Annotated in this window: 56 protein-coding genes and 1 tRNA gene; 31 read left to right on the plus strand and 26 right to left on the minus strand. The window is 43.7% G+C overall.

The window, feature by feature from the left end; genetic code table 11:
• Positions 1–13: 13 nt before the first annotated feature.
• From ABWT76_RS02970 to ABWT76_RS02980, 3 genes are all read right to left on the minus strand, one after another.
• Positions 14–775, minus strand: coding sequence for an NUDIX domain-containing protein (locus ABWT76_RS02970; RefSeq protein ID WP_082348960.1), 762 nt, complete (start codon positions 773–775; stop codon positions 14–16).
• Positions 693–1,376: a nicotinate-nucleotide adenylyltransferase gene (locus ABWT76_RS02975; protein ID WP_072160857.1), complete on the minus strand. Its 684-nt coding sequence runs from the start codon at positions 1,374–1,376 to the stop codon at positions 693–695. The genes ABWT76_RS02970 and ABWT76_RS02975 overlap by 83 nt, the downstream gene beginning before the upstream one ends.
• A 101-nt stretch (positions 1,377–1,477) precedes the next feature.
• Positions 1,478–2,887 carry a nicotinate phosphoribosyltransferase gene (locus ABWT76_RS02980; protein ID WP_082348961.1) on the minus strand — a complete coding sequence of 470 codons (1,410 nt, stop codon included), beginning with the start codon at positions 2,885–2,887 and terminating at the stop codon, positions 1,478–1,480.
• A gap of 585 nt (positions 2,888–3,472) precedes the next feature.
• Here ABWT76_RS02980 and ABWT76_RS02985 point away from each other — a divergent pair.
• The 12 genes from ABWT76_RS02985 to ABWT76_RS03040 all read left to right on the plus strand — a co-directional run bounded on the left by ABWT76_RS02985 (position 3,473) and on the right by ABWT76_RS03040 (position 16,724).
• On the plus strand, positions 3,473–3,622 hold the full coding sequence (locus ABWT76_RS02985; RefSeq protein WP_072160858.1) for an isochorismate synthase: 150 nt from the start codon (positions 3,473–3,475) through the stop codon (positions 3,620–3,622).
• A gap of 285 nt (positions 3,623–3,907) precedes the next feature.
• The gene (hetL, locus tag ABWT76_RS02990) at positions 3,908–4,621 is read left to right on the plus strand and encodes a heterocyst differentiation pentapeptide repeat protein HetL (protein ID WP_054468400.1); all 714 of its coding nucleotides are present in this window, start codon (positions 3,908–3,910) and stop codon (positions 4,619–4,621) included.
• A gap of 522 nt (positions 4,622–5,143) precedes the next feature.
• Positions 5,144–5,638: a hypothetical protein gene (locus ABWT76_RS02995; RefSeq protein WP_354635611.1), complete on the plus strand. Its 495-nt coding sequence runs from the start codon at positions 5,144–5,146 to the stop codon at positions 5,636–5,638.
• 354 nt (positions 5,639–5,992) lie between these two features.
• The gene (locus ABWT76_RS03000; RefSeq protein ID WP_354635612.1) at positions 5,993–9,979 is read left to right on the plus strand and encodes a CHAT domain-containing protein; all 3,987 of its coding nucleotides are present in this window, start codon (positions 5,993–5,995) and stop codon (positions 9,977–9,979) included.
• Between the two features lie 236 nt (positions 9,980–10,215).
• Positions 10,216–10,443, plus strand: a complete 228-nt coding sequence (locus ABWT76_RS03005) for a hypothetical protein (protein ID WP_354635613.1) — start codon at positions 10,216–10,218, stop codon at positions 10,441–10,443.
• Entirely contained in the window at positions 10,433–10,846 is a 414-nt protein-coding gene (locus ABWT76_RS03010; RefSeq protein WP_354635614.1) for a putative toxin-antitoxin system toxin component, PIN family, read from the plus strand. The genes ABWT76_RS03005 and ABWT76_RS03010 overlap by 11 nt, the downstream gene beginning before the upstream one ends.
• A 140-nt stretch (positions 10,847–10,986) precedes the next feature.
• Positions 10,987–11,703, plus strand: a complete 717-nt coding sequence (locus ABWT76_RS03015) for a hypothetical protein (protein WP_354635615.1) — start codon at positions 10,987–10,989, stop codon at positions 11,701–11,703.
• A gap of 61 nt (positions 11,704–11,764) precedes the next feature.
• The gene (locus ABWT76_RS03020) at positions 11,765–12,580 is read left to right on the plus strand and encodes a DUF1822 family protein (protein ID WP_054468921.1); all 816 of its coding nucleotides are present in this window, start codon (positions 11,765–11,767) and stop codon (positions 12,578–12,580) included.
• 354 nt (positions 12,581–12,934) lie between these two features.
• Positions 12,935–13,372 (plus strand): hypothetical protein, encoded by a 438-nt coding sequence (locus ABWT76_RS03025; protein WP_354635616.1) that lies wholly within the window; start codon positions 12,935–12,937, stop codon positions 13,370–13,372.
• A gap of 331 nt (positions 13,373–13,703) precedes the next feature.
• Complete coding sequence (locus tag ABWT76_RS03030) at positions 13,704–14,888, plus strand: hypothetical protein (RefSeq protein WP_054468919.1); 1,185 nt, start codon at positions 13,704–13,706, stop codon at positions 14,886–14,888.
• A 369-nt stretch (positions 14,889–15,257) separates the two neighbouring features.
• Positions 15,258–15,950 carry a hypothetical protein gene (locus ABWT76_RS03035; RefSeq protein WP_054468918.1) on the plus strand — a complete coding sequence of 231 codons (693 nt, stop codon included), beginning with the start codon at positions 15,258–15,260 and terminating at the stop codon, positions 15,948–15,950.
• Between the two features lie 174 nt (positions 15,951–16,124).
• Positions 16,125–16,724 (plus strand): pentapeptide repeat-containing protein, encoded by a 600-nt coding sequence (locus tag ABWT76_RS03040; RefSeq protein ID WP_054468917.1) that lies wholly within the window; start codon positions 16,125–16,127, stop codon positions 16,722–16,724.
• Between the two features lie 169 nt (positions 16,725–16,893).
• Here the strand turns inward: ABWT76_RS03040 and ABWT76_RS03045 are convergent, their stop codons facing one another.
• Both ABWT76_RS03045 and ABWT76_RS03050 read right to left on the minus strand, forming a co-directional pair.
• Positions 16,894–17,991 carry an ArsA family ATPase gene (locus ABWT76_RS03045; RefSeq protein WP_054468916.1) on the minus strand — a complete coding sequence of 366 codons (1,098 nt, stop codon included), beginning with the start codon at positions 17,989–17,991 and terminating at the stop codon, positions 16,894–16,896.
• Positions 17,992–18,203: 212 nt separating this feature from the next.
• A complete protein-coding gene (locus ABWT76_RS03050) occupies positions 18,204–18,503 on the minus strand; it encodes a DUF2862 domain-containing protein (protein ID WP_354635617.1) in 300 nt (99 codons plus the stop codon).
• A gap of 110 nt (positions 18,504–18,613) precedes the next feature.
• Between ABWT76_RS03050 and hisF the strand changes: the two genes are divergently transcribed.
• The 3 genes from hisF (at position 18,614) to ABWT76_RS03065 (ending at position 20,141) form a co-directional block, all read left to right on the plus strand.
• Positions 18,614–19,381: an imidazole glycerol phosphate synthase subunit HisF gene (gene hisF, locus ABWT76_RS03055; RefSeq protein ID WP_190878616.1), complete on the plus strand. Its 768-nt coding sequence runs from the start codon at positions 18,614–18,616 to the stop codon at positions 19,379–19,381.
• A 212-nt stretch (positions 19,382–19,593) separates the two neighbouring features.
• The gene (locus ABWT76_RS03060) at positions 19,594–19,905 is read left to right on the plus strand and encodes a hypothetical protein (RefSeq protein WP_072160879.1); all 312 of its coding nucleotides are present in this window, start codon (positions 19,594–19,596) and stop codon (positions 19,903–19,905) included.
• A gap of 163 nt (positions 19,906–20,068) precedes the next feature.
• Positions 20,069–20,141, plus strand: a tRNA-Ala gene (locus ABWT76_RS03065).
• 243 nt (positions 20,142–20,384) lie between these two features.
• Here the strand turns inward: ABWT76_RS03065 and ABWT76_RS03070 are convergent.
• Positions 20,385–20,999, minus strand: a complete 615-nt coding sequence (locus ABWT76_RS03070; RefSeq protein WP_054468914.1) for a CP12 domain-containing protein — start codon at positions 20,997–20,999, stop codon at positions 20,385–20,387.
• A 323-nt stretch (positions 21,000–21,322) separates the two neighbouring features.
• Complete coding sequence (gene ctpA / locus ABWT76_RS03075; RefSeq protein ID WP_054468913.1) at positions 21,323–22,588, minus strand: carboxyl-terminal processing protease CtpA; 1,266 nt, start codon at positions 22,586–22,588, stop codon at positions 21,323–21,325.
• A 342-nt stretch (positions 22,589–22,930) separates the two neighbouring features.
• On the opposite strand from ctpA, the gene petB reads away from it, so the two are divergent.
• The 4 genes from petB (at position 22,931) to ABWT76_RS03095 (ending at position 26,048) form a co-directional block, all read left to right on the plus strand.
• Entirely contained in the window at positions 22,931–23,599 is a 669-nt protein-coding gene (gene petB, locus ABWT76_RS03080; RefSeq protein WP_054468912.1) for a cytochrome b6, read from the plus strand.
• Positions 23,600–23,700: 101 nt separating this feature from the next.
• Positions 23,701–24,183, plus strand: a complete 483-nt coding sequence (gene petD, locus ABWT76_RS03085) for a cytochrome b6-f complex subunit IV (RefSeq protein ID WP_054468910.1) — start codon at positions 23,701–23,703, stop codon at positions 24,181–24,183.
• A gap of 274 nt (positions 24,184–24,457) precedes the next feature.
• Positions 24,458–25,633 (plus strand): glycosyltransferase, encoded by a 1,176-nt coding sequence (locus tag ABWT76_RS03090; RefSeq protein WP_054468908.1) that lies wholly within the window; start codon positions 24,458–24,460, stop codon positions 25,631–25,633.
• Positions 25,634–25,667: 34 nt separating this feature from the next.
• The gene (locus tag ABWT76_RS03095) at positions 25,668–26,048 is read left to right on the plus strand and encodes a hypothetical protein (protein WP_054468906.1); all 381 of its coding nucleotides are present in this window, start codon (positions 25,668–25,670) and stop codon (positions 26,046–26,048) included.
• Between the two features lie 186 nt (positions 26,049–26,234).
• Here the strand turns inward: ABWT76_RS03095 and ABWT76_RS03100 are convergent, their stop codons facing one another.
• The gene (locus ABWT76_RS03100) at positions 26,235–26,690 is read right to left on the minus strand and encodes a hypothetical protein (RefSeq protein WP_156331948.1); all 456 of its coding nucleotides are present in this window, start codon (positions 26,688–26,690) and stop codon (positions 26,235–26,237) included.
• A gap of 79 nt (positions 26,691–26,769) precedes the next feature.
• Complete coding sequence (locus tag ABWT76_RS03105; protein ID WP_156331947.1) at positions 26,770–27,030, minus strand: hypothetical protein; 261 nt, start codon at positions 27,028–27,030, stop codon at positions 26,770–26,772.
• A gap of 177 nt (positions 27,031–27,207) precedes the next feature.
• On the opposite strand from ABWT76_RS03105, the gene ABWT76_RS03110 reads away from it, so the two are divergent.
• Positions 27,208–27,816, plus strand: coding sequence for a peroxiredoxin (locus ABWT76_RS03110; RefSeq protein ID WP_054468900.1), 609 nt, complete (start codon positions 27,208–27,210; stop codon positions 27,814–27,816).
• 100 nt (positions 27,817–27,916) lie between these two features.
• Entirely contained in the window at positions 27,917–28,468 is a 552-nt protein-coding gene (locus ABWT76_RS03115; protein ID WP_054468898.1) for a peroxiredoxin, read from the plus strand.
• Positions 28,469–28,599: 131 nt separating this feature from the next.
• On the opposite strand, the gene ABWT76_RS03120 is transcribed toward ABWT76_RS03115, so the two are convergent.
• Both ABWT76_RS03120 and ABWT76_RS03125 read right to left on the minus strand, forming a co-directional pair.
• A complete protein-coding gene (locus ABWT76_RS03120; RefSeq protein ID WP_054468897.1) occupies positions 28,600–29,610 on the minus strand; it encodes a DnaJ C-terminal domain-containing protein in 1,011 nt (336 codons plus the stop codon).
• 423 nt (positions 29,611–30,033) lie between these two features.
• A complete protein-coding gene (locus tag ABWT76_RS03125) occupies positions 30,034–30,165 on the minus strand; it encodes a hypothetical protein (RefSeq protein WP_255353238.1) in 132 nt (43 codons plus the stop codon).
• Between the two features lie 549 nt (positions 30,166–30,714).
• On the opposite strand from ABWT76_RS03125, the gene ABWT76_RS03130 reads away from it, so the two are divergent.
• Positions 30,715–30,915: a type II toxin-antitoxin system HicB family antitoxin gene (locus tag ABWT76_RS03130; protein WP_054468895.1), complete on the plus strand. Its 201-nt coding sequence runs from the start codon at positions 30,715–30,717 to the stop codon at positions 30,913–30,915.
• Between the two features lie 434 nt (positions 30,916–31,349).
• Positions 31,350–33,197 carry a hypothetical protein gene (locus ABWT76_RS03135; protein WP_354635618.1) on the plus strand — a complete coding sequence of 616 codons (1,848 nt, stop codon included), beginning with the start codon at positions 31,350–31,352 and terminating at the stop codon, positions 33,195–33,197.
• A 10-nt stretch (positions 33,198–33,207) separates the two neighbouring features.
• On the opposite strand, the gene ABWT76_RS03140 is transcribed toward ABWT76_RS03135, so the two are convergent.
• Positions 33,208–34,920 carry an ABC transporter ATP-binding protein/permease gene (locus ABWT76_RS03140; protein WP_054468891.1) on the minus strand — a complete coding sequence of 571 codons (1,713 nt, stop codon included), beginning with the start codon at positions 34,918–34,920 and terminating at the stop codon, positions 33,208–33,210.
• Positions 34,921–35,748: 828 nt separating this feature from the next.
• Between ABWT76_RS03140 and ABWT76_RS03145 the strand changes: the two genes are divergently transcribed.
• Both ABWT76_RS03145 and ABWT76_RS03150 read left to right on the plus strand, forming a co-directional pair.
• Complete coding sequence (locus ABWT76_RS03145) at positions 35,749–36,003, plus strand: type II toxin-antitoxin system HicB family antitoxin (RefSeq protein WP_322096595.1); 255 nt, start codon at positions 35,749–35,751, stop codon at positions 36,001–36,003.
• Positions 36,004–36,018: 15 nt separating this feature from the next.
• Positions 36,019–36,246 (plus strand): type II toxin-antitoxin system HicA family toxin, encoded by a 228-nt coding sequence (locus ABWT76_RS03150; protein ID WP_054468889.1) that lies wholly within the window; start codon positions 36,019–36,021, stop codon positions 36,244–36,246.
• A 588-nt stretch (positions 36,247–36,834) separates the two neighbouring features.
• Here the strand turns inward: ABWT76_RS03150 and ABWT76_RS03155 are convergent.
• The 3 genes from ABWT76_RS03155 to thrS form a co-directional block, all read right to left on the minus strand.
• Complete coding sequence (locus ABWT76_RS03155; RefSeq protein WP_190878614.1) at positions 36,835–37,413, minus strand: hypothetical protein; 579 nt, start codon at positions 37,411–37,413, stop codon at positions 36,835–36,837.
• Complete coding sequence (locus ABWT76_RS03160; RefSeq protein ID WP_354635619.1) at positions 37,410–38,780, minus strand: AAA family ATPase; 1,371 nt, start codon at positions 38,778–38,780, stop codon at positions 37,410–37,412. The genes ABWT76_RS03155 and ABWT76_RS03160 overlap by 4 nt, the downstream gene beginning before the upstream one ends.
• Before the next feature lie 227 nt (positions 38,781–39,007).
• On the minus strand, positions 39,008–40,828 hold the full coding sequence (gene thrS, locus ABWT76_RS03165; RefSeq protein ID WP_354635620.1) for a threonine--tRNA ligase: 1,821 nt from the start codon (positions 40,826–40,828) through the stop codon (positions 39,008–39,010).
• 24 nt (positions 40,829–40,852) lie between these two features.
• Here thrS and ABWT76_RS03170 point away from each other — a divergent pair, with 24 nt between their 5' ends.
• Positions 40,853–41,020 carry a hypothetical protein gene (locus tag ABWT76_RS03170; RefSeq protein WP_156331946.1) on the plus strand — a complete coding sequence of 56 codons (168 nt, stop codon included), beginning with the start codon at positions 40,853–40,855 and terminating at the stop codon, positions 41,018–41,020.
• Between the two features lie 9 nt (positions 41,021–41,029).
• Here the strand turns inward: ABWT76_RS03170 and ABWT76_RS03175 are convergent, their stop codons facing one another.
• The 3 genes from ABWT76_RS03175 to ABWT76_RS03185 all read right to left on the minus strand — a co-directional run bounded on the left by ABWT76_RS03175 (position 41,030) and on the right by ABWT76_RS03185 (position 42,001).
• Positions 41,030–41,371 carry a DUF2887 domain-containing protein gene (locus ABWT76_RS03175; protein WP_156331945.1) on the minus strand — a complete coding sequence of 114 codons (342 nt, stop codon included), beginning with the start codon at positions 41,369–41,371 and terminating at the stop codon, positions 41,030–41,032.
• A 173-nt stretch (positions 41,372–41,544) separates the two neighbouring features.
• Entirely contained in the window at positions 41,545–41,676 is a 132-nt protein-coding gene (locus ABWT76_RS03180; protein WP_072160878.1) for a type II toxin-antitoxin system HicA family toxin, read from the minus strand.
• A 196-nt stretch (positions 41,677–41,872) separates the two neighbouring features.
• Entirely contained in the window at positions 41,873–42,001 is a 129-nt protein-coding gene (locus tag ABWT76_RS03185; RefSeq protein WP_255353237.1) for a type II toxin-antitoxin system HicB family antitoxin, read from the minus strand.
• A 206-nt stretch (positions 42,002–42,207) separates the two neighbouring features.
• Between ABWT76_RS03185 and ABWT76_RS03190 the strand changes: the two genes are divergently transcribed.
• Both ABWT76_RS03190 and ABWT76_RS03195 read left to right on the plus strand, forming a co-directional pair.
• A complete protein-coding gene (locus ABWT76_RS03190) occupies positions 42,208–44,238 on the plus strand; it encodes a class I SAM-dependent DNA methyltransferase (protein WP_054468879.1) in 2,031 nt (676 codons plus the stop codon).
• 761 nt (positions 44,239–44,999) lie between these two features.
• The gene (locus tag ABWT76_RS03195) at positions 45,000–46,295 is read left to right on the plus strand and encodes a restriction endonuclease subunit S (protein ID WP_354635621.1); all 1,296 of its coding nucleotides are present in this window, start codon (positions 45,000–45,002) and stop codon (positions 46,293–46,295) included.
• A gap of 158 nt (positions 46,296–46,453) precedes the next feature.
• Here ABWT76_RS03195 and ABWT76_RS03200 read toward each other — a convergent pair whose 3' ends face one another.
• The 4 genes from ABWT76_RS03200 to ABWT76_RS03215 all read right to left on the minus strand — a co-directional run bounded on the left by ABWT76_RS03200 (position 46,454) and on the right by ABWT76_RS03215 (position 48,583).
• Positions 46,454–47,347, minus strand: coding sequence for a hypothetical protein (locus tag ABWT76_RS03200; RefSeq protein WP_190878602.1), 894 nt, complete (start codon positions 47,345–47,347; stop codon positions 46,454–46,456).
• A 192-nt stretch (positions 47,348–47,539) separates the two neighbouring features.
• Positions 47,540–47,974 (minus strand): hypothetical protein, encoded by a 435-nt coding sequence (locus ABWT76_RS03205; RefSeq protein WP_054468873.1) that lies wholly within the window; start codon positions 47,972–47,974, stop codon positions 47,540–47,542.
• A gap of 1 nt (position 47,975) precedes the next feature.
• Positions 47,976–48,185, minus strand: coding sequence for a hypothetical protein (locus ABWT76_RS03210; protein ID WP_054468871.1), 210 nt, complete (start codon positions 48,183–48,185; stop codon positions 47,976–47,978).
• Between the two features lie 206 nt (positions 48,186–48,391).
• Positions 48,392–48,583 carry a hypothetical protein gene (locus ABWT76_RS03215; RefSeq protein ID WP_072160877.1) on the minus strand — a complete coding sequence of 64 codons (192 nt, stop codon included), beginning with the start codon at positions 48,581–48,583 and terminating at the stop codon, positions 48,392–48,394.
• Between the two features lie 319 nt (positions 48,584–48,902).
• On the opposite strand from ABWT76_RS03215, the gene ABWT76_RS03220 reads away from it, so the two are divergent.
• The 3 genes from ABWT76_RS03220 (at position 48,903) to ABWT76_RS03230 (ending at position 52,509) form a co-directional block, all read left to right on the plus strand.
• Positions 48,903–51,878, plus strand: a complete 2,976-nt coding sequence (locus ABWT76_RS03220; protein ID WP_354635622.1) for a DEAD/DEAH box helicase family protein — start codon at positions 48,903–48,905, stop codon at positions 51,876–51,878.
• Between the two features lie 68 nt (positions 51,879–51,946).
• Complete coding sequence (locus ABWT76_RS03225) at positions 51,947–52,297, plus strand: hypothetical protein (protein ID WP_231636888.1); 351 nt, start codon at positions 51,947–51,949, stop codon at positions 52,295–52,297.
• Positions 52,294–52,509: an HNH endonuclease gene (locus tag ABWT76_RS03230; RefSeq protein ID WP_082348983.1), complete on the plus strand. Its 216-nt coding sequence runs from the start codon at positions 52,294–52,296 to the stop codon at positions 52,507–52,509. The genes ABWT76_RS03225 and ABWT76_RS03230 overlap by 4 nt, the downstream gene beginning before the upstream one ends.
• Positions 52,510–52,744: 235 nt before the next feature.
• Here ABWT76_RS03230 and rsgA read toward each other — a convergent pair whose 3' ends face one another.
• The 4 genes from rsgA to dnaK form a co-directional block, all read right to left on the minus strand.
• Positions 52,745–53,869 carry a small ribosomal subunit biogenesis GTPase RsgA gene (gene rsgA, locus ABWT76_RS03235; protein WP_369817784.1) on the minus strand — a complete coding sequence of 375 codons (1,125 nt, stop codon included), beginning with the start codon at positions 53,867–53,869 and terminating at the stop codon, positions 52,745–52,747.
• On the minus strand, positions 53,866–54,123 hold the full coding sequence (locus tag ABWT76_RS03240) for a sulfurtransferase TusA family protein (protein WP_054468858.1): 258 nt from the start codon (positions 54,121–54,123) through the stop codon (positions 53,866–53,868). Before ABWT76_RS03240 ends, rsgA begins: the two co-directional genes overlap by 4 nt.
• Positions 54,123–55,250, minus strand: a complete 1,128-nt coding sequence (gene dnaJ / locus ABWT76_RS03245; RefSeq protein ID WP_054468856.1) for a molecular chaperone DnaJ — start codon at positions 55,248–55,250, stop codon at positions 54,123–54,125. The genes ABWT76_RS03240 and dnaJ overlap by 1 nt, the downstream gene beginning before the upstream one ends.
• Before the next feature lie 466 nt (positions 55,251–55,716).
• Positions 55,717–57,621 (minus strand): molecular chaperone DnaK, encoded by a 1,905-nt coding sequence (dnaK, locus tag ABWT76_RS03250; RefSeq protein WP_190878600.1) that lies wholly within the window; start codon positions 57,619–57,621, stop codon positions 55,717–55,719.
• Between the last annotated feature and the right edge of the window lie 50 nt (positions 57,622–57,671).

Consider the following 57,671-nt stretch of genomic DNA (forward strand, 5'->3'; position numbering starts at 1 on the left):
TGATTTTTTGAAATTAAATAAACACTAAAGGTTTATCTTTTAAAGGGGCAAATGCTTCTGGAACGAAGCGATACAGCGTAGCCGGACGCCCCGCACCACGAGAAGCTTTTAAGCCAGTTTCTTCTAAAAAGCCTAGTTTGAGTAAGCGACTTCTAAAATTAGAATAATCGGAAAAGTTTTCTCCTAAAACAGTGGTATAAAGTTGATAAACATCACTTAAAGTAAATAATTCTGGTAACACTTCAAAGGCGATCGGGCTATACTCTAACTTATTGCGAAGTCGCCGATGACCATACTGCAAAATCTCCTGATGGTCAAAGGCTAATTCCGGCAATTCATCCAGGGGATACCAAGCAATTCCCCGTCCTCCGGTACTAATTAATTCTGCTTCTTCAAAACGGACTAAAGCAAAATAACTCACGGATAAATACCGCTGACTCGGTGGGGTTAACTCACGGGGGTCACGTCCTGGGCCACCGAAAGTATATAATTGCTCTAAATAGAGGTTGTTTACCCGAATTTTGGCCGCCAAAATTCGGTAAGCTGCTTCTTCTAAAGATTCGGGTTCCCGGACTAGAGTTCGGGGTAAGTTCCACTTACCTAAAAACGGTTCTCGTTCCCGCATGACCAACAAAACTAATAAACGATTTTGGGTCATATCTACCGAGAAAATTACATTATCCACCCCCACTTTAAAGTTCGCTTTTGGGGTTGTGGGTAATGTGGGTTGACGTTGATAAATCGATCGCAGAGGGTTTTCTATAGGTGCTGCCATTATTTGCCTTAATATCCGTAATATTTTTTTGATATCTGTACAAGTTTTCCTGTTGAATATAAGCTTCAATTACTGCCGGAATTACCGGGTTTGAATTGCCCCTTTGCCGATATTCCGTAGAAGAAACTGCCGGTACTTGTAAATCATGGGCAATGCTTACAAAAGTGCCTCGTTGAGAAATCTTTTTCACTTGTTCATCATCTACTGGGTATCCAGGACGAGGCACAACTAAAATATCTACTTGTGGCAATAATTCCTCAGCCCGATACCAACGGGGCAATTGGGCAATTAAATCTGAACCCACCACCAAGGTAAAGGAATCATTCGGCCAAATTCTTCGCGATCGCTGCACCGTCTCAATAGTTCGGGGATGACTAATTTCTGGATAAAAACCCAGATTACTTCTAGAACTCGCTAATTCAGCGGTGAGTAACCGCATCATGGCTAATCGATGTTCTAAGGAGGTTTGCCCGGGTTTTAGGGGATTATCCGCAGCCCAAACTGCTACACGATCGAAGCGATCCGCTAACCAAATCAAAATTTTTTCATGCCCTCTAGTCGGCGGATCGGCGCTAGTGCCAAATAAGGCAATTTTTCCCATATTTAATTACCATCTTTTGGTTATCGGTAGTTTTATGTCATTAGTTAAAGGAACGAGACTTGCAGATAGCAAATTATAACCAACCACTATATAACCAATCACTATTGATTATTTTGTTTAGTTTTCTCTGTCAAAGCTTGCAACTGCTCAGAAATTTCGACGGTCGGAGAAATGGGGTTTTCTAGCTGACGGGCAGTATCCGGCAAAGCGGCTACCGAATTACTCGTCCGGCTACTAATTTCTTCCAAGGTTTCTGGTAACGAGACTCGATATCCCCCTTGAAACACTTGTTGTAATAACGGTACTTCATCCGGCAGGGGATCTTCAGTCATCAAACCCAGGCGATCGCATTCAACAGTCCCATTTTTGTAGCGGCGGAATATTTGCTTGCGTCCGGGATAACTGGGTTTGCCACTAGACTGCTTCATCACCGGGATACCATTAATCTCGACTAACTTATAGACCCCATTCACCGGATCTCCCGTCACCAAGCGAGTCCCAAACCCATAGCCATCAATGCAAGCGCCCGCCGATTTTAATCGGGCAACTTCCCACTCATCCAAATCTCCACTAGCCACAATTGGCACCTCTGGCAACAGCGATCGCACCTTCTGGGACAAATCCACCAAATCCCCAGAATCCAAACGCACCCCCGCTAACTCCACCTCACCTTGCTTCACCCGTTCTGTCAACTGACTCGCCGCATTCAGGGTATCGTAAGTATCAATCAACAACGGCGCACCGGGAAAGTAAGTATGAAACACCCGATAAGCCTGCATCTCGCTGCCTTCCAGGGCGGTCAAAGCCATCACCAAAGCATGAGCCATAGTCCCTGCTGGCTTACGGCCTAATTTCAAAGAAGCCAACACATTAGACGTAGCATCCAAACCTCCCGCCAAAGCCGCCCGCGCTGCCCACATAGAAGCCTGGGGACCAAACGCCCGTCGGGTGCCAAACTCCAACAACATCGCCTTTGGTCCCGCCACATCTCGCAACCGCGCCGCCCGCGTCGCAATCAGAGTTTGATAATTTAGAGTACATAATAGATATGTTTCCACAATTTGCGCCTGCCACAGAGGGGCCTCCACCCGTAACAACGGCTCATTGGCAAACACTGCCGTCCCTTCGGGCACCGCCCACACATCCCCGGTAAACTTGCCCGACTCTAACAAAGACCAAAATTGTACTGGCGCATTGGCGAAAATTCCCGTTGCTTGCAGCGCATCAATTTGATCTTCGTGAAACCGGAATTTTTCCAAATATTCGATCCCCTGTTCCAAACCCATCGCGATCGCATAGCCAAAGCCTTCCGGTAAGCGGCGGGCAAAAAGCTCAAAACTGGCGGGGCGATCGGCCAAACTTTCCCCCGCATAGCAAGCGGCCATCGTTAACTGATATAGATCCGTCAACAGGCTGTAATCTTCTGAAGTAATATTCAGTTGCGGATCATCTCCCATCATCGAAATCGACTTTGGCCGAGGGGTATAATTCCCTTCATTATCAATTGCCATATCCTGTCGCTCCTTGGCTCAATGGTTTAATTATAGTAGATTTTACCAAAACTAACCAGGGTTGATTGGTAATTTTTTTGGCTTAAATTCTTCTCAAACCAGTATAAATCTCGATTTATATGGAAAAATTAATTTTTTTCTAGTATAAAAATGGTAAAAACTACCAAAAATATCTTTAAACTCATTACGTATCTGTAATAGGTTCCACCCCTGCCCCCCTGCCGATGGCGGACTTCCTACACCCTACACCCTACACCCGTTCCCCAAATATCCTAAATTAGGTTGCCAAAAACCAGCATAGAGTGATTTAATCAGAAAGTTGCCGAAAAATTACCCTCAACGCTTCTGGGATCGATTTCCCCTCGGCAGTCCTCATGGGAAAATTTGTAAAGAATTGTAACAATTTTCCTCAATTATCTAAGCAATTTTACAGAGACTTAGGCGGTTTCATCCCCAATACAGCCTCAGAGTGTTGAGATTTTATAACTTCTAATAAAAAACATTGCAAAACTATTTACAAAAGCAGATTTTAGTTTAACCTAAAAGTATGAAAGTTAATTGACCAAAAATAGTCAGGAGATGGCTATGAATATCTCTAAGTCTGTTTCCAACATGATGCAATACCTGTCTGAAGCAGTGGCTCGCATTTTTGCCCCCAGTGACGATATGTATCCCCTAATCGGTGTTCAACCATTTGAAGGAGAACCTTGCAAAAAAACCCAATGGGCGGACTAACATCAAATCAACGTTTTTCTTTTACACAACAGATTTGTTGCCATCCTAAATCGATTCCCCATTCATAAATCTTTGAATGGGGTAATTTTTTGGGAATTTTGGGATTTTTTATCTTTGATTATCAGGGAGCGTGGGGGTCGCCCGTACATTTGGGGTTTGATGACAAAATTTCCCTAATCCCTGCTCCTCTGCTGTGTTCCTTTGGCCAAATCACTGCATACCATCAGTCCTAAGCACATTATCCTAGTAAAATAACTTTGTTCACAGAATTGAACTAGGAATAATATGAACCTTAATGACATTCTTCAACAATATGCTCAAGGGGAGCGGACGTTTCACCGAGTAGACCTGCGGGAAGCGGAAATTTTGAACCAAAACTTACAAAACCTGGATTTCACTCAAGCGGATCTACGGCAAGCGAGACTGGGTAAAACACATTTTAATCATGGCATTTTCCACAAAGCAAACCTGAGTGAAGCGATTCTCTGGGGAACAGATTTTAGTGACGCAGATTTATCTGAGGCGATTTTCCGAGATGTAGACATGAGTGGAGGTTATTTGGTGCGGGCAAATTGTTACGAGGCGAATTTCAGTAAAGCCAGTTTATGTGGGGCGAATTTTCAACGCGCAATCCTCAAGAATGCGTCTTTATTTGAAACGGATTTACGACCGAGCTTAGAACACCGCACAGACTTAAGCCAAGCGATTTTAACCGGGGCGGATTTATGCTATGCCAATTTGCGTGGTGTCTTGTTGGTGGAAGCGAATTTAGATGGGGCAAAACTTTGTCGGGCAAATTTGACCGTGGGCAAAGAACCGGACTATTGGGAAACGGATTTAACAGGGGCAAGTTTGCGCGGCGCCGATTTGAGTTATGCGGATTTAACTGGGGCAATTTTATGTAATGCTGACTTGACTCATGCGGATTTAACTCGGACAATTCTGAAAGATGCGAATTTACAAGGGGCGATTATGCCTGATGGAACCGTTTATGATTGAAAACGGTATTAGCGATAAGCCAATTGGGGGTTAAAAACCATCGAAAATTAAAAACCCCAATTGGCTCATCGCTAAAGTCTGCCCCCGCGAATGCGGGGGGCGGATAAATCCGACTAAAATTATATGATTACATGATTTGAAACTATGGTAGAGAGTCGGTTGTAAATAAATTAGACTAGAATTAAACTAAAAATTCAACTCAACATTAAACTAAACAAAACATTAAACTAAAATTAATTATACTCAATAGACTTCTTGCTTTCATACCGGAGCGATCCCCCATCCTCGCCCTCTTCCCCAAAACCCATCTCCCAATTTTGCATAAAAAAATCAGAGATAACCGTTAAAGCAGTAGAAACTTAAATTTAAGGAATTTCACCACAAAGGCACAAAGGACACAGAGACTTCTCTTCTTTGTGTCCTTTGTGCCTTTGTGGTTCAAACCAGACCCTATCTGAATTTTGCATAAAAAAATCAGAGATAATCGTTAAAGGAATAGCAACCAACAAGGGAATCAACATTATGGCCACAACATTAGCAGAGGTGGGGGAATTCTTACAGCGGCGCGGTTGGCGCTACCACCAGGAACCGGAACGCAACCGCATCATTACCGGAGTGAATTCGGACGAGGTGGATCAATTTATCATCGTGGTTGAGTTACAGGAAAACGGGGAATATCTTAGTTTATTTGCCCCGCAGCTTCTATATATCAAAGACCATATATATAAAGGAGTGGCCTTTCAGACCATGTTAGCTATTGCCTGGGAAGTGAAGCTGTTGCGGTGGGAATATGACCCCAGTGACGGCGAAGTGCGGACCAGTGTGGGAATAGCCTTAGAAGATGCACCATTGACCGAGAGACAATTTAACCGCTTGTTATCGGGGTTAATTCACTTGACCGAACAGGGGATGAAACGGTTAAAAGCCGTCTTAGCTACCGGCAATGACCCAGGGTTAGAGACCAGAGAAGCGTTAATAGCGGCATTACGAGAAATGCTATCCGCTTTGGAAGATTAAATTTTTACACCACAGAGACACAGAGAACACGGGTCTCTCTTCTCTGTGTCCTTTGTGCCTTTGTGGTTCAAACCAGACCCAATGACCCGCCAGGGATTAAAATCCCTGGCTGATAGCGCAAGTCGGTTGAAACCGACTCTCTACCATTCTCACGCAAAGAATACAGTCCTCTTTAGAGGACTTTAGCTATTAGCCTGGGGTTTAAACCCCAGGCGGGTTGTCAGCTAAACAAGTTGATAGAGATGCTACCCAGTGAGGCATTGGCGGGACTTCAGGCGGAACTGGAACGGCTGCACGGGTCTCTCTTATCTGTGCTCCTCTGTGCCTCTGTGTTTCATATTTTAGGAGAACATAATGGACTCGCAACAACTATTTACCCAAATTTGCGGCTTTCTCGACCAGCAAGACTGGACATATCAGCCAGACCCAGAACAGCAGCGGTTATTGCTATCAGTAAATGACATAGCTGTATTGATTGCCGTAGAAGAAAATGGGGAATTTATCAAGATTATTCTGCCGCAATTGCTGACCGTACCCGCAGACCATCCCCACTATGAGGCAGCATTAGAAACATTGGCATATTTTGGTTTGCAGCATAAACTGGTGCGGTGGCAACGAGACCCAGAAGATGGGGAAGTGCGAGTGCAGGCAGATTTACCCATCGAAGATAGCGAACTGACCGCCAAACAGTTTTGGCGCACGTTGCGAGGGGCAGTACAAATTGCCCAACAGGGACAAGAACGGTTACAGCAAGTATTAGCCACGGGACAAGATACTGGCAATTCTCAAAATCCAGGAACCAATCAAAAAACCTTAGCTTTTTTCGGGGCTTTGCTTCAAGCTGAGAATGAAGGTGGCGAAACAGCAGTTTATCAGGTACTAGACCAACGCGGGGGACAACTTGACCCCCAATTACCCCAAGCCGCCCAGACTTTTCTGGAAATGGTCGGCACTGCTAAACCAGAAATGCGAGATGGTGTAGTAGGACTGATTGGCGACTTGGCAAATAGTCTGCAACAGTATCCTAGAGGACATCGGGAAATAAATGTCACGGTTGCTATTGGTCTTTATCATTTAGTTCTGGAAGCCCGTCCCCGCGAGACTGTCCCCGATAAATATGCCCGAAATTTAACTAATCTGGGGGTTGCCTACCAGACCCAAGCCCAGTTGGGAGAACAGCCATCGGCGAATCTCCAGAAAGCGATCGCTGTCTACGATGAAGCGGCTAAAATTCGCCGTAAGTTGGGACTGGAGAAAGACCTTTCCCGCACATTGAATAATCTGGGGAATGCCTACCGGAACCAAGCCGAATTGGGAGAACAGCCATCGGCGAATCTCCAGAAAGCGATCGCTGCCTACGATGAAGCGGCTAATATTTTCCGTAAGTTGGGACTGGAAAAAGACCTTTCTACCACATTGACTAATCTGGGGGTTGCCTACCTAACCCAAGCCCAATTGGGAGAACAGCCTTCGGAGAACCTCCAGAAAGCGATCGCTGCCTACGATGAAGCGGCTAAAATTCGACGTAAGTTGGGACTGGAAGAAGACCTTTCTAGCACATTGACTAATCTGGGGGTTGCCTACCTGACCCAAGCCGAATTGGGAGAACAGCCATCGGCGAATCTCCAGAAAGCCATCGCTGCCTACGATGAAGCGGCTAAAATTCGCCGTGAGTTGAAACTGGAGAAAGACCTTTCCAGCACATTGACTAATCTGGGGAGTGCCTACCTGACCCAAGCCCAATTGGGAGAACAGCCATCGGCGAATCTCCAGAAAGCGATCGCAGCCTACGATGAAGCGGCTAAAATTAGCCGTAAGTTGGGACTGGAGAAAGACCTTTCCAGCACATTGACTGGTCTGGGGGTTGCCTACCAGACCCAAGCCGAATTGGGAGAACAGCCTTCGGCGAATCTCCAGAAAGCGATCGCTTTCTACGATGAAGCGGCTAAAATTCGACGTGAGTTGAAACTGGAGAAAGACCTTTCCAGCACATTGACTAATCTGGGGAGTGCCTACCTGACCCAAGCCCAATTGGGAGAACAGCCATCGGCGAATCTCCAGAAAGCGATCGCTGCCTGTGATGAAGCGGCTAAAATTTTCCGTAAGTTGGGACTGGAGAAAGACCTTTCCAGCACATTGACTGGTCTGGGGGTTGCCTACTGTATCCAAGCCGAATTGGGAGAACAGCCTTCGGCGAATCTCCAGAAAGCGATCGCTGCCTACGATGAAGCGGCTAAAATTCTCCGTAAGTTGAAACTGGAGAAAGACCTTTCTGGCACATTGAATAATCTGGGGAATGCCTACCTAACCCAAGCCGAATTGGGAGAACAGCCATCGGAGAACCGCCAGAAAGCGGTCAACTGCTACCGAGAAGCCCTGGAATTCCTCCGCCCCCAACTTCTACCAGTGGAATGCTTAAAGACTGCCCGGGCTTTAGGCAACCTGGGTTTCCAGCAAGGTGACTGGCAAATGGCATTGGAAGGCTACCAGACAGCAATGGCAGCCGTTGACTATAGTCGCACACAGCGAGTTAGCAATGCGGAACGGGAAGAAGTGGTAAAGAAGTCTATCTATATCTATGAAAACGCCATCCAAGCCGCCATCAACCTCAACGATATTCCCACTGCCTTGGAAATTGTGGAACGAGTCCGGGCTAAACGCCTAGTTGACCTGCTGGCAACCGCTGACCTGTATCAAAATGGCGATATCCCCGAACCAGTACGCCAATATCTGCAAAAATTAAACGACCTGGACGACCAAATTGCCCAAAAACGGGGCGAATTGAGCGATGATTCACGGGAAACCAAGCCCGACGGCAGTAAAACTCGTCAACTTCGCGCTGCTACCGCCGTTTCTGAGGACATTGCCCAACTAGAACAGCAAAAAGCAGTCATTCTCGACCAACTCAGCAACCTGGATGAAGTGGTAGCTAAACTGCGCCAAGTCCAACCGCCCAAACTAGCGGACTTTATCCCCTTGTTGCAAGATAGCCCTGGTGCAGCTATCCTCAGTTTCTATACCACTGATGACGATACCCATATTTTCATCCTGCGTCACGGGGAAACGGTTCCCACTTGCTTCACCTGCCAAGGACAGGGCTATAAAACTCTGCAACTTTGGCTAGGAGAAACTTGGGTTATTCCCTATATCAGCAATAAAACCCAATGGGTAGCCCAAATGTCCGCTACTTTGGCGGAACTGTCCCGACGTTTGGAGATTGACCGTTTAATTGCGGAACAACTGCAAGGCTTAGATGAGCTTATTCTCATCCCCCATTTGTTCCTGCATCAAATTCCCTTCGCCGCTTTGCCGGTTTCTCACCCCTCCGCCTCCGGCACCTCCCCTTACCAAGGGGAGGCTGGGTGGGGTGATGATTCCTCCCACACTCCCCCTACCTCCCACACTGGGCGCAAGCATTGCGCCCCTACCTCCCACACTGGGCGCAAGCATTGCGCCCCTACCTCCCACACTCCCCCACCCTCCCCCACACCCCACACTCCCCCACCCTCCCCACCCTACTTCGGCGATAAATTCATCCTCCGCTACGCTCCCAGCGTGCAAGTTCTGGGTTTTTGCCACAACCGCAGCGCCGTCACTGCCCAAGAATACGGTATTGTGGAAAACGCCACCAATGACCTGCCCTGTAGTGGCTTTGAAGGGGCGAAAGTGGCGGAATTCTTTGGGGTGGGGCAGGAAAAACGGCTCATTGGTACTGACGCCACCCGCCAAAAGTACCGCCAATTACTAGAAAATACCACCCACCTGGTCAGCACTCACCACGCCCAAAGCCGCTATGATAATCCCCAGGAGTCGGGACTGCTGCTGAGTGATGGCCGCATTACCGTGAGTCAACTGCTGTCTCCCGGTTGGCGGTTTAAAGATTTAGATGAGATTTTCCTCTCCTGCTGCGAAACCGGGTTATTTTTGCCCAATAGTGCCTTAGATGAACCCGTAGCGGTGAGTACCGGCTTTCTCTGTGCGGGAGCAAGGGGCGTCATTGCTAGTCACTGGTCAATTTATGACTTATCGGCGGCGTTGCTGTCTATTCTTTACCACAACCAGCGCAAAGCGGGGAAAAATCGCCCAGTTGCCCTGCAAGCAGCCCAACAGGAGATGCGGGAAATGACTGGGGCAGAGTTTAAGAGTAAGTATCAGAAGGCATTAGAGGCGCATTTCAAAGCAGAAAAAGCCCGACTTCAGGCTATTCCTGGTTATGACCCCAACCTTTTAACTCGCGTTGTGGATAGCGAGAAAAATATTAAACGTTATGCGGCTGATAAAGGTTGTCCGTTTCAGGAACCAGTCCATTGGGGTTCTTTGGGTTGTTATGGGCTGAGGTAGAGTTTCACCACAAAGACACAAAGACCACAAAGGAATTTCTTCTTCGTGTCCTTTGTGCCTTTGTGGTTCAAAAAATTTCTCAAATCAGCGATAATCTTCTCAAAGTTAGCATTGAGGAGGTGCAACGTATCAAACCAGCGTCCCATCCAATACAAGCTGTGTTATAATCAGAGGGCGAAATGAATGATTAACCATGAAAAACTTCCCTTAAACATTAGAGCATTAGAGAGAAAATTATGGCCAATATCATTATTCCAGTTGATGAAGAGATTAAGGTGGCTTTTGAACAGGCTAATCCAGAAGTAAAAAGACAGTTGAGTGATATGATTCAATTGTTTTTGCGAGATAAATTATCCGGCCAAACTTTGACTGAGGTAATGGCAGAAATTTCAGACAAAGCACAACAGCGAGGCTTGACGCCAGAAATTTTACAAGAGATTTTGGCAGATGATAATGACGAATAGATTTGTCATCGATACGAATGTTTTAATCAGTGCTTTGCTTTTTAAATCATCAGTTCCGTTTCGGGCGATGGAATTGGCAGAAAGGCAAGGAATAATTTTATATTCTGAAGCTACTTTAAAGGAACTAGAGCGAGTTCTGAATCGTCCCAAGTTTGATAAGTATCTTGAGCGAGCAGAAAAAGAAATATTTCTGCAAAAATTTATCGCTGTATCTCTGTTAGTAAATGTCACCGAAACAATCGCTGTTTGCCGAGATGAAAAAGATAATAAATTTTTAGAATTGGCTGTTAGTGGCCATGCCAATATCATAATTACGGGCGATTTGGATTTATTGGAGTTAAATCCTTTTCAATCCATAGAAATTTTGACTCCAGATAGGTTTGTTGATAGGTTAGCTAGGTAAATTTGCTAGGTAGGGCTTCACCACAAAGACACAAAGACCACAAAGGAATTTCTTTTTCGTGTCCTTTGTGCCGAAAGTGGTTCACAATATGGCTCAAATCAGCGATAATCTTCTCAAAGTCAGCATTGAGGAGGTGCGAAGTGACCGAACACTGTCCCCATGAGGAACTAAAGGAGATTTTCCGGCAAGCGTTGCGGGCAAAATCGAAAAAAGAGCGTTTGCGACTGCAACGGAAGGGCATGGATATGATGGCAAAAGCGTCAGAAAAGTGTTTTTGGCCGGGAATGCCGCCAAAATACCGCCACGATCCTTTATATATAGAAGCGGCGCAAACTGCTTGGGAGTACATTACTCGTAAAATCTATGGCAAATTGGAGCGTGGAGATATTTACGATCCAGATAAAGGTAATGCCAGCCCCATTTCCCTTTGGAGTCAACGCTGCGAAGGGGCATATTTAGATTTATTAAGAAATCAGCAAAAAGAGCAAAAGTTAATTAATCCTAATCCGATTGATTCTCGCACAGGTGAACCTCTGAATATGGATGATGTTGCCGATGATGTTGCAGCGTCAGAAGATGATAAAACATCCTGGTTATATCAAGTCCGGGAAATTATTCAACAAGATGCTGAGGGAATATATCGTAATAGTTTTGTCCGCAAAAAGCCACCACCGCCAATTACTGCCCAAGCTGCTTTATTAGAAATATGCGATCGCACTTCCCGTGGTGAAGAATGGACACTTAAAATCCTGGCAGAACATTTCAATGTTCCTCCTGGAGTGATGAATAGCGCCTGGTCGAAAACTCTCAAACCTTTATTGAGAAAAATAGGCGATCGCTTGAAAGATGAGATTTAAAAACCCTCGGAGAATATAACAGAATATAACAAATGTTTAATTAGGAGAAAAAAGGATAATTATGAATATTCAACAATTTGGTCAATTAGTTCCCATTCCTTCAGTTCCGCGTCAGCTTTGTGAAGGGTTTGCCCGACAAATGCAGCCAGAACGCGCTGAAGCCGTCAAGCAAAGAGCGATCGCGGTTTGGGTGGTGTCCCGCTATCTTGATCGCTATAATTACCAATCCGATTATACCCAAAGTAGCGCCTGGAATTTAGCTTTACAAGCCCTAACCGAGTTAGCGGATTTAGAAATAAAAGAAGGCGAAATATCTTTAGGAATAGTTGAATGTATTCCGATAGCTGAGTCGGCGGAAACTTTGGAAATTCCCGAACAAGCAGTGATGAGCGATCGCATAGCTTATATTGCGGTAGAAATAAATCCCGAAAATACCTGGGGGGCGATCGTTGGGTTTACCCCAGCCTTAGAAATAGAATTTCCCGAATTAAGTATCGATCGCGATAACTTATTGCCAGCGGATCAACTCTTGGATTTATTAGATCATGCTAAAAATATAGCAGAAAAAGCAGAAAAAGATATCTGGGAACCGTTAAAAAATTATGATTGGCTAAAAAATCTTGGGGAAGAATGGTTTACGGAAAACCGCCAAGCAATTATCGCCCAATTAGAACGCGCTCTATTATTAGAAAATGAGGCAGTCTGGCAAATTGAATCTGCTGCCCAAGAAATTGAAGCATTGATAGGTCAATTTGCGGCAGTAGAATCAAGCAAAGAATTAGTGATGAGTCGAGAAGATGCAACAGATAGCAAGCGGCAGGAGTTGCGCCAGATTATTGGGGGATTATTCCGGTCTTTGCGAGATAACCAGAAGTAATATAAGTAGGTGAACATAATTAATTGCACTTTTCGTTCCCCGCCGATAGGCTGTGGATTCCCGCCTGCGCGGGAATGACAGTTTTTCTCCCGATCTGGTCTGTAGTGCATTTATTTCTGCCCACCTACTTAGTTGTTCTGAGTGCAGTTGAGACAACTATATTTGCGTAATTTGCATAAATTTTCCCCAATTGACCGTTAACGCTTTAGGAGAAACCTAGAGCGTTTTTTTATGCCTGACAACAGACGGTTGGCAAGTTTGCATAAAAATTGCTCCAAAGTAAGTTGATTATATAGCAGCAAAAATCAAATATCTATACCTATATAACCTATATAAGGGCAAGAGGACAAAAAAATGGACCATATTGCTAATATTTTTCCCAATGTTATTCCCGCCATGACCGCCCCAAACGGCTCGTCTCCGTTACTTCCGGTGGTACTCCAGGCGATCGCCTCTTCTCAAGTACCTGCTAATACCTTACCCTACGCCGTCCACTGGCATATTCCCACTTGTAAATATGCCCAAGCAAAACCCTTTATCAAGAAATTAACTCTACCGGCTGGGGGGAACAATACGACTTTTTCTCATGGCAGTTGGTGGAATCCAGTGACTCAAACTTGGGTTACGGAACCAGTTCTGCTGGTTAAATCTTTTATGACTGGTGATGTGTTGCACCGACATCTTGACGCGATGCTGCGAGAGTCCTATCGCATGGGTCAAGCCCTGGGAGAACAGGCGATCGCGATGGATCTCTCGATCAACGATGCCATGTTAATCATTCCCACCGGCTAATTGATTTAAATCTCCTCTCAGGTGGGCAGGGGCGCGGCGGCTTGCGCCTCTTGTCTTTTTCAGCAAAATTGTAGGTTGGTTTGACCCCAGGAAACTCAACAAAATCACGAGGCAGAGCCTCTAGAATGGCATTCCCAGGCTCTGCCTGGGAACGAGAAATAACGAGAAATACGGGAACGAGAAATAATTTGCATAAAAAACTTCCCCACAATCGTTAATCCTTTAAGACCCAAGACATAAGCCTCATTTAAGCCTCCCTTTTGCAGGGTGGTTGGGGGTATCAACACCACGCAGTCATTAAAAGCAGTGATTATAAAAGGAAGCAAAACCGATGACTAACCCACTCACATTTTATCAAATTCCTGACCCGAAGGAAGAAGCCAAACAAGCTGCTGAAACCATCCGCGAACATCATCCCGAACTGCTAGAAATCCCCCCAAAACCAACGGGATGGAAATTGGCATTCCAAAAAATTATGGGAGGATGTAATTTTCTAAAAAACCTGGTATTTGCCAATCCTGATGAATTTTATGGCAAAAATTACGCGACCGATGAGTTAGTGGAACATTCTCGCCTGACTGCCCGCGTGGTGAGTATTGGTAGCCTCCTTAATGGGATCACAAATCAACCAATTTTATTCTTTGCTTTTAAAGATTTTGGCAACGGAGTCGCGATTATTTCTAGCGTAATTCTGAATGTGCTAATCGTTAAATTTACCAACGATAATGGCACCGCTGTAGCCGGACGAAAATACGGCAACCGTGCCTGGGCTCGTGCTGGGGCTGCTGGGATGATTTCTATGAGTATCCTCCAATCGATCGCCGCTGGGGTAGGCTGCGAAGCGATGAATAATCGCCCGGAACTTAGCCGATTAAAAGCTAGTTTGTTGATTGCCCAGCAAACAGAAAATCTGGAAAATATGTCGGTGACTAGCGAGGCTTTAGAAAGTGCCCGCGCCGAATATGCAGCGGCTTTACGGGAGTTTAAAGCTATGGATCGCAGTGCAGCTAACTGGGATACTTTTTATGTGCGCTTATTCGGTGCCTGGAGCGATCGCAGTCGGAGTTGGAGTCAAGTTTCCACGGAAAATTTATCCTTAGAACAGCGGGTTTTGCGCTTAGAACAGGAAGCCGGGAAAATCAAAGCCCAAGCCAAACAAGATTGGCAGAAAAAATTAGCTAAACGGCAAGAATTAGGGGATGATGTCTTATTTCTCCAAGACCAAATGCCTCAATTATTTACCCGCCATTTTGATGAAAATTACGAACTGCGATCGGGCACCGAAACCATCCGCCTTGCCGCCCTTAATCTTAACGATAAACTGATGCGATTAGATATTGCCGGACTAGGATTTCCCTTGTTTTTCCTGGTTCTTTCTGTTGTCACCAGCGGCGCCGCTTGTTGGATGACTCTTGCCCATGCTGAACGGGAAGATACAGCCATGTCCAGAGATGATGCGGTAGGAGAAGCATTGATTACTTATTTAGAGGATTTAATTCGGGCAGCCGAGGATTAGTTTTTTCAAGGGTGTGGGGCGGCGATCGGGGTGTGGGAAGCCGCCATCGGCCGCCATCGGTGTGGGGGGAAGAGAGAAAAGAGAATAGAGAAAAGAGAATAGAGAATTTTCCTATGCATCCTCTTTCCTATGCATCCTCTTTCCTATGCATCCTCTTTCCTCTTTCCTATGCATCCTCTTTCCTCTCTCCTCTTTCCTCTTTCCTATGCATCCTCTTTCCTCTTTCCTATGCATCCTCTTTCCTCTCTTCCCCTACACCCTACACCCTACACCCTACACCCTACACCCCAGTTTGCATAAAAATTAGTGGCTATTCCGTAATTAATTTAACAGCCATTTAACAGAAATCAACCAAAGGAGAGGTATTCCATGCAAGACTATAACCAACCAGACCAAAACCGTAACCTCCTGCATCTAGTTGATTCTAATTCAATCCAGGAAACAGTGAGCGATCGCAGTCTTTTGCGCCGATTTATTGCCCAATATCGTCAGACGGGGCAATGTCAAACTTTGCCTCAGTTAATCGAAATCGCCCGACTCGCACGGCAAGGACAATTAATCACACCAAAAGAAGCCCGGATTTTATTAGCAGATTTAGCGGAAATAGAGGCAAATTTGCCAACTATTGCCCAGAATTTAACTATTTTGGTTGCCGCAGAGTTTAATAGTAATATCCAGCCAATTTTTCAACCTGAAAAAGGCTTAAATTTAATCCAAAATTTAACCGAAATAGGCGAATATTTGGATAAATTAATGGCGATCGGGCGTAACCATCCCGACCCAGAAGAACCGGGAGTTAAAGAAGGGTTTGCTCCTTGTTATATGGACACCATCAAACGAGTCAATGATTTGCGCTATGACTTAGCGTATCTTCGGGAACATTTACTCCCCCAAAGTCTGACCATTATGGGCAAGCAAAATGATTATGTTCATCTACAACTTAACACTATTTTAGATGTAATTAATGACCTTTATTACACGGCAATGGCATTGTTGCCTAGGTTGCGAGAAAACATTACTCGTAAAGTTCCACAAATGTTAGGTTCGCTGTCGGATGGCTAAACCAATCTAGCACCCAAAAAATAGGTTGTAAATTCATTGCGGCAAGGACAAAGCATTCGCGATTTCAGGTTATCGATCCTAATCAATATTTTGACGTGAATGCTTTGCCCCTACATTCTGAATATATCCTAAAAAAATCAAAACAGCTTACTAAATAACCAGAGAGGATTAATTATGTTTGACTTATTTAAGGCGTTCTTTAATGGTAATTATAGCGCCCATTACGATAAAACTGACAATCATCAACCGCTTAAAACTACCATGAATGGGCGGGAATTTCGCGAACGGTTAGAAAAGGGCGATCGCCAATTCAATAACTTATTATTATCCAAGGTTGATTTACGGGAATTGGATTTAAGTAACTTGGTATTAACCGATAGTATCTTACAAGATAGCGATTTAAGTTATGCTTGTTTAATCAATGCTAACTTTAGCCGCACCAAATGCGATCGCAGCAACTTTACTGGTAGTTTACTAAACGGAGCCAACTTATTTGAAATCAGCTTATGCGGGGCAAACCTTAGCCATTGCCATGCCATAAATGTTAATTTTAGCCGCGCCGATTTAACTAGCGCTAACTTAACCTGGACTAACCTGAGAGGGGCAAATCTTTACCGCACCAATTTAACCGGAGTTAACCTTTCCGGGGCTAACTTAGAAGGGGCAAACTTTGAGCATTCTAGCCGCGACAATATAGACTTAAAAATGTTACGCTTATCCGTAGGATCGCGAATTATTCAAAAAACAAAACCTGGATTTTACTTCGGAGAGTAAAGAGGAGAGAGGAGAGAGGAGAGAGGAGAGAGGAGAGAGGAGAAAGGAAAGAGAATTTTACTCTTTACTATTTCCTCTTTAATCTATCCTCTTTACTCTATCCTCTTTACTCTATCCTCTATCCTTGACTTGCCAAAAAATATGTGATTCTATGTGCCACAATTATTTCCTAAAAAGAAATAATCAAATAGCCATTTTGGAATTTAGCGCCTTTAACGGGTTTACCTCGCAACTGATTAGGTAGGAAAATATTGCGCCGTTGATCGCCTGCTTCAATGGTAACTTCCGGGCCATATTGTAATAGTTTGACCTGCTTTTTATCAAAAGTGGGCAAATATAACCGGACTGTCCCCGATACCACGTCAATTTCTACCGAACGAGGGGCTTGTGTGGCTTTGGTGAAATCCGGTAAAGCCGCGATCGCACCTTGCCAATCATCCCCAGACCGCTGGGGGATTGCTGCCAGATCCAAGGGGGCAAATTCAGCTTTTAATTCTTCGCTAACGGATGCTTGGTTTGCCAGCACCCCAGCCACCGTTAAACCGACTTGTTGGGCGCTGCCCCACAAATAACGGGCGGTAGCTATGGCAGTTTTATCCTGAGTCGTCACCAAATAAGCCACGACCCGCTGGGGATCGGATACCGCCGTTTTCCCTCGATCCAGCAGGTTATTCACTTCCTGGGCTGGCTTACCGCCAATATCATCACTACTCCAACTCACGTTAAAAACCGCACTGGTGACAGGTTGGACAAAGGGTGACAAGGCTTTACCGAGATCCGACTGCGCCAACACATCCTTAAAACGGCGCAAATACCAACTGAGAATTTCTGGCATCCCCAACATCCGCAGGGTATGCTTATCGCCGCTGCCATCATAGACGATCGCATCATAATCACCCGCTGCATCATACTCGCGAATCGCATTCAAGGCTAAGGCGCTATCCATCCCCGGTAAAACACCGAGTTCTTGACCATAAACTTCTTTAAAAAAAGGAGTGCGGACATATTCCGCTTCCAGTTTTTTCAACTGTTCCCAACTCCGATCTAGGAGTACCGCTGACTCCAACTGCACTGCCTTCAACTTCGGGGCAATTTCTTGTGGATCTGGGCCAACGGTCTGACCTAGAATTAGCCCAAATGTTGGGCTAGTATCTTGACTCGCGAGCAGCACCCGCTTGCCTTGGGCGGCCAAACTCCGGGCAGCGGCGATCGCCATTGTGGTTTTCCCTGTCCCACCCTTACCTAAAAACGTCAAAATCAAAGCCATAAGTTTCTGGTTGTAGCTTCTTGCTTGCTATTTGACGTTCAATATTAATCTTTATCGGCGGATTTGGCATGACTGACACGAATTAAATCGCGCCCCCCAAACCCCCAAAACGAGGAGAGAGGTTCTAATGAGAGAGGAGAGAGAATTTTCCTCTTTCCTCTTTCATGGTTCACCTCTTTCCTCTCTTCGCATGGATCTGGATGGGTTTGGAACTATTGCACCACTTGCACTTCGTCTTCAAAAAACCAAGTGGAAACGCCGTTGCCAAAATCAACCACTACGCCGACACCGCTGCCGTCAGTCATTTTGAAATCCTTAACGGTGCCCATCGGATTTTGCTTGATTTTTTCAATAACATCAGCGGCCATCTTTTGTCTGAGACGGAGGACTTTTACCTTTTGTCCGATTTTCATTGCAACTGTAATTCCTGTAATTATCTTGGGTGAATCATTCCACAGTTTATCAGCGATTCGCGCAACTGCGATCCGATCGCTCGCGGAATCGCATCCCATAGATTCTCCCAGTGAGACAATTAGACTGGATCGCAGCCGGTGGTAGAAAAATCATGTAATTTGAAACCCGCTGCGATCGCAATTATCGACCATCACTACTGAGAATTACCATGCTTGCGAAAAGAATCTTGCCTTGTTTAGATGTCAAAGCCGGTCGCGTTGTTAAAGGAGTCAACTTTGTCAACCTCCAAGACGCGGGCGACCCGGTAGAATTGGCCAAAGTTTACAATGATGCCGGGGCCGATGAATTGGTTTTTTTGGACATCACCGCCACCCATGAAGACCGCGACATCATTATTGATGTGGTGTATCGCACAGCGGAACAAGTATTTATCCCCCTCACCGTGGGCGGAGGAATTCAATCCTTAGATACCATTAAACAACTGTTACGGGCGGGCGCCGATAAAGTCAGCATTAACTCATCAGCGGTACGCGATCCAGATTTTGTCAACCGGGCCAGCGATCGCTTTGGCAATCAATGCATCGTAGTGGCGATCGATGCCCGTCGGCGCACGGACCTCAACAATCCGGGCTGGGATGTCTATGTCCGTGGGGGGCGGGAAAATACCGGCATTGACGCGATCGCCTGGGCCAAAGAAGTCACCCAGCGGGGCGCCGGGGAACTCCTCGTCACCAGCATGGATGCCGATGGCACCCAAGCGGGCTATGACTTAGAACTCACTCGCACCATTGCCGAACAAGTAGAAATTCCCGTGATTGCCTCTGGTGGGGCAGGCAACTGCCAACATATTTACGAAGCCCTCACAGAGGGTAAATCCGAAGCCGCACTCCTGGCATCATTACTGCACTACGGTCAACTCTCCGTTGCCGAAATTAAAAATTACTTAGCCGAACACCATGTCCCCGTGCGTCGATAATCATCCCTAAGTAAATCATTTTCTTGTAGGGGCGTTTACCGAAACGCCCCTTATTTATAGTTGGTTATATGCAACTCACCGATTCCCGATCAATCATTTTATCGAAAAATTGACCGATTTCTAGTCCAATAATTAATTTTTGCCGAACAATACCTCATTTTTTTAACGAACTGTTACAATGCTTCATATAAATAGCCGATATATGTAAAGTTATGTTTTTGATCCTCATTTTTATCGTCGCTTTGGTTGCCTGGTCACTGCATCTGATGCAAGAAGCCTTTGACCGTCAGGAGTCCTCCTTAATCTTGGCAGGGACTCTCGTGGCGATGGCGGCAGCGGCGATGCTGGCCGTTTACTTCCTCGTCGGGGATTGCATGGTGTATTTAAATCGGATGGCCGAATACTCTGCCGAATTTAGTCAATATCCTGACCCCATGAATTCAGCGATCGTCACTGCCCAAGCGGAACCGGGGTTAACGGAATACTACCAAGTGGTAGACGCGGACTTGATCTCTATCCCCTAGGGCGGCGTTACGGGTAATTTATGGGCTGAAACTATATCTCCGCTTAGGTTTGAGCCTTTTATAGATTGGGATTTTGTCAGACTCGTTCACCCATCCCCAAAAAATTTTTGACAAAACACTTGACAAAATAGGAGTAATTAGGAGATTATATATAAGGCAGTCGGGGGCTATAGCTCAGTTGGTAGAGCACCTCAATGGCATTGAGGGGGCCAGCGGTTCGAGTCCGCTTAGCTCCATTCCGCAAATAATCAATCAAATAAAAAGTGCCTTAATTGATCCAGCGATCGACATAAATTAAGGCAATTTTTATTTGCCATGAGATGAGTCTTGGTAGTTCAGCCGGTCAATGTGGCGATTCCCGTAAGGAATCGGATATGCACGCGGAATCGCTCATAATGCGGATAGGGGCAATTCATCAATTGCCCCTACCATCAATTTCTAGTCAAACAATTGAGACCAGAAATCAGATTAACCAGAAATTAAGACTCATAAATCCGCGCTTCTACCGCTTCTGGATTGTCCTCGCAGTATTGTTCAAAGGCACTTTGTGGGGGTTTTTTGGCTTGTTGATGTGCCGCTTCAGCTTGAAGTTCTTCTACAATATCCCAAGCGGCAGCACATTCTTTAGAACTGGCGCCTTTAGCGGCACAAATTGCCCGTGCTTCTTCAATGGCTTTTTGGATTTCAGTTTGCATCACCGTTTCTTGCGGTTTCTCAACAAATTGACTCTTGGTGAGAATATCTGTCACGGATATAATGCCGAGAAGGCTGCCTTTAATCACTGGAGCGCGGCGAATTCCCGTATTAGCAAATAACCGCGCCACATATTCCACTCCCAGTTCGGGATTAACCACAATGCAGGGTTTGGTCATAATTTCATAGACCCGAAGTTTTTTCGGATCTTTCCCAAATGCAGCAACTTTATATACAATGTCGGTTTCGGTGACAATTCCGTAAGAATCTTGATCGTGACGACGTTGTACAATCAAGGCGCGTAAGCTTTTTTCTTTCATCAGCTTGACTGCATCGGCAACTGTGGCTGACCCCCGAATGGTCACCACATCTTTGGTCATAATTTCTCCAGCTTTCATCATGGCGATCGCCTTTTTCTAATTATTTCTTTATTCCTATATTAAACCTATTCGGTGCTCTTGTTAGTTGCTCTTGTTAAAATTTAGGCTAAAATTATCGGCGATTCGCAAGAGCGTCCGCTATCGCGGAATCGCAAATTGTTACATTTGAATTTTAACTTTTAATTTTAGCCTGCCATTACCCGGTCTTCTATAAATCAATTTGGCTCATTTTTTCCTTAAAAAACCACCAATTTTTCGTAAATTTATATTTTATTTTGTAAAGAAAAGTTAATAATTGACAATAACTAATTAATTATCAATTATTAATTAGTTATTGTCAATTGTCAATTAGCGATACTAAGCCGCATTCTCCCGCTAGAAGCGCGATCGCCCAACATCACCTGTTTAGCCAGTAGATCGATCGCAGCTTGATATTGTGGGTCTGCTGCCGTCGCCACTTGCTGACGAGTCAGGGCATCAAGGGGAACCACATAATCTGGCGTAATCCCTAACTTATGAATATCGCGATGATTGGGGGTCTCATATTTGGCCACGGTGACGGCCAATCCAGAGCCATCAAACAAGTCAAATAAGGACTGAATCAAGCCTTTGCCAAAGGTTTTTTCCCCCACGAGCACAGCGCGACCATTATCCTGTAAGGCACCAGCCAGAATCTCGCTGGCGCTGGCAGTTCCCTGGTTGACTAACACCACCAGTGGATCGTCGGTTAATTCTGTTTCCGTAGCTTCAAAACTGTCGAGAATGCCTTGGCGATTGACGGTGTAGACGATCGCACCTTCTTTCAGCCACAACCGGGCAATTTCGATCCCCGCTTGCAGCAGTCCCCCTGGATTGTTGCGTAAATCCAGAATATAAGCATCTGCCCCTTTTGCTTCCAAATCATTAATCGCCTTAGTCACTTCTGCGGTGGCGTTGGCATTAAATTGAGTTAAACGAATATAGCCCACATTAATGTTCTCGGTGGCTTTCAGTTCAGCCACGACGGGGTTCAGTTCAATGCGATCGCGCACAATGGCAATATCTTCAATGCTTTGGTCGCTGTAGTGTTGAATCGTCAGAATCACCGTAGTTCCCACCTTACCCCGCATCCGTTGCGCCGCTTCATCCAAAGACAGGCCCAAAGTAGACAAGCCATCGATTTGAAGAATGCGATCGCGGGGTTGCAATCCCGCTGCCTCTGCCGGGGATCCAGAAATCGGCGCAATCACCTCGATATTTCCCTGCTCATCCAGGGCAATTTGCAAACCCACCCCGGTCAGTTCCCCGGAAGTATTCACCCGTAAACTGCGATACTGCTCAGGGGGCAAAAATCGAGTAAACGGGTCATCCAGACTAGCCAGCATTTCTTGAATCGCCCCATAAGACTCCTCGCGATCGCGCAAAGGCTTCTTCAATGCCTTTTGGCGAATTAACCACCAATTTTGATGATTAAACGACTCATCCACATAAGCGCGGTTCAAAATCCCCCACGCTTGATTAAATAACTTTTGCTCGTCCGTTAACGCCGCTGCCGATGGCGTTCCCCAAAAACTGGTGAAAACCAGTTGCACCAACAGTAACAGCCCAACCCAGAAAACTCGTTTGCTCATAATCAAGATAATTTAATTGTTTTCACAACTTAACTAATATGCCAGCAATGGCTGCCCGGAGTAATCGTCCAGACTCTCCCCAAAGAAATCGGGATATGTTCCGCCGTCTGCATCCCTTGGCGACAAACCTTTTAGCTTTATCTCCCTACCCCCTCCACAGGGGAATCTACTCCTGGGGTCATTGCTAGAGGGGTAATGCGATCGCCCCTATAGCTGTCAGATCGACTCAAATCCCACATCCTCTCAGGCGGGACAAGTGACCAAATCTCTTTGATAAATTTTTCTTTAAAATATGTTACATTCTTGAGGAACGGGAATAAATTCAACTCCTTCGCTTGTTAAATGTTTTCCAAGGAAGTCACAAACTCAAAAACCTACCAGTGGTTTCAAGAGCGCCTAGAAATCCAGGCGATCTCTGATGATATCAGCAGCAAGTACGTCCCCCCCCATGTAAATATCTTTTACTGCCTCGGCGGGATTACCCTAGTTTGCTTTTTAATCCAGTTTGCCACTGGATTTGCCATGACCTTCTACTATAAGCCAACCGTCACCGAAGCCTTTGCCTCCGTGCAATACATTATGACTGAGGTGAACTTTGGCTGGCTGATCCGCTCCATCCACCGCTGGTCTGCCAGCATGATGGTGCTGATGATGATTCTGCACATTTTCCGGGTTTACCTCACCGGCGGTTTCAAGAAACCCCGTGAACTCACCTGGGTGACTGGCGTGATTATGGCCGTAATTACCGTCTCTTTTGGTGTAACCGGCTATTCCCTGCCTTGGGACCAAATCGGTTATTGGGCGGTGAAAATCGTTTCCGGCGTTCCTGAAGCAATTCCCGTGGTCGGTTCTACCATTGTGGAACTCCTCCGGGGTGGCACCAGTGTTGGTCAAGGAACTCTGACTCGTTACTACAGCCTGCACACCTTCGTGCTGCCTTGGCTGCTGGCAGTATTCATGCTGCTGCACTTCTTAATGATTCGCAAACAAGGTATCTCTGGTCCATTGTAAAAAGTTAATCCACAACTTTTTCTAATTGTGACGATTGGGATTACCTTTTTGGCAGAATTAATCATATCTGCCGATCTATCAGCAAGAGAGGAATTGTAACGATGTCAATCCTAAAAAAACCGGATCTGAGCGATCCAGCACTTCGAGCTAAACTGGCCAAAGGCATGGGTCACAACTATTATGGTGAACCCGCTTGGCCAAATGACCTGCTTTATATCTTCCCCGTCTGCATTCTGGGCACCATTGCCCTGATGGTAGGTTTAGCAGTTCTTGACCCCGCTGTGGTTGGAGAACCTGCGGATCCCTTTGCCACTCCGTTAGAAATTCTGCCGGAATGGTATTTGTGGCCTGTGTTCCAAATCCTGCGCGTTATCCCCAACAAACTTCTGGGAATTGCCATCATGGGTGGAATTCCTCTGGGTTTGATGTCAGTGCCTTTTATTGAAAGCATCAATAAATTCCAAAACCCCTTCCGTCGTCCAGTGGCCATGACTGTGTTCTTATTTGGCACATTCGTGACTCTGTGGTTGGGTATTGGTGCTGTATTCCCGCTCGATAAATCTCTGACTTTGGGACTGTTCTAAATCGGTCTTTTAATATTCAGTTCAGAGTATTTTATTCAGATTCATTCAGACGCCTGTGTGGTTTTCAGACTTTGTTTTTCTGAGATACTCACACGGGCGTCTATATTATTTGCGATATTATTTGTGATGATTATTTGAAATTTAGGGATTTCAGTCTATAGAATCCTGAAAGCCATAACCGGCAGTGGTAAGGGATAATCACAGAAGCAGGACTCAGCAAAAGCGTCTCCAAATAAGTTCTCAGCAGGAATCAAAGGATGGGAGTAAGCAGACTGTGGCAACTTCAGAGGCAATTTCAAAAAATGATCGGTTCGTGTTTTTGGAAATTTTTGGCTTAGAGGGGGGGATTCAATCTTATGTGAAAGATATTCTCAAAACATATATTGCACTGGTTTCTGAGTATAACCAGGGAAACCCAGAACCCCTTAAGGCCGAGGTATTTTTGTTGCGCGATCGCCCGGATTGTGAAAATCCCTTAGCCAGCCAGTCGGTGATGAAATTCCACTATCTCTATACTCAGCCTCCAGCTTTGGGACGGCTGCGGCTTTCGGGCAGGCTGGCTCTAAATCTGCTGGCGGCATTTTTTTCGGGTCGTCCCCAGCGGGTCTTTTGCGGTCATATTAACTTAGCGCCCTTGGTGCAGTGGTTGTGTCAACCTTTGGGAATTCCTTATATTATCCTGACTTATGGCAAAGAGGTTTGGGAACCCTTAACCCCTCCTTACCAAAAAGCATTACAACAAGCAGCGGCGATTTGGACGATTAGTCGCTACAGCCGCGATCGCGCTTGTGAAGTGAACCAACTGGATCCAGCGAAATTTCAAATATTGCCCTGTGCGGTGAATTGCGATCTATTTCGCCCCGGCCCAAAGCCACTAGACTTAATCCAACGCTACGATCTCGCCGACGCTAAGGTGTTGATGACCGTCGCTCGTTTATGGCCGGGAGATATCTATAAAGGCGTCGATGTCACCATTCGCGCCTTACCGCGCATAGCACAAATTATTCAAAATGTCAAGTATTTAGTCATCGGTCGGGGGGATGACCAACCGCGACTGGCTCAATTAGCGCTGGATCTGGGAGTGAGCGATCGCGTAGTCTTTGCCGGTTTTGTCCCCACGGCGGACTTACCCGCCCATTACCGGGTGGCGGATGCATATGTCATGCCCTCCCAAGAAGGCTTTGGCATTGTGTATCTAGAGGCGATGGCCTCTGGAGTCCCCGTGGTTGCAGGAAAAGATGACGGTTCCGCCGATCCCCTGCAAGATGGTCGAGTCGGTTGGCAAGTGCCGCACCGAGACCCAGAAGCGGTCGCCAATGCTTGTATTGAAATTCTCCAAGGCCATGACCCTCGTTGCAATGGGGCTTGGTTGCGAGAGCAGACTCAAGACAAATTTGGTACGGATGCCTTCACCCAACGTCTGCGGCAACTTATGCAATTTGAACAGTAGGATAGAAATGTAGGCAAGTATCAAGGTAAAAGCTGTGAACCAAGGTAGCCCTAAATTATGGTCTTTAACTCTTTCTGACTTCAGTCGTCTGCTGGTGCCACTGTTAATTATTTGGTTACTGGCCTCAATTGGTCTTGGTTGGTTAGTCAATTCCTTTTTAATTTTAGTCGGACTGCTGTTGATCTCTCCCGTGATTGCCGTATTTGTGTTGCGCTGGTGGGTGAGTCGAAATGTGATTACTGACCAATGTCCTGTTTGTGATTATGAATTTACCGGGTTAAATCAGGCTCAATTTCAATGTCCCAACTGTGGTGAAACCCTGAAAGTCGAAAATCGCCAATTTCAACGGGTGACTCCCCCAGGCACTATTGATGTGCAAGCCGTTGAGGTATCCAGTTCTCCCGTTGATAATTAGTCATAAAAAATTAGCCATAAAATTACCCAATCTTGATCGATTCAGAAGCCTGCCGTAAAATCAGCATTTTTGCACGATTCTTTGATGAGCAGACTGCCGCTAGAGAGAATCGCCGCCAAAGAATTGACTTTGGCGGCGGCTCCAGATAGGCGATTTTCATGTGCGATCGCTCAAATTATCCTCAAATTAATTGGGTTTTTGAGTAATTTTTAAAGTATAAGAATAATCACCAGGGGTGCGATTGCCGATGTAAATATTGTAGGTTCCCGCATCCCACAATCCAGAGATTTCTGGATTGTCTCCAGAGTAATTATCCGCGAGGACGCAGAAACGTCCCCCCGGCCCTTCAATAATGAGGACGGGTTCCCCTTCCCCTTGGATGCTAAAACGAAGGTAGGGAAATGGCTGGGTCATCTCAATGACCCAATTCGCGGCTGTGGGTGTCGCATTACAGTTTAAAGTGGGTTGTCCTGAGATGGCTTGGGTAAATTCTAAAGGATCTTGAGGGATTTGAGTCGCCAGTTGGATCGTTGAGGGCGGGCCGCTATTCATGGATAGTTGATTACTCCTAGCGATTTGCGGGCTGGAGAAGCTCACTATAACGGCAGTGGTTAGCAGCATGGAACGAATTAGGGTTTTCATAGTTTTTTGGCTCCGGTAAATTCAATTTCCCCATGATTTTTTTAAAGCCTTCTCTGATTTAAGACGCTGATAATTCAGGCTAGTTTCCGGTTTCCCTTTGTTCCAGTGCTGAATGGGAGTGAGTTCGCGCAAGAAAGCAATTTGGTTTTCCCTCCTGTTTGGTGAGCGATCGCCTCTTGAGGTCAATTTGTCCACCAGAGGATCTGACTCTATTTCCATTATAAACACAGGGTAATGGGCGATCGCTGCTTCCTTGTGGCTGTTCCTGGAGTGGCCATTGATTTCGTCCTCGATTGATGGCGCAAGAGATTAGGTCATCTACCAGGGGAAAATTTCTCATCCAGATGATATATTTAGATGATATATTTAGATTAATAACTAATGGTTTTTTTTAGATGGGACTATCCCAAAAACAACCGATTATAACTCAGAACCATCACTCAGAACCATCACTCAGAACCATCACTCAGAACCATCACTCACACAGAAAAATTTTGATTAAGGGAGAACAAACACCATGACTGAAGGCGGATCTATTCGGGTAAACCAGGATGCCCCTGACTTTACGGCCACTGCGGTGCTGGATAAAGAGTTCAAAACCATTAAACTTTCTGACTATCGGGGTCAGTATGTGATTTTATTTTTCTATTCTTTAGATTTTACTTTTGTTTGCCCCACAGAAATTATTGCTTTTAGCGATCGCTATGAAGAATTTAAGAAGCTGAATACAGAAATATTAGCGGTTTCAGTGGATAGTGAATTTTCCCATCTTGCTTGGCTTGAAACTGACCGCAAATCAGGGGGATTAGGCAATATTAAATATCCGTTAATTTCTGATTTGAAAAAAGAAATTTGTACCGCTTATAACGTCTTAGACCCAGAAACTGGAATTGCCCTGCGGGGTCTATTTATTATTGACAAAGATGGGATTATTCAACACGCCACTATTAATAATTTAGCTTTTGGTCGGAATGTGGATGAAACCTTGCGAACCCTGCAAGCGATTCAATATGTCCAGTCCCACCCGGATGCCGTCTGTCCTGTGGGTTGGCAACCGGGTGATAAAACGATGACTCCGGATCCGGTGAAATCAAAAGAGTTTTTTGCTGCCGTTAAATCATCCTAATTTGGGCATGGACGAATTGGGGTTGCGATCGCTGGCAATTTTTGGTAAAATTTACTAGATTAATTAATCGAACTATTGAAAAAAATTGCGGAAAACTATGATGCTGACTTCTACAGATTTTAGTGGTTTATTTAATCGTCGATTTTTCAATAACTTTTTACCAATTCCCGCTCGTCATCAACTTTATCTGGGAGTGGGGACGCCGAGTTTTGAATTACCGGATATTACGGGCAATCGCACCGTAAAATTGGCCGATTACCGAGGCAAACAGCCGGTGATTTTAGCCTTCACCCGGATTTTTACTGAAAAACAATATTGCCCCCTTTGTTTTCCCCATATTGTCGCTTTGAATGAAAACTATGAAAAGTTTACGGAAAAAGGGGCAGAAATTTTAATGATCACCAGTACCGATGAACAGCAAAGTAAAATAGTGGTCAAAGATTTAGGCTTAAAAATGCCCCTACTCAGCGATCCAAGCTGTAGTGTATTTCGGCGGTATGGCACGGGACAATCTCTGGGGGCGCCGTTACCGGCTCAGTTTGTTTTAGACCAAGAAGGAAAACTGCAATTTACCCATTTATTCTCATTTCTAGACCCAAATGCCAGTGTGGAAAGATTGCTGGCTGCCTTAGAAATCAGCGATGAAAAATAATCCTAATTAGGTTTAAACGATTGGGGCGGCAAAAGGGATTGTTTGAGCGATCGGTGAAAGGTCAGGGATTTTCACCCATGACCTTTCACCGATTTTTGATGGGCGTTTTTTCGGTGCAACCGGGGGTTTGTTTACAGTCGAATGCCCAGTAAATCACTGCGGGGATTAAAACTACGAACGGCTCGGATTTTTTCATAGTATTCTCGTTCCGTAGCACTGATAGTTTTTGGTGTCATAATCTGAATTCGCACCAATTGATCGCCGCGATCGCCTTTGGCTTGTGGCCAACCTTTGCCTCGTAATCGTAATGATTGACCGCTGCGAATTCCGGCGGGTATATTCATTTTTACCGCGCCATCAGGAGTGGGAACATCGATGGTAGCCCCTAAAACCGCTTCATCTGGGGCGATCGGCACTTCACAAATCAGGTTATCCCCTTCAAATTGGAAAAATTGATGGGGTTGAATTTGCACTGTTAAATATAAATCCCCGCGTTTTCCGTAAGCAGTCATTTGTCCTTTGCCTCGTAAGCGAATGCGGCTACCCGGTTTAGCCCCAGCGGGAATCCGCACATTGATCGTTTCATTCCCCAAACTTAGGCGCTTGGTTGTGCCATGAAAGGCTTCTGCTAATGTTAGAGTGAGATTTCCTTCGCGATCGCCCGAAGCAGTCCCTCCAGCACCACCATAAGCAAAATCCTCAAATCCATTACCACCGGGCGCAGTGTTTTGGCGATAAGAAGCATTCCATCGGTTATTCCGAGTGTTGTTACCACCGACTCGACCCAGCAATTCATTGATAAAGTCATCAAAACTATTGAACTGGCTAAAGTCGAAGCCATTCATATCCGTGGGAAAACCGGAGGGGGCGCCGCCACCTGGCCATCCTCCCGCCCCTGGAGTGGCCGCTTGCTTCCAGTATTGACCGTATTGGTCATATTTCTGACGTTTTTCTGGTTCCGATAAGACTTCGTAAGCTTCACCAATTTCTTTAAACCGGGCTTCCGCTTGGCGATCTCCTGGGTTCATATCTGGGTGGTATTTCCGAGCCAATTTGCGATACGCTCGTTTGATATCGTCAGCAGTAGCACTTTTATTCACTCCCAAAACGGCGTAATAGTCTTTGAAATCCGTTGCCGCCATAAATCATCAGCCTCCTGTTCTTTAATGATTCAGTTTATCGAGTTTTTCTGGCAATTTTCTAATATTGGATACAAGCAAATACACTATTATGGCAAATCAGTCCGTTTAAATCTGTTCTGGTAAATGGTTTCTCTTGGTGTGACCACCTCTTGTAGGTTCGCAACCGTGACACAGGAACTGGCGATCGCCCACAATATCCGTTAGCCTGCGTTGGCACAATATTCTGCCTCCAATATCCTGCCTCCAATATCCTGCCTCCCAGTCAAAGTATCTCTCCCTTTGACTATATCTAAGACTCACCCAGATTCAAGTTCGGTTCTTTCTCTCTCAATGCAGGGAAATTGCCGTATCTTTTAGATTAGTAATTAGTTATTAGTTATTAGATTAGAGTTATGGGTGATTGTATTCTGATTTTTTAATTCTTTAATATTTTTTTGCTTTCACATCGGGAAAATCGATCGCCTCCCTCAAATTATTCATTTCATACTTGCCTCTTAAGATTTTTTCCAATTTCCCCTGGATATGTTCGGCATCCCTAGTTATATACTGAAGCATTAAAAGCCTATTTGCAGCGATATAACCGAAAGCGGATTTTAGCGAAAATAAACGTAGTTTACTCTCAAGAATATTCCGATTTAAATCCAGTAAAAAAAATATACAATTTATGTCTTTCCCACAGGACAGTTGGTAATGTAAGATCGGTTTATTATCAGAGATGAAAGAAACCGTGTTTCTGCGGATTTTTTTGTGTTTTACCGATAATTTTTCAAAAAAAACCAGTTTCTTGACTTGCCGCGATCGCTCTTTTTATTCTCGGAAAGCGATCGCTTAGATTAGATAATTTTAGGGAATGATGACCGGAGGCAGAGCCTCCCGTGGGGCATTCCCAGGCAGAGCCTGGGAACGAGAAAATCCATAATTGAAAGCGGTATTTATTGCCATTTTGTGGTGCGTTACGGCTGGCATAAAAGTTAATTGTTTATATCACAGTTATCTGCCAGCCTAACACACCCTACATTTCTTGGTTTCTCTAGCATAAGCTTTCTGGGTTAAAAATTAATAAATGAGATAAAATAATTAGCAGATAGCCATTAAAGATAAATTATGAAGATTAAAGCAATTATTTGGCAAGAAGATGATGTATGGTGTGCCTCAGTTCCAGCCCTTCCCGGTTGTCACACCTGGGCTGAGAGTTATGAACAGTTGTTGGAGATGCTTGAAGATGCTGTTCAGGGTTGGCTGGAAGTAGCCAGTGAACAACAGGAACTTACCCCAGAAAAACAGTTAATTGAGTTATCTTTATGAAATCCATAATTGAAAGCGGTATTTATTGCCCTTTTGTGGTGCGTTACGGCTGGCATAAAAGTTAATTTTTTATGTCAAATTTATCTGCCAGCCTAACACACCCTACATTTTGCTACATTTGTGCAGATTGTGGTGCGTTACGGCTGGCATAAAAGTTAATTGTTTATATCACAGTTATCTGCCAGCCTTTAGCGTAGCCATGCCGAAGGCTATACACACCCTACATTTTTATCTTTTGGATCTAACTAAAACGAATAGACTCATCTCAGAAATGATTTATAGACATAATTAAAATCTATATGTCAAAATATCAAAATGTGTTATAATGTCTTAGGATAAAAACATAAAATTCGATGAATTTACTGCCGGAATGCTCTTACTTATAATGTTGAGCGGTTACTTGATATCGATTGTTTGCCCAATTTCCCAGACTAATGAAACCACTTAAAATTGCGATCGCCCTTTTCTTGCCGTTACTCCCGTTATTACCCTTAATCGGTTGTGCGGAGTCATTTTCCCCACAATCTACGGTAGCCGTTGAACAATCCATAGACAATCAAACAAAAGAAGAGGCATTTCAACAACGGAGTCTGGCAATTCGGGAAAAGTTAGCCGCCAGAGATTTAGAAGAACTTGATGCTTGGTGGCGAAGAATAAATTTGGGCGACCCTCATAAATATTTATTACCAGTAATTTTATCCCGGTTGAGTTTACCAGAACAATACAAACATGAACCCATTTGGGAACTGCTGCTAAAGTTAGAAAAAGAACAACCGGATATTTATCATTTTCGCAGCGTTTACGATGTTCGCATCTTTTTTCTATTTCAAGATATCATGCCCAATTCAGTCAAAGGATCTTATCGCAGTATGGTAGAAATGCCGCGTATTTTGGAATGGATGGAAGAAGGAACAGAAAACCATATGTTTATGCAGCGGCTATCTGGTTTAGCGCTAATGGATGGCAGCGGTTGGCCAAATTCTCGTCCAGGAGTTGCTGCGACCAATGAAGCTTGGTTGCGTTCGGAATTAAACAAATTTTTAACCATTGGTCAGGGAGAGTTTCATTCTTCTACTTATTACGGATATGCTATTGGTGGGCTACTGAATCTTTACGATTTTGCCCAAACTCCCGAATTACGAGAATTGGCAAAAATTGGTTTAGATTGGTATGCAGCAAATATGGCAGTTCGTCTCAGTTGGGGCACTGCGGGAGGGGCAGAAAGTCGAGGATTCGATCGCGGAACTTGGAATGGTAGTGAATTAAGTGCAGTGGCTTGGATGTGGTGGGGAAATGACCTGAAACCTGTAGAAAAAATGGATGACAAAAAAGCGAGAGTAGCCCTATTCGCAGCATTAAGTGATTATCGTCCACCACAGGAATTAGCAGCTTTGGCAAAGAAAGAGGTGCCTTTGCCGTTTGAGTTAAAAGCCAGTCATCCTGGATATTACAGTTATCACGCAGATAATCAGTTTTGGGAAATATTTTATATCACCGATGATTATAGTTTAGGGACTCTGCTAGTGCCTCATCGTTCCTATCAAGTGCAAGGGACAATCAATGCTCAATATGCAACCTATAAGCTAGTGATTCGCGATCGCCAAGGAGCAAATAATGCGGTGGTCAGTTTGGGGGGAACTTATCACAGTCCAATGGCGGATGGAAGTTCCCCAGGCGACCAATTTTTGCAGGAAAAAGGCGCGGTCATTTATCAATTACGGTTGAATGAGGAAGATATTGCCGCTGGAGTTCCCGCAGTTTCTCATTTAGTTTTACCCAGTCGCTATGGTGAACCGCAACAGTATAAAAATTGGTACATTTGGCAAGTTGAGCAAACTTGGTTAGCGGCGCGACCTTGGGGAGATAAAATCGAGTGGCGATCGCCGGTTTCTGAAAAAAATTCAGATTACCAGGTACTCGCAGCGAATGGTAATCAAACCGCTTGGATTACGGATGTGGTCAGTACCACTGATTACCCAGATTTAGATGCTTTAAAAAAAGCTTTGGATCATACCGCAGTCAATGATACAGAATGGCAGAGTCAGGGTAAATTAACTTACAAAACCTTAGCGGGCGATCGCCTATCTTTAACCTACGTTCCTGATAGTGGAGTGGGTCTTGGTCGCATCAACGGCGAAGAAGTTAGACTCCAGAATTGGCCGGTGTTCTCCAGTCTTTATTTAAATCAAGACCTTTACAGTGGATTGTTAGAACTTGATTATCCAGGGGGTCAATGGCGTTTAGAAATGAATTCTCCCAAGCCAAAATCCAACCAGAATTAACCCGTTGTCATCAAGTAATCTTGGGCTGAACTGACTCGCTGACTCGCCAAGTTTCATCACCGATTACTTCTAAAACTTGGTGATGATATGGTAACAACGTTGGGCGATGTCCCACACTAATATAAGTGGTGGATAGATTTTGCAAATGTTGGTAAAGACTTTGTTCGTTATTCACATCTAAAGCACTGGTTGCTTCATCTAACATTGCATATCGAGGTTGAGTAAGTAACAAACGGGCAAAAGCAACGCGCTGTTGTTCTCCCATTGACAATACATGATCCCAATCTTCTATCGCATCTAAACCCCCAAATCTTTCTGCTAAGTCTGATAAATTTACCTGTTCTAAAACTTGATATATTTTTTGCTCAGATATATTCAGATCGGTACGCGGATATAAGAGTTGATCTCGCAAAGAACCTAAAATCATATAAGGACGTTGGGGTAAAAAGAGAATCTCTTTTAATGGTGGTCGGTAAATTTGCCCCGTTCCCGAATTCCATAAACCAGCGATCGCTCTTAAAATTGAACTTTTACCACAACCACTTACTCCTATAATTAAAAGTCCTTTTTTTGGTTCTACTCCAACAGATAAATCCTTGACTAAAGTTCGTTCACTATTAGGAGTTTGTAAAGTAAGATGCTGTAAACTTAAACGAGAATCTTCAACGCTATTAATGATCGAAGTTCCCTTTGGTGATACTGTTTTTGCTGATTCTAGGACTTTTTCAAAACTTTCTAACCGTTCAATTCCCGCTGCAAAGCTGGTCAGGTACTCAAACATATTAATTAAGATTGTCAAAGAATAAAATATTCTCCCAAAAGCTGAACCAGTTTCTGATAAAACTCCCACCTCTGCTTCACCTGCCAAAATCATCGGACCCACAATTAAAGCTGGTACAACCCAGGTAATATAGCTATAGATATTTTTAAATATCTCTAAATTTCTTTCCCAGGTAATCACTCGGTTATAAATACTTAAAACCGGAGTAAATATTTGTTGAAGATGAGTATATTCTCTATGGTCTCCATCATAAAAAGCAATAGATTCAGCATTTTCTCGCACTCTGACTAAACTAAATCGGAAATTCGCCTCTCGTTTGAGTTGTTCTTTTTTAATTGGAATCAAAATTTTGCCAAATCCTAGAGTGGTAATGAGAATACCTACTACAGAATATATGACCAAAATAAAAACAAAAAGCTTGGATTTTGACCACAACACAATTCCAAATGCCATAACATCAAAAATTGCTTTCATCCATTGAGTGAACACATGGACTGAACGATGACAAAATGCTTGAATATCTTCAGCTATTCTTTGATCTGGGTTGTCAATCTCTGAATCAAAAACCTTGATTTGATAAAAATTTTTATTCTGAAAATATTTTTCTAAATAATATTTGGTAAACCAATCACGAGAATATAATCGAATCTTATCTTGTAAATAATTCCAAGTTGCTACAGTAATCGCTAATAAAATAGAAGCCAATAAATAAAAAAATACCGCTTGCCAGAACCGTTCTGGTTGTTGATTTGCTAAACCCGAAAAAAATTCGCCACGTTGTGTATTTTGATTCACCGCTATGGTGGACTCCAGACTAACTAAAGCCAGCAGCAATATTAATAAACCAATGGCTCGCCATTTTTCTTTGGACTCCCACCAATATAGTTTACCAACAGCCCAGAAACTCTGAAAAATTTTAAAATTAATTTTTAGACTACTCATAATTTTTATGAATCATTGTGGTTTACTTCAACAGATGCGATCGCTAATTTTGTTTTAAAATTGAGTCTTTTTCATTGTCCAAGTAGATTATTTTACCTTGATTGGTGAGTTGGCTTAATTTTTGTTGCCAGATTAATGTGACATTTTACAAATTTTCTATTGCAATCTGAATTTTTACTCAGAATAAATTTTGGATCTACTATGCCATTGATATCCCCATCACTGGCTGGAAATTTGCTAATGGTTGCTAAATTCTGATTCTAGAGATTTGGCGTATTAGCTAATCACCAAAACGAGCGATCGCTTATTTTTTACCTACCAATAAAACTGTCGGTAAACATTTTTTTGCCAGGAATAATTTTTTTATTTGCGATTTCTGCATTTTTAAAATGTAATACCAATAAACAAAAAAATGCGTCTATTTCGATGGTAGGGGTGCAATGCTTGCGCCCCTAAACTCCCGCTCCTCCGCTTTACTCTGGGGGCTAAAGCCACAATAGAGCAGAATTACCCCCGCCTCGTAACGAGAAACGACTAATAGTTATGATTATTATAAAAGCTTTTGTAGTTATTTTCAACTATTGGTGATTTCGTCGGGAAAAATCTGTTATACCGTTTCCTGCTTGTGGTGCGTCTAGGCTGGCATAAAAGTTAATTGTTTATGTCAAAGTTTCCGCGAACACACCCTACACCCTACACCCTACACCCTCCGCATGGTGCGTCTAGGCTGGCATAAAAGTTAATTGTTTATGTCAAAGTTTCCGCGAACACACCCTACATTTCTAATTTTCCCTTTGATAATTTTTTTAGGACTCAAAATCCCCCAAGATGAAAGCACAGGTTAAACTAATAAAAGATTTCAATGCTTACGGTGAATGGCCAAGACTTATGAAGTTTAATGTAATAGTAGACCGAGATGAAGATGGGGTTTGGATTGTAGAATGTCCGAGCATTCCCGGTTGTGTCAGCCAAGGTGAAACTAGAGAAAAAGCTTTGGAAAATATTAAAGATGCGATCGCGCTTTGTTTGCAAGTTCGTTCCGAACATGGGCTACCGCTTACGGTGGAAACACATTTCTGTTGAGGTGGTGGCATAATCATGTCTTCTAACCTTCCGGTTCTGAGCGGACGAGAAGTAGTCCGTGTGTTTGAAGCTGTTGGCTGGCAAGTTGCGCGTCAGAGTGGGAGTCACATCATTATGGTTAAAGAAGGTGAACAAGCGACACTTTCAATTCCCGATCATCGAGAAGTAGCAAAAGGCACTTTACGCAGTTTGATTCGTGCTGCTGGACTGACTGTAGAAGAGTTTGTTTCCGCTATGGAATAAGTGTTCCCAGCACTGTATCTTGATAACGGCGATATCCTCTCTCCTTGTTCCTCGATCAACCCGGTAGAAAAACCGGGTTTCTATTCTATTGATTGCCTTGTTTTCACATAAAGCGATCGCTTAGATTAGATAATTTTAAGGAATGATGACCGGAGGCAGAGCCTCCCGTGGGACATTCCCAGGGCGAGCCTGGGAACGAGAAAACACACCCTACACCCTACACCCTACACCCTCCGCATGGTGCGTTACGGCTGGCATAAAAGTTAATTGTTGATGTCAAATTTATCTGCCAGCCTAACACACCCTACATTTTGCTACATTTGTGCAGATTGTGGTGCGTTACGGCTGGCATAAAAGTTAATTGTTTATGTCAAATTTATCTGCCAGCCTAACACACCCTACATTTTGCTACATTTTGCTCTGTTAAAATATTCTGTAGGGGTGATCGCGAATCACCCCTACTCCGGTCATGCAACGCCCTTAAATTTGGGTGAAAACCCGGTTTTTAGGCTATCTAGAAATTATCGCAATTCGCGATCGCCATCCTCATGGTTTCCAGCGCTTACACTTCTGCCCGAAGGCTCAATTTTAAAATTCCTTAATATTCTTCTCTTCTAGTTTCACCCCATATTGCTGGGCAAATTTAACTTTTCTGTTCTTGCGAGATGAGGTGTCTCTGGGATATTTTTCCGAGCGGAAAACAATATAAGCTTCATAAGTAAAACCTAGGGTGATAAAATCCTGGGAATTTTCTTTAAACTTGGTCTGAAAAAAGTCGATAGTTGCTCCGAGTTGCTTCATCGCTTCTTCGGCCCGATCGCACCTGGTATTCTGATTATCTGATGTAACATTGAGCTTCAATTCGGCAAAGCAAAGAGTTTGATTGTTGAAAACCATACAATCCGATCGCCTTCCTGCATCACTGTCACTATCGGGAAAAAAGCAGCTATCCAGGGCTAAAAAATGAATGGGTTTAGGTGCTTGAGAATTAATAATGATAAAACTGGGGAAAGATTCATCATTATGGGTGGGGACGATATACGATCGCCCTTGGGAATTTTCGCGGATGTGAAAGCGATCGCGGTCATCAATATCATAGCATTCCTCTATCGGGCGATCGGGAAAAATTTCTGCTAAAGCTGCCAAAAACTGCTGGTCAATACTCAATTTTTCTGCCTCCTCAGAAATCGGTCATATAGGCGATCGAACTCATCTGCTAACTCATCAGATACTTCATCCAAAGAATTTTGATCGATTAAATTAGTTTCTGGATCGATAATCGATTCACTCCTGCCATCTTTCAACCGATAAACCCCGGTTTGTGCTGGTCGGAGAAAAAATCCTTGATTCGGTTCCAGAGAGTCACCCTGTTCCTGTACCATCGAAGCAAACAATAAATTATTAATCACGCTGAGGATATAGGGACTATGAGTGGTTAAAAACACTTGACTTTGGGTTTTGTTGAGCAGCATCGTCATCATTTCGATTAAGTGCTTTTGGGCAGTCGGAAATAGATGCGCTTCTGGTTCTTCAACGACTCTAAAGGTATTTTCTCCATTCAGCAATATCAGAAAAATATCTTGCAGTATTCTAATTACTTCTTGTTGTCCTGATGAGGCATTATTCAGGTAAACATAACCCTGGCGATCGGGCAAATTGATCACCTCACCAAAATCATTCATTTCATACTTGCCTTTTAATATTTTTTCCACTTTACCCTGGATATATTCGACATCCCTCTCACTGAGGTGAGATTCTCTGGTTAAATAGTCTGTCGTCAAAATGGCAAAAGTTTTTAACTCTTTAAAGCTGGCATTGATATAATTAACTCTTTCCAGAAACTTAATCATTAAATAAGTATCCTGGACAAATTTGTTGTTAATCCTGTTCTCGTCAGTTAATCGTTGTAAGTTGCTGGTTAAACTCCCATAAAAAGTCTGTTGAAAAAAATCAGCATAAGTGACCGCCATATTTCGACCAGCCGGAATAAAAACTGGGGACAGATGACTGTTGAATGAATCAATGACAAGTTGAGATAATTTTTTCAGTGAATCCTGATAAGCTTTTTTTTCATGTCTGTTTTTTTGCCCCGATGATTGCTCTAATTCCTGAATAATAGCTAAGATTTCACCGGCAATTAATTTCTCGTAAAGCGGCGGTGATAATTGAGTTTGTAACTTATTAAAAGCATTATAACCTGTTTCTGGACAAAGAGTTATTTTATGATTTACTCTTGAATAATCATACTGAATTTTGAAATTACCTGAAAATTGGATTGAACCAAAAAACTGATAAAATTTACGACTAATTTCAGATCCTAAACTTGTTTCAAAGTTTTTCTGCCAGTCGAAACCAGTTCCTAGGCGATCGGAGATAAAATCAAAATACAGATCGCCTAGGGATTGAAAAAAATAGACCAGTTTAGCCAGAGTGCTTTTTCCCGTGGCTTGTTCTCCGATGAGAACTACCATGTCTCTGATTTCTAGTTCAGCATTTTGAATGCCTTTGAATTTTTCTACTACAATTTTTGGCATTTTTTTATATATTTATATATTCAAAAATCAGATAATTTTAGGGAATGATGACCGGAGGCAGAGCCTCCCGTGGGGCATTCCCAGGCAGAGCCTGGGAACGAGAAACACACCCTACACCCTACACCCTACACCCTCCGCATGGTGCGTCTAGGCTGGCATAAAAGTTAATTGTTTATATCACAGTTATCTGCCAGCCTAACACACCCTACATTTTGCTACTAGGCTATCTATAAATTCTCCCGATTCGCGATCGCAGTCTGCATTTTTTCCAGCACTTCTGCTACGGAAATCGTGCCTAATTCCCCATTAGCACGAGTGCGAATACTGAGGGAATTGGCCTCAACTTCTTTGGCCCCGACTACCGCCATGACGGGAATTTTAAGCTTTTCCGCATTGCGAATTAACTTACCCAAGCGATCGCCGCTGGTATCCACTTCGGCGCGAATTCCGCGCATCTGCATTTGCTTAACCACGTCGTGAGCAAAGGGCAAATATTCATCGCTGACCGGCAACAAACGGGCTTGAATTGGCGCTAACCACAGCGGAAAATCGCCGGTATATTCTTCAATTAAAATCCCGATTAAGCGTTCCAAAGACCCAAATGGGGCACGATGAATCATTACCGGACGTTGCCGAGAACCATCGGCGGCGGTATATTCTAAACTAAATCGTTCGGGCAAATTATAGTCTACTTGCACGGTGCCTAATTGCCATTCGCGATCGAGGGCATCCCGGAAAATAAAGTCTAATTTTGGCCCATAAAATGCCGCTTCCCCTGGGGCTTCAAAATATTCCATGCCCAAAGTTGTCACCGCATGACGGATAGCATTTTCCGCTTTTTGCCACACTTCATCAGAACCAATATATTTATCAGAATCCGGGTCACGGAAACTTAAACGAGCCTTAAAGTTCTTCAGTTGCAGACTCTTAAAGACTGATAAGATTAAATCGACGACGGCTAAAAATTCCCCTTCTAACTGTTCTGGAGTAACAAATAAGTGGGAGTCATCCACGGTAAAGCCGCGTACCCGTGTTAAACCTCCTAATTCTCCCGATTGTTCATAGCGGTAAACCGTGCCAAATTCCGCTAACCGCATGGGCAAATCGCGATAGGACCGCAATTCACTCTTATATATTTGAATATGGAAGGGGCAGTTCATCGGTTTGAGGACAAAACCTTGTTCGGCGATCGCGGCTTTTTCATCTTCCGCCATCATGGGGAACATATCCTCTTTATATTTTTGCCAATGGCCGGACATTTTGAATAAATCCACACGAGCAATATGCGGTGTCACTACTGGCAAATAACCGCGTTTCAGTTGTTCTTGTTTGAGGAAATCTTCCAAAAGCGATCGCAAAATCGTCCCTTTTGGCGTCCACAACGGCAGCCCAGGCCCAACGGGATCGGAGAAAATAAATAAGCCCAATTCTTTGCCTAATTTACGATGGTCCCGTTTCAGGGCTTCTTCCTTGCGGCGTTGATATTCTTGTAATTGCTCTGGAGTTTCCCACGCGGTGCCATAAATCCGCTGTAACTGCTGTTTATTCGCATCTCCACGCCAATAAGCCCCCGCCACACTTTCCAGGGCGATCGCTTTTGGGTTCAGTTCGGCGGTATTTTCCACATGAGGACCCGCGCATAAATCCCACCATTCGTCACCCAGGTGGTAGAGGGTAATCGGTTCTTTTAAATCCGCGAGAATTTCTAACTTATATGGCTCGTTAATCGCTTCAATTCGCCGTTGGGCTTCTTCGCGGCTGACTTCTTCCCTAATGACCGGCAATTTTTTCTTAATAATCTTGGCCATTTCTTGTTTAATGGCTTTCAGATCCGCTTCCGTGAAGGCTTCGGGATTGTCAAAATCATAATAGAAACCGTAATCAATCCACGGCCCAATGGTCACTTGGGCCTGGGGAAATAGCTTTTGCACCGCCATTGCCATAACGTGAGACGTGGTGTGGCGAATTTTCTTGAGTTGCTCAGACTCGCTGGTGCGCGGTAAATAGAGCATTTCGGGCTGTTCTGTTTTGCCTGAAGATGAAGACATATCCGAATCAATCGATCAATATATGTGCCCATTTATTATCTCACAGACAGAAACCGGGTTAATTTAATTCATCTCGGTGTTGATGGAAATGCGATCGCAGAAACCCGGTTTCCCATCCCAGGTTTTTTATTTCAGCAAGCGATCGCATTTCATTTTGGCTTTTATCCTGCCGGTTTATTAGTTTTCATTTAGTTTTGTCATTTAGTTTTGATTAGGATTAGCACCGGACTGATTTTTAGCCACTGTTTCTACTAACTCAAGGTCTAGCCCTAGACTTTGTGCGATACGTTCTACAGTCAATCCCGCTTCTAATAATAAGGGGATAGTTTCTAGCTTGCCTTCTAGCTTGCCTTCTACCTTATAGTCCGCTGCTACATCTTGAAAATAGCGGGTCTTTTTTAAATCCTCTAAACCAAACATTGCTTCTAACTCCTTGCGACTTAACTGCGGTAATTTGTAAATCAAGATTATCTCTATCAATTCTACAACTTTTTGCTTTAGGGCTGCCTCCTTTAATTGCGATCGCCCATCATCATCTATAATTTACTCTGTGATTCTCTGTGTCTGAAGTGGTAAACATAAACCACCAAGACACGAAGAAATTGATCGGCAAGAAAAGAAACCGGGTTTCTTTGGTGGATCGCAAAGATAATTGTTTATAGCGGAGAAGAAACCCGGTTTCTGGGCACGGTCTGCACTCCTTTTAACAGGGAACATTATAAATTTTCAATAAATTGCTCAACTGTTATTTGAGCTTGCTTGAGGATTCCGCTTAAAGTCCCCACTTTTAATTCTTGATGTACCGGAACAACACAACCAATTTTTACCGATTCAGTTTCTTTTTTCATTACAACATGACTGCCGGGAAAGTCTAACTTGCTCAAATCCTAAAAGTTCCAGCACTCGAATTGCTTCTTTACTAGAAATTCGCGGCATTTTAGGCATAGCTAACCTCAATGCTAGTCACAAATCTAGGAGATATTTCTGAGTCAGAAAATTCTTCTAAATAAAGTCGTGTTGCTTCTCTGAGACCAGCGAAAAGCCTTACGGCATAGCTTCGCTTACCGCCTGTTCGATTGTTTCTCCTTGATCCACTGTGCCGATTTCAGGACATTCGGCAATATACATATCATCTTCTTTATAAACAACCACTGCAAGGCTACGACTTTTCATAGGATGGCTTTTCTCCAATTACTATCATAGATTATGATATCACTTTTTTTAAAATTATTATCGACATCAGTTCAGTAACCGGCAAATCGCATATTATAATATAATTTACTCTGTGATTCTCTGTGTCTGAAGTGGTAAAGATAAACCACAAAGGCACGAAGAACACAAAGGACAAGATATATCGCTCATTTGCTTGGGAAAGAATAATGAACAATTTTGGCGAAAAAGTTAGTTTTATTTGGAGTGTAGCGGATTTAATCCGGGATACCTTTAAACGGGGAAAATATCAGGATGTAATTTTGCCGTTTACGGTGTTGCGGCGGTTGGATTGTGTGCTGAAAGAAACGAAAGCAGAGGTTTTAGAAGCTTATTATAAATATAAGGATAAGTTGAACAATCCTTACGATATTTTATGCAAAAAATCGGGATTCGCTTTTTACAATATATGTCGCTTTGATTTTGACAAGCTGGTAGAAAATCACGCTGATTTAGCAGCGAATTTAAATCACTATATCCTCAGCTTTAGCCCGAACATGAGGGAAGTGTTAGAAAAGTTTGACTTTGCCAATACTATTAAAAAGCTAGATGAGTCGGATTTACTCTATTTGGTGACAGAAAAGTTTAAGGATATTGACCTACACCCGGATAAAGTGTCTAATCTGGAAATGGGTTATATTTTTGAGGAGTTAATTCGCAAGTTTAATGAAGCCCTCGACGAAAACCCAGGGGAACATTTTACCCCCCGCGAGGTGATTCAGTTAATGGTGAATCTGATTTTTTCCCAAGATCAAGACCAGTTAAGTCAAGATTATATTACCCGGACGATTTATGACCCTTGTTGTGGGTCGGGGGGAATGCTGACTACTGCTAAGGAAAGGATGCTGGATTTGAACCCAAAGGCGAAGGTTTATTTATTTGGGCAAGAGGTGAATCCTGAGACTTTTGCTATTTGTAAATCTGATTTATATATGAAGAGTGAAGATGGCAAGGATGCGGAGAATATTAAATGTGGCAGTACCTTGGCTAAGGATGAGCATTTTGATACAAATTTTGACTATTTGTTGGCAAATCCGCCCTATGGGAAAGATTGGAAACGGGATCAAGAGGCAGTGGCAGCAGAGGCAGGGGTTCCTAATAGTCGATTTGCCGCCGGGACGCCGCGAATTAGTGACGGGCAGTTGCTATTTTTGCAGCATATGTTATCAAAAATTAAGCCAGTACAAGACGGAGGCAGTCGGGTGGCGATCGTGATGAATGGGTCGCCGTTGTTTACCGGAGACGCGGGCAGTGGAGAGAGTGAAATTCGCCGTTGGATTTTGGAGAATGACTGGTTAGAGGCGATTGTGGCTTTGCCGGAACAGCTTTTTTATAATACGGGAATTGCTACTTATATTTGGGTTTTGAGTAATAAGAAAGCCCCGGAAAGAAAGGGTAAGGTGCAGTTAATTAATGCCGCTGATTTTTGGGTGCCGATGCGGAAAAGTTTGGGCAGCAAGCGGCGAGAAATTAGTGATGAGCAAATTTCGCAGATTACCCAGATTTTTACGGAGTTTACGGAGACGGAAGTTAGTAAAATTTTTGATAGTGAAGATTTTGGTTATCGGAAGATTGCGATCGAGCGACCGTTGCGGCTGAATTTCCATGTCACCCCGGAAAGAATTGCCAGAGTAAAGGAGCAATCGGCGTTTATTAATTTGGCCAAAAGTAAGAAGAAAAGCCCGGAAATGCGGGAAATTGAGGAACAGGCAGGAGAGGAACAACAAAAGCTAATTTTAGGGATGTTGGGGACTTTGCCGGATACTTTATTTAAGAGTGGGCAGGAGTTTGAGAGGGTGTTGAATAAAGCCATCAAAGCCCAGGGTTTAAAGCTATCCGCAGGGTTGAAAAAGGCAATTTTAACGGCGCTTTCCGAGAAGGATGAAACGGCGGATATTTGTTTAGATAAGGATGATAATCCCGAACCGGATGCGGATTTACGGGATACGGAAAATGTGCCGTTAAAAGAAGATGTGATGAGTTATTTTAATCGGGAGGTTAAGCCCCATGTTGCGGATGCTTGGATTAGTGATGCGGTGCGAGATGCTTGGGATGGGGAGTTAGGTAAGGTGGGTTATGAGATTAATTTTAATCGTTATTTTTATCAGTATCAGCCGCCCCGCGATTTAGCAGAAATTGAGGCGGATATCCGGGATATTGAAGGGGAAATTTTGGCGATGTTAGGAGAGGTGGTAAGATAGCTATCGGTAGGGTGTGAAAGCGCGAAGCGTAACGCACCAATCCCTTATATATAAAGCTAACAGATCGCTGACGCAATAATCCGCCGGGGGTTAAAACCCCCGGCTAATAGCCCAAGTCGGTTAAAACCGACTAAATTTTTCACTAATAAACATGATTAGTCGGATTTATTCACAATTCCCTGTAGGGGCAAAGCATTCCGGCAAATAAAATAATGCTTAAAACATTAACTTGACTACCGGAATGCTTTGCCCTTAGCCTGGGGATCTAACCCCCGGCGGTTGGTGCGATCGCTGACATTTTTAACCGATCGCCGGTCAAATAATCCGCCGGTCAAATAATCCGCCGGTCAAATAATCCGCCGGTCAAATAATCCGCCGGTCAAATAATCCGCCGGTCAAATAATCCGCCGGTCAAATAATCCGCCGGTCAAATAATCCGCCGGTCAAATAATCCGCCGGTCAAATAATCCGCCGGTCAAATAATCCGCCGGTCAAATAATCCGCCGGTCAAATAATCCGCCGGTCAAATAATCCGCCGGCTAATAGCCCAAGTCGGTTAAAACCGACTGAAATTTTTAACCGATCGCTATAATTAGTAGGATTTATCCGACTTTCGCTATGAGACCGCCATCGTTTTAACCCCCGGCGGTTGGTGCGATCGCAGTACAATATATCATCGAATAAAATAGGGGTTTTCCGTATCGGGGCAACGACCCAACGGATTGCCCCTACGCACAATTAAAATATCGCAGGTTAAAGGTATGAAAAATTGGCAGCGTTATCCAGAGTATAAGGATTCTGGGGTTGAGTGGTTGGGAGAAATTCCAAAGCATTGGGAGGTGAAGAAGTTAAAATATGTATGTCAAATACTGAGAGGAAAATTTACTCATAGACCTCGTAACGATCCTCGTTTTTATGATGGGTCTTATCCTTTTATTCAAACAGGTGATGTAGCAGCCGCTAATAAATATATTACGACTCACAAACAAACACTGAATGATTTGGGCTTTGCTGTAAGTAAAGAGTTTCCCAAAGGGACTCTTATTATGACAATTGCTGCAAACATTGGTGATATTGCTATTTTAGATTTTGCGGCTTGTTTTCCAGATAGTATAGTTGGTTTTGTTCCTGAAAATAAAAATAATCTTAATTATCTGTATTACAATTTTTTGGCCATGAGGCCAGACTTGCTTAAAACAGCAACCTTAAATACTCAAATGAATCTAAATGTTGATCAAATAGGAAGCTTATTGACTATTTTACCACCTCTCTCCGAACAAAAATCGATCGCGCATTTCCTCGATCGCGAAACCAGCAAACTTGACAAACTCATCGCCAAAAAACAGCGCTTTATTGAACTTCTCCAAGAAAAGCGCACTGCCCTAATTAGTCATGCTGTCACCAAAGGACTAAACCCCGATATCCCGATGAAAGATTCTGGCATTTCGTGGTTGGGACAAATTCCAAAACATTGGTTGTCACTTCCAGCATTTACTATTTTTCAAGAACAACAAATATCTAATAAGGGAATGATTGAAAAAAATCTTCTTTCTCTTAGCTATGGAAATATAATTAGAAAGGATATTGATACTCACTATGGTCTTTTACCACAGTCATTTGAAACCTACCAAATTGTTTTTCCTGGTAATCTAATTCTAAGATTGACAGATTTACAAAATGACAAAAGAAGCTTAAGAGTTGGTTTAGTAAAAGAAAAAGGAATTATTACATCAGCATATCTTTGTTTAACTCCACACAAACTTATCTCAGAGTATGCTTACTATCTTCTTCATTCGTATGATATTACAAAAGTTTTTTATACTATGGGTGCAGGAGTAAGACAGACAATGAAATTTGTGGACTTGAAAAAGTTATCTATCTTAGTTCCCCCTCTCTCCGAACAAAAAGCGATCGCTCATTTCCTAGACCAAGAAACCGCGAAAATTGACACCCTTATCGAAAAAACCAAAACCAGCATAGAAAAACTCAAAGAATATCGCACCGCCCTAATATCTGCTGCCGTCACCGGGAAAATCGACATTCGAGAGGAGATTTAGGGATCCGCCATTTCTTAGTGTCCTTCGTGTCTTCGTGGTGAAAAAAACCACAAAGACACAAAGAACACAAAGATATTCGTCCGGTGGGCAAAATAATCCCTACCCAAAAATTAATAATTTATCCCAAAATATCCGGGGAAACAGCGATCGCGATCTAATTAATTATTATTACGAAAGCGATCGATTAACTCCTCACGAGATAACTGCATCAACAAGGGAGTAAACTCTGACGGTGGTAAACTCAATACCGAGTCAATAATCAAGGTTAATTCTGGGTCAACTGCCCCAAAACGAAACCTCAATAAATTCTCAACAACCAAACGTTCTCCTTGTTGCAAACCCGACAGTTTTGCGGATTCTAACTGTTGATCGAAAAGAGGAGATAAGCGCATAATTAATTCTCTATCCTCCAAACTACTACTTTGTTTAGATTCTAAATCGGCCTTTAGTCGATTTAACAGAATAAACGCATTGGCCCGAAAAGGATTATCTGGGGGAAGCTGTTCGATTTCATTAATAGCTTGCGCCTGAACTTTACCCCGCCCTAAAACCCGCAACCAAAGGGTGTCCAAATTCCGGGGTAATTGGTGAATCACCACAATTACAGTTCGCAATTGCGGCGGCAGAAAGTAAACCCCCATTGGCCAATATTCTAAATCTAGGGTAGCACCAAATTCTTGCAACAGGTTTTCCGACGCCGTTGGAGTAAGAATCCATAATTTCGGTTTCCCTTCTTCCGCAATACTACCCCGGTTGCGGTTAGCCTCTCGTTGCAATTCCCCCCGAATTTCCAATAACTTTAACAGACAATCAGAAATTTCATCGGCAGTCACCGGGTTACGAAATGGTTCAAAAATTGCCGGAGTAGCGATCGCGCGGGCTAAAATTCCCAACGAGTCTGGGGGCAATGTGAATTCTGATTTAGGCGAAAACCATAAATCAACTTGTCTAACTTCTCCGGCAACCCGACGCGGGGACTGAATAGTTCCGTAGGGAGTGAGTAATTCTTCTAGATAATCTTTGGCAAATTGGTCATGGATAAAACGAGTCACTGGCTGAGATAGATTAAAATAGTAAAATCATCATTAATTCTATCATTATTATTTATTCGTAGGGTGGGTTAGGCGGCCTAAAATTTTCGGAAAACATCACAATATTTTTATCCGCCGTAACCCACCTTCCGAGACTTATAGTTAGTCTTAGGGTGGGCCAACTATCAAAACTTAATAATTTATCCCACATATTCATATAATTTGCCCACGCGACATTTTCGGAGACAATTCAAATGCTAACTGCCAACCATAAAAGCAGACATCAAACTCCATAAAAAAGTTTAACTGACCTAAAATAATCGGCGGATCGTTAGATTTAGCCCAAGCAAAAGCCAAAGAAATAGGTGGAAAATCACCAATTTGACCCACCACAGCCAAACCCCTTGCTTCTACAGGGGCAAGATTACCCGCTAAGGCAATTGAAAGGGTTTGCTCTTCCCAAACGGCTCCTAACTCTAAACCCACATTATATGGTAAAACATTCAGACTCGATCCCGTATCTAATAAAGCAAAAAATTCCCAAACAGAATCTCGATAACCTAAAGTAATAGGCACACAAGGAAAAAAATTGGTTTGTCCTGCTTTATTCCTTCGTTCGATAAAAGGAAATCGTTGAGAATTTCGCATTTTATTTTTTCTTCTCTTGTTCTAATAGACTCATTAACTTTTGAGCAGCATCACTATAATCATAAGGCGACCACAGACGATAAGCCACTTCATTATCTAATGATTCTAATCCTTTTCTTTTGGCTAATTCAGCAGTTAAAATTTGAATAATTTCCACTTGATCGGCATCGGATAACTGCCGCAGTTGCTCTAACAATTCAGGATTTGACATAAAATCACCTTGAATTCACGTTTCTATTTTACCACGATTGATAGCTTTAGTTATCCGTAGGGTGGGCAAATTATCAAAATTTAATAATTTATCCCAAATATTCATAGGATTTGCCCACCCGACATTTACCTCTGTGTCCTTTGTGTCTCTGTGGTTGACTCATTTATTTCCACCACAGAGACACAGAAACAGAGATATCACCAGAATTACCAATCTTTAAAACCTAATAACTCAGCTTGGTCAGAATTTTGCCAAAATTTCTGCCTTTCTGCATGACTCATTATTACATTGGTTCCCACTCGGACTTGTTCAGCATTCAAAAGGTGTTGCTTTTCCCCATTCTCTTTCTTGTCTTGTGCAGAAAGCGACGGCGTTTTCTCTGTTGAATTTAAAGGCATATCCATCTTCTCCACTTACCCGTAGGGTAGGCAAAAGAATCCCTACCCAAAATTTAATAATTTATCCCAAATATTCATAGGATTTGCCCACCCTACATTTACCCGTAGGGTGGGCAACCTCCCAAAATTTAATGATTTATCCCAAATATTCATATAATTTGCCCACCCTACATCTGGCAACGAGTCGAGCTTGTATGTTATCATATAAATAGTACATGACTTAAGCATAATCCCTTTGTGTCCTTTGTGCCTTCGTGGTGAAAAAAAACCACAAAAACACAGAAAAACACCAAGACCAACCCTAAAAATAAAATCAACCATGATTGACATTTCCGAGAAAAAGTTTGAAGCCACCATAGAACAAAGCCTACTAAATAGCGGCTATCAAAAACGCCACTCTAAAGACTTTGATAAAACCCATTGCCTGATTCCCCAAGATGTGCTTTCCTTCATCCAAACCACCCAACCCCAGGAATGGGATAAATTTAAATCCCACTATGGAGAAGATGCAGAAACAAAACTGCTTAAACGTCTTGCCAATTTCATCCAAAATCACACCACTTTAGAAGTTTTCCGTAAGGGTCTTAAAGTCAATGGCTGTAAATTTAAACTAACTTATTTCCAACCGGCAAACAACCTAAACCCAGAAACTCAAAAACTCTATCAATCTAATATTTTTACGGTGATTCGCCAACTTTACTACAGCGACAAAAACCCGAAACAAAGCCTTGACCTCACCCTATTTTTAAATGGCTTACCCATCTTTACCGCTGAACTGAAAAACCCCTTAAATGGGCAAACCGTTGAAAATGCCATTAAACAATACAAAAATGACCGCAAACCCCACGAAACCCTATTTAAATTTGGGGTTTGCTTATCTCATTTTGCCCTTGACCCCAACCTGGTCTATATGACTACGAAACTAAAAGGAACTGATACTTATTTTCTCCCTTTTAACCAAGGTCAAGACGAAGGCGCCGGAAACCCCCCAAAAAATTCCGATAAGTCCGGTTATCCCAGCGAATATCTATGGACAACTATCTGGGAAAAAAATAGTATCCTCGATTTAATCCAAAATTTTATGACTCTGGTTAAAGAAGAAGCAACCGACCAGAAATCCGCCAGCAAAAAACTAATTTTTCCCCGCTATCACCAACTGGATACGGTCAGACGCTTGCTGGCAGATGCCAAAGTTCACGGAACCGGGAAACGTTACCTAATTCAACATAGCGCAGGCAGCGGCAAAAGCAACACGATCGCCTGGTTAGCCCACGGATTTTCTAACCTCCATGATGCTAATAATAACCGCGTATTTGATTCGGTAATTGTGGTAAGCGATCGCCGGGTTATCGATAGACAATTGCAAAATGCGATCGGTCAATTTCAGCAAACCACTGGAGTAGTGGAAAATATCGATCAAACCGCCAAACAACTAAAAGATGCCCTAGAGTCCGGCAAAAATATTATTGTCACCACCCTACAAAAATTTGGGGTAATCGTCGATCAAATTCAAGCCCTATCCGGCAAAAAATTTGCCGTTATCATCGATGAAGCCCATTCTTCCCAAAGTGGAGAAAGTAGCCAAAACCTCAAAAGTGTTTTATCAGCTACCACCCTGGAAGCCGCCGAAAAAGAGGATAGCAGCCCCGAACACGATATCGAAGATCGGATTACGGAGGAAGCCAGAAAACGCGGTTTTATTCAAAACCTGAGTTATTTTGCCTTTACCGCTACCCCAAAAAAAGAGACTTTAGAACTGTTTGGCAGCCAACAACCGGACGGCAGTTTTGTGCCATTTAGCCTTTATTCTATGAAACAGGCGATCGAAGAAGGATTTATTCTCGATGTCTTAGCTAATTATACCACATATCAGAGTTATTTTAAACTATTAAAAACAATTGAATCTGACCCCAAATACGATCGCCAAAAAGCCGCCTCTCTCCTGCGTAACTTTGTGGAACTACACGAACATACTATTAAACAGAAAATCGCGACGATAGTCGAACATTTTCACGACCATATTGCCCAGCAACTCAACGGCAAAGCCAAAGCCATGATTGTCACCCGTTCCCGACTCCATGCGGTCAGATACAAACTAGCATTAGATGACTATTTACGCGCCAAACAATTACCCTATCAATCCTTAGTTGCTTTCACCGGAAAAGTCAATGATGGGGCAGAATTTACCGAAACCAGCATGAATACCGCCTCAGCAGGGACAAAAATATCAGAAAGTGCCACCGCTGAAACCTTTAAACAAGATAAATATCGCTTTTTAATTGTGGCGAATAAATTCCAAACCGGCTTCGATCAACCCCTCCTAGTTGCCATGTATGTAGATAAAAAAATCGCGGGATTAATTGCCGTACAAACCCTCTCGCGGCTGAATCGCATTTATCCCGGCAAAGAGTCAGTATTTGTCCTGGATTTTGCCAACGAAGCGGATGATATCCAGAAAGCTTTTGCCCCTTATTACGATCGCACCTTATTAACCGAAGCCACCGACCCCAACATATTATATGATCTGCAAATAAAACTGGATAACTACCACTTTTATCAACCCAGAGAAATAGAACAATTCGCCCAAATTTATTTTAACACCCAGGGCAGTCAAGCAAAACTGTATGCGGTACTGACCCCAACGTGCGATCGCTACAAACAAGCCCCCGCAGAAACCCAGCTTAAATTTTATCGCCAACTCAAAGAATTTATTAACCTCTATCGTTTTCTCTCCCAACTGTTGCCCAGCCCCGACCCCGAATTAGAAAAATTATATCATTTTTATCGCTATTTAATCCGTCTATTACCCCTTGCCAAAACTACCCTACCCTTAGACATACAGCAGAATATTGAACTGGAATCATATCGCATCAAACAAACCTATCAGGGTCAAATTGACCTAAAACAAGAAGTTACAGAAAATCCCAGCAATTCTCACGGTAAAACTCCGAAAATTGCTAAAGAAGAAATTGCCACTCTCTCCCAAATCATCCAAGACATTAACCAACAATTTGGCACAAATTTCACGGAAAATGAGCGAGTATTTCTTGAACAAATGGAAACCACGTTAGATCGAACCCTGCAAACCAGCATAACCGTCAATGACCGGACAAATATTAAATTAGAATTTGATCACCAAGCCAAAGAACTAATCCAAGAGGCGATCGACTCTCATTTTGAGTTATATAAAAAATTTAATGATAATCAAGAATTCAGGGCATTTTTACTCGGTGCTTTATTTAACCGATTCTTGGAACGTGCTAATCTGGGACAGAAGAGAAAGCCGGTTTCTTGAACAAACCGGCTTTCTGGATTTCTAATATAATAGAATGGATGAATAGAATGGATAATCAGTGAGGTCTAATGATGCCACAAATCACCATTGAAATTCCCGAAAAGCTTGCTGCAAAAATTACTCAAATGGGCGATCGCCTACCAGAATTACTGACCCTAAGTCTCGATCAGCCCGCATTACCAGCCCACATCTACCGATATATTCTAGATTTTCTAGCCAGCAACCCCACACCAGAACAAATTGCCGCTTTCAGTCCTACCCCCGAAATGCAAGAACGTCTGCGGCTTTTGCTCAACCGTAGTCACGCTGGGGAACTGACTGATGCCGAACAAAGAGAACTTGATGAGTATGAAAATATCGAACATTTAGTCATTATGCTCAAAGCTGGTTGCCTACCTTATTTATCTACTACGCCATGAGTTCAACCTATATCCCAACCACACTTCGCCGTCTGGTTGAAGAACGAGCCAATTATCGATGTGAGTATTGTCTAATTCCTGCCTTTGTGGTCTTTTTTCCCCATGAAATTGACCATGTCGTCGCCAAAAAGCACGGGGGTGAGACGGATGAGAATAATTCAAGAAGGGAATTTAAGGAGGCTCTTTTCCCTCTTATATATATGGGCGCATAATATTCCCATTATAACATTTTAATTTGATTTTATTGTACCGTAAGCGATCGCCCATTGTCAAGACTTTTTTAAAAAAATTTTGGTTAAGAATTAAGGAGTGAAATAGAGGGGAGATTTCATAAGCGATCGCAGTTATTTTTTTATTTTCACCACAAAAACACTTCAGACTCCAAAAAGGTTTTCTCTTTGTCTGAAGCGGCGAAAAATTATTTTGCCAATCTGAAAAAATAGCCCGCTAAATTTCCTCTTCCCCGTCCAAATCTGCATACAAATCTTGTAACGTTTGATGCTGCAAACGTCGAGACATCCGCCGATATTTCTTAGACTCCAACTTAGGCTCATATTCCTGATAACCAGAACCCTTAGTTTTCACCTTCAGGCTAGATTCTGTATTACTCTGATTTTGGAGCGACTCTTGATAAGCGATCGCCTCTAACAAAAACTCCCGATAATAATCATAACGCTCCCAATCTCCCCGTACCATACAATTAGGCTCATCCTGGTGCAAACAATCACTAAACTGACATTGATCTGCTGCCAACCTTTGCCGCACTTCTGGGAACAACTGACCCAACTCCTGGGGCGTAAAATCAATATCCGGCTGATTAAAACCCGGAGTATCCGCCAAAAGTCCCCCATTGGGTAACTCAAACAACTCCACATGACGAGTCGTATGACGACCCCGCCCCAATTTCCCCGAAACCTTCGCCACCCGCAAATCAACGTTAGGAATCAACAAATTAATTAAACTAGACTTGCCCACACCGGACGGCCCAGAAATCACCGTCATTTTCCCCGTCAACTTCCGGTGAACCGCCTCAATATTTAACCGATTTTGCACGCTAATAAACAGAGGATCATAACCCCACTGCTGCAAACGTTCCTGATAGTTGCCGCGTTCTGCCTCGGAAACCAAATCACTTTTATTCAAACATAAACAAACCTCTAAACCCGTAGATTCCGCTTTAATTAAAAAGCGACTCAACTGATGGGGGTCTAGAGTAGGTTCTTCTAAAGCAAAAACTAATAAAATTTGATTGGCATTGGCTACCGGGGGACGATCCAGTTCACTCTCACGGGGGAAAACCTGACTAATAGCCCCTCGTCCTCCTTCCCAGTCCGGTTGCTCCACCACCACGCGATCGCCCACCATCACTTGCTGACCCAGCTTTTTCAGCAGCGATCGCCGGGTACAGAGCAAAGACCGTGGCAAATCCGTAGTTTCTGCCCCAGGCAGCGGATCCAACTGCACCTGATAATAATTAGCTTGCACCGCCAAAACCGTCCCCGTCGGGGTCAACTCTCGTTGACCCTCATCCTTACCGGGGGAATTTTGCTGCTGTTGCACCATCAAACTCATCGGGATATCGGGCCTCGACGAACCATCAGGGCAAAAAAGCCACCGCGATCGCAAATACTTTCAACCTCGTGACCTTCCATCACCAAACTATCGGGCACCTGCTCAATTGGTTCTCCTGGGTCCAACCAAACCTCCAACAACTGCCCTGGTTGCATTGGCTGTAAACGGAGTTTCGTTCGCACGAAATTCAGGGGACAAGGTGTCCCCCGCAGGTCAATTTGAGCATCAGGAGTGGATAAAGCTGAATCACCCATCACTTAAACAGACCCAAAAATCCATCTTTACCACCCTTGCCAATGCGAGCCCCCTTGAGTTTGGCTAACTCTTCGAGATGTTTTCGCTCATCAGCCGAGACTTTTTCCGGAATCTCAACGAGTACCGTAATTAAATGATCCCCTCGGCTCACCGGATTGCCCAACCGAGGCACCCCTTTGCCCGGCAGGGTTAACACCTTATTCGGTTGAGTCCCAGGGTCAATAGTGAACTCTGTCGGTCCATCCACCGTATCCACATCAATCTGACAGCCTAAAATCGCTTGGAGATAATTAATCTTCACCTCGGAAAGAATATTAATCCCTTCGCGATTAAATACGGAGTCCTCATTGACAAACAAGTAAACATACAAATCTCCCGAAGGACCGCCTTGCTTACCCGCATCCCCTTCTCCAGAGACTCTTAAGCGAGTGCCATTATCGACCCCAGCCGGAATATTGATTTTGAGTTTTTTCGTTTCTTGTTTATGACCTGCACCACTACAGTCTTGGCACTTACTTTCAATCATTTGACCTGTGCCATTACAAGTTGGACAGACCGAAACTTGAGTAAAGCTGCCAAAAGGAGTCCGGGTGGCCCGTCGCACTTGACCGGATCCGCTACAAGTGCTACAGGTAGTCGGTCGGGTGCCTGGTTTGGCTCCTGTCCCAGCGCAAGTCTTGCAAGTTTCCAGGTGGCTGATGCGAATTTCTTTTTCGCCCCCAAAAATTGCTTCCCGAAACTCTAACTTCAAATCCAGGCGTAAATCATCCCCACGAGTGGGGCCGGTGCGTCGGGGACGAGTTTGAGTGGCTCCACCAAAACCGCCAAAGCCACCGAAAACGCTTTCAAAGATATCCGCAAAACTATCGCCAAAGTCTCCCATTCCCGCACCAGCGGCAGCAGCGCCAGAGACTCCGGCTTCGCCAAAGCGGTCATAGCGAGCGCGGACTTCTGGTTCCGAGAGGACTTCATAGGCTCGATTAATTTCTTTGAACCGTTCCTCTGCGCCCTCTTCTTTGTTTACGTCTGGGTGATATTTCCGTGCTAACCGGCGATAAGCTCGTTTAATTTCTTCTTTATCCGCATTGCGAGAGACACCTAGGATTTCATAATAATCGGTGGCCATAAAGCGCTTCTGGTATGAGTGATATCTTTTGTCCCATGATTGGGATGAATTATTGACATTAGCTGGTCAGCTACCTAACATTGGGGGCGAGATGCCCCTTATGCGTGAAAGCGGGCGGCTGACGAAAGACTTTACATTCGATATAGTATAACCAGCCTCTGGTCAAGCTGTCAACTTTACTTCTCCAGGATATCCTGAAAAGATTCTCTCAATTCCTCCAGCTATCCGAGCAATATTTTCTTAACCAGACTATACCTGTTTTTTATGATATTTTCTTTGACTATATTTTGCCATAGTTTTTATCATATATATAATCATATATATAATCAAATATATATATGATTATATATCTTTGGTTAATTTAGGTTGTTTGTGTAGTGGTTTTATCTGGATGAAAACTTAATAAAATACGCCAAAAAATATCTGTAAAAATGCAATTCTACGGATATTTTTCGGCAAAAAACTGCTAATTTACCGATGGTTCTAAAGCGGCGGCTGGTTCAGAATCCTCAGCTTCTGTTTTAGAATTGACGGTTTCTGGGTTTTCCGGGGATAGGGAAGTTTCCTTGCTGTACACTTCTATGCCCACGGAAAACATTGTTTGTTGAAAAGCGGAGATTTTTTCTCGTAAATCTTCGAGGGTGACTTTCGGATCGGCGATCGCCTCTTTCAGACTGGCGGCTTTTTGCTTAATATCAAGTTTTAGCTCTTTACTCAGCAATTTGACCTTATCTTTCACCGTCGAATCTAAATTATTAAATAAACTGATCGCCTCACTTTTTGCCTCCGCAATTTGTCGGCGCAGCTTATCTTGGTCAGCAAACGCTTCCGCATCTTGGCGCATCTTCTCGATTTCCGTGTTACTCAAGCCCCCAGTATTGGTAATTTGAATGCTTTGGGCTTTGCCACTGGTTTTATCCTCCGCCACCACATTCAAAATGCCATTAGCATCAATGTCAAAGGACACCTCAATTTGGGGTATCCCTTTAGGGGCGGGGGGAATATCACCGAGGATAAACTTACCCAGGCTTTTATTATCTTGTGCCATTGCCCGTTCCCCTTGGAGCACATGGATTTCCACGCTGGTTTGGTTATCGACAGCGGTGGAAAACGCTTGACTGCGACTGGTGGGGATGGTGGTGTTACGTTCAATAATTTTTGTAAAGACTCCCCCCAAGGTTTCCAAGCCAAAGGATAAGGGGATCACATCCAACAGCAACACATCACTGACTTCACCGCTTAACACCGCCCCTTGAATGGCGGCACCGATCGCCACTGCCTCATCAGGATTCACCGTGCGATCGGGTTCTCTGTCGCCAAAATATTCTTGAATCCGGGCTTGGACAGCGGGGATTCGCGTTGAACCACCCACTAAAACAATCCGACTAATATCATCGGGTTTTAACCCGGCATCTTTGATCGCTTGGGTCACAGGTTCCATCGTGCTTTGCACCAGATGGGTCACCAGTTCTTCAAACTTAGTCCGAGTCAGTTCCATATCCAAATTTTTCGGCCCCATATCATCAGCGGCAATAAAGGGCAAATTAATGGATGTAGTTTCGTGACTGGATAATTCAATTTTGGCTTGTTCCGCCGCTTCGCGAATTCGCTGCATCGCCATTTTATCCACGGACAGGTCAATTCCTTCTTCCACCCGGAATTGTTCCACCACCCAATTCATCAAACAAGTATCAAAGTCATCTCCCCCCAGATGGTTATTGCCTGCGGTGGATTTAACTTCAAAAATGCCGTCTCCCAGTTGCAGAATGGAGACATCGAAAGTGCCACCCCCCAGGTCAAAGACTAAAATTTTCAAATCTTGGTCTTGTTTATCCAAGCCATAAGACAAGGCCGCAGCGGTAGGTTCATTAATGATTCGCAGCACTTCCAGACCGGCGATCGTCCCTGCGTCTTTAGTTGCGTGGCGTTGGGCGTCGGTGAAATAAGCGGGCACCGTAATCACCGCTTGAGTCACCTCTTCTCCCAAATAATTTTCCGCTTCTTGCTTGAGTTTTTGCAGAATAATCGAGGAAATTTCTTGGGGAGTGTATTGAGTCCCGCGAATTTCTACATCTACAGTGTCATCTTTCCCTTTCACGCAGCGGTAGGGAACCCGCGATCGCTCCTCTTCCGTATCATCCCACCGGCGACCAATAAATCGTTTAATACTATAAACCGTATTTTCCGCATTGGTGACGGCCTGCCGCTTGGCCAGATGACCAATTAATCGACTGCCACTTTTCCCAAATCCCACAATCGAAGGAGTGGTTCGTCCCCCCTCCGAGTTGGGAATCACAATCGGTTTGCCCCCTTCTAGTACGGACACGCAACTATTGGTAGTACCCAGGTCGATGCCAATGACTTTTCCCATAGTGATTCGGCGGTGGTCTCAAATTTGATGCTTGTTTCAATCCAAGACTT

The sequence above is a fragment of the Planktothricoides raciborskii GIHE-MW2 genome, assembly GCF_040564635.1.
Lineage (GTDB): Bacteria > Cyanobacteriota > Cyanobacteriia > Cyanobacteriales > Laspinemataceae > Planktothricoides > Planktothricoides raciborskii.

Excerpts from the sequence above, each read along its gene's own strand:
- ABWT76_RS02970 (WP_082348960.1), bottom strand. The coding sequence starts at position 775 with ATGGCAGCACCTATAGAAAACCCTCTGCGATCGATTTATCAACGTCAA.
- ABWT76_RS02975 (WP_072160857.1), bottom strand. The coding sequence starts at position 1,376 with ATGGGAAAAATTGCCTTATTTGGCACTAGCGCCGATCCGCCGACTAGA.
- ABWT76_RS02980 (WP_082348961.1), bottom strand. The coding sequence starts at position 2,887 with ATGGCAATTGATAATGAAGGGAATTATACCCCTCGGCCAAAGTCGATT.
- ABWT76_RS02985 (WP_072160858.1), top strand. The coding sequence starts at position 3,473 with ATGAATATCTCTAAGTCTGTTTCCAACATGATGCAATACCTGTCTGAA.
- hetL (WP_054468400.1), top strand. The coding sequence starts at position 3,908 with ATGAACCTTAATGACATTCTTCAACAATATGCTCAAGGGGAGCGGACG.
- ABWT76_RS02995 (WP_354635611.1), top strand. The coding sequence starts at position 5,144 with ATGGCCACAACATTAGCAGAGGTGGGGGAATTCTTACAGCGGCGCGGT.
- ABWT76_RS03000 (WP_354635612.1), top strand. The coding sequence starts at position 5,993 with ATGGACTCGCAACAACTATTTACCCAAATTTGCGGCTTTCTCGACCAG.
- ABWT76_RS03005 (WP_354635613.1), top strand. The coding sequence starts at position 10,216 with ATGGCCAATATCATTATTCCAGTTGATGAAGAGATTAAGGTGGCTTTT.
- ABWT76_RS03010 (WP_354635614.1), top strand. The coding sequence starts at position 10,433 with ATGACGAATAGATTTGTCATCGATACGAATGTTTTAATCAGTGCTTTG.
- ABWT76_RS03020 (WP_054468921.1), top strand. The coding sequence starts at position 11,765 with ATGAATATTCAACAATTTGGTCAATTAGTTCCCATTCCTTCAGTTCCG.
- ABWT76_RS03025 (WP_354635616.1), top strand. The coding sequence starts at position 12,935 with ATGGACCATATTGCTAATATTTTTCCCAATGTTATTCCCGCCATGACC.
- ABWT76_RS03030 (WP_054468919.1), top strand. The coding sequence starts at position 13,704 with ATGACTAACCCACTCACATTTTATCAAATTCCTGACCCGAAGGAAGAA.
- ABWT76_RS03035 (WP_054468918.1), top strand. The coding sequence starts at position 15,258 with ATGCAAGACTATAACCAACCAGACCAAAACCGTAACCTCCTGCATCTA.
- ABWT76_RS03040 (WP_054468917.1), top strand. The coding sequence starts at position 16,125 with ATGTTTGACTTATTTAAGGCGTTCTTTAATGGTAATTATAGCGCCCAT.
- ABWT76_RS03045 (WP_054468916.1), bottom strand. The coding sequence starts at position 17,991 with ATGGCTTTGATTTTGACGTTTTTAGGTAAGGGTGGGACAGGGAAAACC.
- ABWT76_RS03050 (WP_354635617.1), bottom strand. The coding sequence starts at position 18,503 with ATGGGATGCGATTCCGCGAGCGATCGGATCGCAGTTGCGCGAATCGCT.
- hisF (WP_190878616.1), top strand. The coding sequence starts at position 18,614 with ATGCTTGCGAAAAGAATCTTGCCTTGTTTAGATGTCAAAGCCGGTCGC.
- ABWT76_RS03060 (WP_072160879.1), top strand. The coding sequence starts at position 19,594 with ATGTTTTTGATCCTCATTTTTATCGTCGCTTTGGTTGCCTGGTCACTG.
- ABWT76_RS03070 (WP_054468914.1), bottom strand. The coding sequence starts at position 20,999 with ATGATGAAAGCTGGAGAAATTATGACCAAAGATGTGGTGACCATTCGG.
- ctpA (WP_054468913.1), bottom strand. The coding sequence starts at position 22,588 with ATGAGCAAACGAGTTTTCTGGGTTGGGCTGTTACTGTTGGTGCAACTG.
- petB (WP_054468912.1), top strand. The coding sequence starts at position 22,931 with ATGTTTTCCAAGGAAGTCACAAACTCAAAAACCTACCAGTGGTTTCAA.
- petD (WP_054468910.1), top strand. The coding sequence starts at position 23,701 with ATGTCAATCCTAAAAAAACCGGATCTGAGCGATCCAGCACTTCGAGCT.
- ABWT76_RS03100 (WP_156331948.1), bottom strand. The coding sequence starts at position 26,690 with ATGAAAACCCTAATTCGTTCCATGCTGCTAACCACTGCCGTTATAGTG.
- ABWT76_RS03105 (WP_156331947.1), bottom strand. The coding sequence starts at position 27,030 with ATGAGAAATTTTCCCCTGGTAGATGACCTAATCTCTTGCGCCATCAAT.
- ABWT76_RS03110 (WP_054468900.1), top strand. The coding sequence starts at position 27,208 with ATGACTGAAGGCGGATCTATTCGGGTAAACCAGGATGCCCCTGACTTT.
- ABWT76_RS03115 (WP_054468898.1), top strand. The coding sequence starts at position 27,917 with ATGCTGACTTCTACAGATTTTAGTGGTTTATTTAATCGTCGATTTTTC.
- ABWT76_RS03120 (WP_054468897.1), bottom strand. The coding sequence starts at position 29,610 with ATGGCGGCAACGGATTTCAAAGACTATTACGCCGTTTTGGGAGTGAAT.
- ABWT76_RS03125 (WP_255353238.1), bottom strand. The coding sequence starts at position 30,165 with ATGCTTCAGTATATAACTAGGGATGCCGAACATATCCAGGGGAAATTG.
- ABWT76_RS03130 (WP_054468895.1), top strand. The coding sequence starts at position 30,715 with ATGAAGATTAAAGCAATTATTTGGCAAGAAGATGATGTATGGTGTGCC.
- ABWT76_RS03135 (WP_354635618.1), top strand. The coding sequence starts at position 31,350 with ATGAAACCACTTAAAATTGCGATCGCCCTTTTCTTGCCGTTACTCCCG.
- ABWT76_RS03140 (WP_054468891.1), bottom strand. The coding sequence starts at position 34,920 with ATGAGTAGTCTAAAAATTAATTTTAAAATTTTTCAGAGTTTCTGGGCT.
- ABWT76_RS03145 (WP_322096595.1), top strand. The coding sequence starts at position 35,749 with ATGAAAGCACAGGTTAAACTAATAAAAGATTTCAATGCTTACGGTGAA.
- ABWT76_RS03150 (WP_054468889.1), top strand. The coding sequence starts at position 36,019 with ATGTCTTCTAACCTTCCGGTTCTGAGCGGACGAGAAGTAGTCCGTGTG.
- ABWT76_RS03160 (WP_354635619.1), bottom strand. The coding sequence starts at position 38,780 with ATGCCAAAAATTGTAGTAGAAAAATTCAAAGGCATTCAAAATGCTGAA.
- thrS (WP_354635620.1), bottom strand. The coding sequence starts at position 40,828 with ATGTCTTCATCTTCAGGCAAAACAGAACAGCCCGAAATGCTCTATTTA.
- ABWT76_RS03180 (WP_072160878.1), bottom strand. The coding sequence starts at position 41,676 with ATGAAAAAAGAAACTGAATCGGTAAAAATTGGTTGTGTTGTTCCGGTA.
- ABWT76_RS03185 (WP_255353237.1), bottom strand. The coding sequence starts at position 42,001 with ATGAAAAGTCGTAGCCTTGCAGTGGTTGTTTATAAAGAAGATGATATG.
- ABWT76_RS03190 (WP_054468879.1), top strand. The coding sequence starts at position 42,208 with ATGAACAATTTTGGCGAAAAAGTTAGTTTTATTTGGAGTGTAGCGGAT.
- ABWT76_RS03195 (WP_354635621.1), top strand. The coding sequence starts at position 45,000 with ATGAAAAATTGGCAGCGTTATCCAGAGTATAAGGATTCTGGGGTTGAG.
- ABWT76_RS03205 (WP_054468873.1), bottom strand. The coding sequence starts at position 47,974 with ATGCGAAATTCTCAACGATTTCCTTTTATCGAACGAAGGAATAAAGCA.
- ABWT76_RS03210 (WP_054468871.1), bottom strand. The coding sequence starts at position 48,185 with ATGTCAAATCCTGAATTGTTAGAGCAACTGCGGCAGTTATCCGATGCC.
- ABWT76_RS03215 (WP_072160877.1), bottom strand. The coding sequence starts at position 48,583 with ATGCCTTTAAATTCAACAGAGAAAACGCCGTCGCTTTCTGCACAAGAC.
- ABWT76_RS03220 (WP_354635622.1), top strand. The coding sequence starts at position 48,903 with ATGATTGACATTTCCGAGAAAAAGTTTGAAGCCACCATAGAACAAAGC.
- ABWT76_RS03225 (WP_231636888.1), top strand. The coding sequence starts at position 51,947 with ATGATGCCACAAATCACCATTGAAATTCCCGAAAAGCTTGCTGCAAAA.
- ABWT76_RS03230 (WP_082348983.1), top strand. The coding sequence starts at position 52,294 with ATGAGTTCAACCTATATCCCAACCACACTTCGCCGTCTGGTTGAAGAA.
- rsgA (WP_369817784.1), bottom strand. The coding sequence starts at position 53,869 with ATGAGTTTGATGGTGCAACAGCAGCAAAATTCCCCCGGTAAGGATGAG.
- ABWT76_RS03240 (WP_054468858.1), bottom strand. The coding sequence starts at position 54,123 with ATGGGTGATTCAGCTTTATCCACTCCTGATGCTCAAATTGACCTGCGG.
- dnaJ (WP_054468856.1), bottom strand. The coding sequence starts at position 55,250 with ATGGCCACCGATTATTATGAAATCCTAGGTGTCTCTCGCAATGCGGAT.
- dnaK (WP_190878600.1), bottom strand. The coding sequence starts at position 57,621 with ATGGGAAAAGTCATTGGCATCGACCTGGGTACTACCAATAGTTGCGTG.